The following is a 56,241-nucleotide window of genomic DNA, read 5'->3' as shown; positions in this document are numbered from 1 at the left end:
CGGATCGGGACCAGGGCCGCGCACGGGTCGGCGCGGGCTCGTTACCTGCCCGCGTTCGTCCCATCTGCCCAGCCTTCCGATCGACCCGCTACGCGCCTTACTGCTGCGCGGCCTGGCCCTTGTTCACCTGCGGCTGAGCCGGGTTGGCGATGGACTGACCGGCGGAGTCACCCGAGGGCAGCGCGTCGCCACGCATGGAGGCGCGGATCTGCTCGAGGCGGTTGTGGCCGGCCATCTGCACGCTGGCCTGCTGCACCTCCATCATGCGACCCTGCACGGTGTTCTGCGCGAGCTCGGCGGCGCCCAGCGCGTTGGCGTAGCGACGCTCGATCTTCTCGCGCACCGCGTCCAGGCTGGGGGTGCTGCCGGGTGCGGACAGCGTCGAATCCATCTGCTGCAGCGATGCGGAGACCTGCTCCTGCATCTTGGCCTGCTCGAGCTGGCTGAGCAGCTTGGTGCGCTCGGCGACCTTCTGCTGCAGCAGCATGGCGTTCTGCTCGACCGCCTTCTTGGCCTGGGCGGCGGCCTGCAGCGACTGGTCGTGCAGCACCTTCAGGTCCTCGACGGACTGTTCGGCGGTGACCAGCTGGGCCGCGAACGCCTCGGCGGCGTTGGTGTACTGGATCGCCTTGTCGGCGTCGCCGGCGGCATTGGCCTGATCGGCCAGCTGGACGGCCTGGCGCGCGTTGGCGTTGAGCTTCTCGACCTCGTCGAGCTGACGGTTGAGCTTCATCTCCAGCTGGCGCTGGTTACCGATCACCGACGCGGCCTGCTGCGACAGGGCCTGGTGTTGACGCTGGGCTTCCTCGATAGCCTGCTGAATCTGCACCTTCGGATCCGCATGCTCCTCGATCTTCGAATCGAAGAGGGCCATCAGGTACTTCCAGGCCTTCACGAACGGATTAGCCATCGATTGATCCCGCCTCCATCTGACTACGCCGCGCCCCAGCACGGCGGCGGTGCGCGACCGTCACGCACCCCTGTGTCCCTATCCTCCACGGCATCGGATCCGGGCTGCCGAACCACCCGTAACCGACGCTTACAGAGAATCTATCGGTTTCCGCTCCGTCGTACAGCCTTGCCGGCGCCGACCCGGCGCCGGCAGTTGTGATCGCCGGTACGCGGCGAGTCACTTCGCTTGCACCAAGACCAGTTTCTCGGCCTTCGGGGCCGGAATCACGATCCGGGTGTCCTCGGCGATTCCGGCACGGGCCGACGCACTCGCGGCGGGCGCGGTGTCGGCGGTCTCCGTCGCGGGGGCCGGGGCGTCGGCGTCGGCCATGGTGGCGCTCACGTCGACCAGCACCTGCGACAGCGGCACGTCCAGCGCCTGGCAGATCGCGGCCAGCAGTTCGCTCGAGGCCTCTTTCCGGCCGCGTTCGACTTCGGACAGATAGCCCAGGCTCACGCGTGCCGACGTGGACACCTCGCGCAGGGTCCGGCTCTGGGCGATCCGAGCGCGCCGCAGACTCTCGCCGATGGCCTCTCGAAGCAGCGTCATCTCGTTCTCCTCACGTTCTCGCCTCACCGGGCCGAGCGCGACCGCCGTCGAGCGTGACGCACCCTCCGTCTACAGTGCCAACGTCGCATGCCACCCCGTTGGTTCCCGTCCGCGGGAACCGATCGGCAGCCACCGGAAAGCCGTCGTCAGCCGGTGCCGGTGCGGTCGCCGCCACCGACGCGGCGCAGCAGCTCCGCGACGGCCGTGCGAACCGCGCTCATCCTGATCGTCCACCGGTCCCCGGCCAGCTGCAACCGCACCACCTCGGTCCCTTCGGGCCCGCTCAGCCCCAGGAAGACGGTGCCGACCGGGCAGCCGTTCTGCGGGTCCGGCCCGGCGACGCCGGTCAATCCGATCCCCCAGTCGGCCCCGCACACGGTGCGCGCGCCGACGGCGAGCTGTTCGGCGGTTCCGGCCGCGACCGGCCCGTCCGTGGCCAGGGTGTCCTCGCTCACGCCGGCCAGGCGATGTTTGAGATCGGTGGCGTAGACGATCACTCCGCCGCGCAACACCACACTGGCTCCCGGCACCCCCGCGATGGTGGCCGCGAGCAAACCGGCGGTCAGGGATTCGGCGGTGGCCACGGTCCCACCGACGCGGGTCAGCGTCGCCACCAGCTCGGCGGCCTCGGGGACAGCGTCCAGCGGGTCGGCGACGGCCACCTCGGTGCCCACCGTCGTCACCGCCGCTCGACCGGCCGCGCCCACAACCGGGCCGCCTGCACCACGTAATCCAGTCCGGTCACCACGGTCAGCACCACGGCGACATACATCAGCGCCATTCCGGCGCTCGCCCACGCGCCCGCCAGCGGCAGCAGCAGAACGGCGATCGCCACCGACTGCACCAGGGTCTTGGCCTTACCGCCGCGGCCGGCCGGAATCACCCCGCGGCGCACCACCGCCAGTCGCAGCAACGTCACACCGATCTCGCGGGCACAGATCACGACCGTGATCCACCACGGCAGATCGCCCAGGGCCGACAATCCGATCAGGGCCGCACCGATCAACGCCTTGTCGGCGATCGGATCCGCCAATTTGCCGAAGTCGGTGACCAGTCCGTACTTGCGCGCGAGCTGGCCGTCGATGCGGTCGGTGATGGCCGCGACGCCGAACAGCGCGGCCGCGGCGATCCGCCACCCGGTGTCGTGGCCGCCGGCGGCGAACAGCGCCAGCAGGAAGATCGGCACGATCACGATGCGCAGGACCGTGAGAATGTTGGCGATGTTCATCAGCGGCACCGCGGACGGCTCGACCGTCCGCATCGGTTGCGGCGGAACGAGATTCGCCCGCGCTCTGCCGGCCTCGGCCCAGGTCCGGTCCATATCGTCGCTCTGCACGCTCACCGGCACCCCCGGCCGGAATGCACGCAGCCGCGGCCCCCGGCGGATCGAGGCAGGCGGGCGGACGAGATGTGCGGCACTCCACCAGACTATCGGTTAACGACCCGACTACTGTGCACCCCATGACGACGCGGGCACACCACACTGATTCGATCGGCGCCACCGGCCCCGGCACCGTGGTCGTCCGACGCGCCCGCACCTCGGATGTGCCCGAGATCAAAAGCCTCGTCGACGTCTACGCGGGCCGCATTCTGCTGGAGAAGAATCTCGTCACACTCTATGAGGCGGTCCAGGAATTCTGGGTGGCCGAGGTCGACGGGCGCCTGGTGGGATGTGGCGCATTACACGTGCTGTGGGCCGATCTGGGCGAGGTGCGCACGGTCGCGGTCCACCCCGATGCCAAAGGACAGGGCGTCGGGCGCCTGATCGTGGATCAGCTGATCGCGACCGCCCGCGAACTCCAGCTGCAGCGACTGTTCGTGCTGACCTTCGAGGTGGAGTTCTTCTCCCGGCACGGGTTCGCCGAGATCGACGGCACGCCCGTCACGGCGGAAGTGTTCGCGGAGATGTGCCGCTCCTACGACACCGGTGTGGCCGAATTCCTCGACCTCAGCTACGTCAAGCCGAACACCCTCGGCAATACTCGAATGCTGTTGACCCTCTGAATCTTTCGGGAGCGCGCGTGCCGATCTTCGCCGTCCACTACACCTATTCCGATGCCACCGTCGCCGGGCGCGACGAGCATCGGCCCCGCCATCGGGAATGGCTGTCGAATCTGGTCGACCGGGGTGTGGTCCTGTCGACCGGGCCGTATGCCGACGGCTCCGGCGCGCTGCTGCTGTTCCGCGCCGACGATGCCGCGGCGTTGGAGGAGCTGCTCGCGGCCGATCCGTTCGCCCGGGAGGGGCTGATCGACGCGAAGCGATTCCTGGAATGGACCCCGGTGATGGGCGCCTTCTCGGCACAGGCGGCGCCGAACGCCTAGGCAGGCGCGGCGAAGCCCGCTACGATGCTCGGCATAGTCAACCAGTTGCATATGCGAGGTGGCGATGCAGGCATTCCGACAGGCCGTGGAGGCACGCGACAGCGCGGCGATCGAGGCGCTGCTCGCCGAGAACGTCGTGTTCACCAGCCCGGTGGCGTTCAAGCCCTATCCCGGCCGGGCCATTACCGCCGCGATTCTGCGCGGCGTCATGCGGGTGTTCGAGGACTTCCGCTACGTCCGCGAGATCACCGACGCCGGCGGGCACGACTCGACGCTGATTTTCGAGGCGACGGTCGACGGTAAGCACGTCACCGGTGCGGATTTCATCCACACCGACGAGGCGGGCCGCATCGACGATCTGATGGTGATGGTCCGCCCGCTCTCGGCGGCCAATGCCCTGGCCGCGGCGATGGGTGCGCAGTTCGAGCGCATCCAGGCGGAGGCGGCCGAGCAGATCCAGCGAGAGAACGCGACGCTGTAGGCCACACCGCGCCGTCCGGCGATCTACCGTGAACCGGTGCGATTGGACCCCGATACGGCGCTGACGCGAGTTCGCGCGGCCCGCGTGGCCCGGCTGGGTACGACCGATCCGACCGGCCGGCCCCATCTGGTGCCCGTGACCTTCGCGCTCTCCCCGACGGGCCGCATCCTGGTCACCGCGGTCGATCAGAAGCCCAAATCGACGACGGATTTGCGGCGTCTGCGCAATATCGCGGCCGAGAACCGGGTCTCGGTGCTGGCCGACGAATACGACGAGGACTGGTCGCGGCTGTGGTGGGTCCGGCTCGACGGCACCGCCGCCGTCGCCACCGGCGACGCCGAACGCGCGGAGGCGATCGCCTGGCTCACCGCGAAATACCCGCAGTATCGCGACAATGCCCCGCGCGGACCGGTCATCCGGGTCGAGATCCGGACCGTTACCGGCTGGGCCTACACCGGGTGAGGCCTACACCGGGAGCCTAGGCATCGATCGCATCGGGTTCGGCCGCTGGCTCGGCCTCTCCACCGCCGCGGATCGAATACAGCAGTCCGTCCAGCTCATCGGGTTTGACGAGCACGTCGCGCGCCTTGGAGCCCTCGCTCGGGCCGACCACGCCGCGGGTCTCCATCAGATCCATCAGGCGGCCCGCCTTGGCGAATCCGACGCGCAGTTTGCGCTGCAGCATCGAGGTGGAACCGAACTGTGAGGTGACGACCAGTTCGACGGCCTGCAGGAAGACGTCCAGATCGTCGCCGATATCCGGGTCGACGTCCTTCTTCTCCCCGGCCTTGGCGGTGGTGACGCCTTCCTGGTACTCGGGTTCGGCCTGATTCTTGGCGAAGTCGACGACGGCCTGAATCTCCTCGTCGGAGATGAACGCGCCCTGCAATCGGGTCGGCTTGGACGCGCCCATCGGCAGGAACAGGCCGTCGCCCATACCGATCAATTTCTCCGCACCCGGCTGGTCCAGGATGACGCGTGAGTCGGTGAGCGAGGACGTCGCGAACGCCAGCCGGGAGGGGACGTTGGTCTTGATCAGACCGGTCACCACGTCCACCGAGGGCCGCTGGGTCGCCAGCACCAGATGGATACCGGCCGCGCGCGCCTTCTGGGTGATGCGCACGATGGCGTCCTCGACGTCGCGCGGCGCGGTCATCATCAGATCGGCCAACTCGTCGACGATCGCCAAAATGTAGGGGTAGGGCCGGTACACGCGCTCGCTGCCCAGCGGCGTGGTGATCTGGCCCGATTTCACCTTCTTGTTGAAATCGTCGATGTGGCGGACCTTGCTGGCCTGCATGTCCTGATACCGCTGTTCCATCTCCTCCACCAGCCAGGCCAGCGCGGCGGCGGCCTTCTTGGGCTGGGTGATGATGGGCGTGATCAGATGCGGAATGCCCTCGTACGGCGTGAGTTCCACCATCTTCGGGTCGATGAGGATCATCCGGACCTCGTCCGGAGTGGCGCGGCCCAGCAGCGAGACCAGCATCGAGTTGACGAAACTCGACTTACCCGAACCGGTGGAACCGGCGACCAGCAGATGCGGCATCTTCGCCAGATTCGCGGAGACGAATTCGCCCTCGATGTTCTTGCCGAGGCCGATCACCAAGGGGTGGTGGTCGTTTCGCGTAGACGGCGCCTTGAGAACATCGGCCAGCCGGACCAGTTCGCGGTCGGCGTTGGGCACCTCGATACCGACCGCCGACTTGCCCGGAATCGGTGCGAGCAAACGCACATTCTCGGTGGCCACCGCATAAGCGATATTTCGGGCCAGGGCGGTGATCTTCTCGACCTTCACACCGGGGCCGAGTTCGACCTCGTAGCGGGTGACCGTCGGACCGCGCACGAAACCGGTGACCGCCGCGTCGATCTTGAACTGCACCAGCACCTCGGTGATCGCCTCGATCATCGATTCGTTGGCGGCGCTGCGCTTCTTCGGCGGATCGCCGTCGGTCAGCAGGGTCAGCGGCGGCAGCTGATAATCCCCGTCGACCTCGCGGTCGGTGACGAATTCCAGTTGCTGCGGAGGCTGCGGCTCGGGTGTCTGGTCGACGACCTTCGGCGGCTTGCGCGTCTTGGGTTTACTTGCGGGGGGCGGTGTTTCGTCCGGCTCGGCGATATCTTTCGCATCGCGCAACGGCGGTTCGCCGAGAACCTCGGTGACGGCGTCGGCGCCACCGAATTCGTCGGTCGGATAATTCTCCTCGGGGGTGCGGCCACGCCGCGAGGAACGGCTCTTGTGCATCGGAAAGCCGTCGGCGTCATAGTTTTCCGGGTCGTAGAGCCCGTATTGCCCGTCGTCTTCGCCGTATTCGGGATCGGGCAGGCCGAACAGTTCACGCAGCCGGTGCGGGACCTCGCGCACGGTCGTCCCGGTCACCAGCAGCAGTCCGAAGAGCATGGCCAGCAACAGCAGCGGCACCGCCAGCCACGCGGTGAGCCCGTTGCGCAGCGGCCCGCCCAGCACATAGCCGACGAAACCCGCCGCATGGGCGCGCCCATGCGCATCGGACGGCGCGCCCGCGAAGATATGCCAGATTCCGAGCGCCGGCAGTCCCACCAGCAATCCGCCGAGCACCAGCCGGGGCCGGATCTCGGGCCGCGGTTCGGTGCGCATGAGCACCACCGCGATACCGGAGGCCACGAACGGCAGCACGGCCGCGGCGGAGCCGGCGATCGCGCGCACCGCGGTGTCGACCCAGTGCCCCACCGGGCCGCCCGCCGACACCCAGACCGCCGCCGCGATGACGACGCTGAAAGCGACCAGCGCCAAGGCGATTCCGTCGCGGCGGTGACCGTGTTCGATCTCCCCAGCGCGGCTGATGGTGCGGGTGGTGGCGCCGAATCCGCGCGCCAGCACCGACCAGCCGTTGCCGATACCGCGTCCGAGCACCGCCAGCGGCGCGGTCTGCGGTGACCGGCGCACCGGCCGGCGGGTCGCGGTGGTGCGGCCACGCGGCGCCGATCGGGCGCGTCCGCCTCCCGAGCGAGTCCGCGCCGGAGCCCGCCCCCGGGTGGATCCCGCCCGCGAACTCGACGTCGTGGTGCCGCGGGACTTACCTGCCATGACCTCAGGCTAGCCGCAACAGCCCCATCGGGACCATCCGCAACACCCATCCCAACCACATCATTGCCGACCTCACAACGCCGTCAGCGGCCGGAAACGACGCGCGCGAAGGTCTCAGACGCTGCGATCGGAGGCAAAGACCGCGGCCACATCGTCCACCCCGCCGGCGGCATCGATGCGGACCTCGTTGCGCCCGAATGCGTGAAGCAGCAGTTCGGAGGGCTGCCCGGTGAGTACCACCGCATCGCCGCCGACGTTGTGCGCCGTCACGCGTTCACCCTCCGGCGTCGCCAGCACGACGGTGACCGGGGATTTGCGATACGCCATCCGCGCCATCCGCCGCGTCGCCGACCACAACTTGCGCTCGTCCTCGGCCGACAAGGTGCGGGGCTTCCACTCCGGGTCGGCGCGGCGCACGTCCTCGTGGTGGACGAACATCTCGGTCAGGTTGACCACGGCGTCGACCGGCTTCAGCGGCGACCACCACGGCGGTCCGGTGCGGATCTGCTCCAGCAGTTCGGTGAACGGCTTCTCGGACACCTTCGCCTGCACCGAATCGAGGTATCCCGCAAGGGGTTTCAGCAGAATCCCCGGTGCGGCCGCGGGATGGCGTTCCCGTACCACCAGATGCGCGGCCAGATCGTGCACCGTCCAGGTACCGCACAAGGTCGGGGCGTCGGGACCGACCGCCGTCATGGTCGACACCAGGGCCCGGCGTTCCCGTTGAGCCATACTCATGGGCCGAGCGTAATGGGTCGGAGCCCGGTGGAGGTAGGCAGCGTCACCCCGCAGGCGGCCCGGCGCTTCATCGGCACTGCGCAGCGGCCCCGCCCGGACTCATCGCTGCGGGCGGGGCCACATCCCGGAGGATCAGACGCCGATGACGGTGGGCACGATCATCGGGCGGCGACGGTAGGTGTCGGCGACCCAGCGGCCCACCACGCGCCGCACACCCTGGGCGATGCGGTGCGTATCGGTGACGCCCTCCCCGGCCAGCCGCAGCAGTTCGGCCTCCACCAGCTCCTGCGCACCCATCAGCGCACCCGGATCGTCGGAGAAACCGCGGCCGCTGACCTCGGGCGCGCTGACCGCCTTACCCGTGGTCTCGTCGACGGCCACCGTGATCGCGATGAAACCGCCCTCACCGAGCACCAGACGGTCCGACAGCGTCGATTCACCCACGTCGCCGACCGACAAACCGTCGACGTACACCTGCCCGACCGGATAGCGGCCGACGATCGAGGCGATGCCGTCGACCAGGTCGACCACCACACCGTCCTCGGCGAGCATGACCCGTTCCTCGGGCACGCCGGTCGCCACCGCGAGCGCGGCGTTGGCACGCAGATGCCGCCACTCGCCGTGCACCGGCATGGCATTCGTGGGGCGGACCGCGTTGTACAGGTAGAGCAGCTCACCGGCCGAGGCGTGCCCGGAGACGTGCACCTTCGCGCTCTGCTGGGTCACCACGGTGGCGCCCAGCCGGGCCAGGCCGTTGACCACCGCGAACACCGCGTTCTCGTTGCCGGGGATCAGCGAGGAGGCCAGCACCACCAGATCGTCGGCGCGGATGTTGATCTGGCGGTGGTCGCCGCGCGCCATCCGCGACAGCGCCGAGAGCGGTTCGCCCTGCGAGCCGGTCGAGATCAGCACCAGTTTGTGCACGGGCAGATTCGCGGCCTGATCCAGATCGACCACGATGCCCTCGGGAATGTTCAGATACCCGAGATCCTGCGCGATCTGCATATTGCGGACCATCGAACGACCGACGAAGCACACCCGCCGGTTGTAGCGCTGCGCCACGTCGACGACCTGCTGGATGCGATGGACGTGGCTGGCGAAGGAGGCCACGATGACGCGGCCCTTGGCCTTGCCGATCACACTGTCGAGGACCGGGCCGATCTCCCGTTCCGGAGTGACGAAGCCGGGCACCTCGGCATTGGTCGAATCGACCAGGAACAGGTCCACACCCTCGTCGCCGAGGCGGGAGAACCCGGCCAGGTCGGTGAGGCGGCCGTCGAGCGGCAACTGATCGAGTTTGATGTCACCGGTGTGCAGCGCCAGCCCGGCCGGCGTGCGCACCGCGACCGCGATGGCGTCGGGAATGGAGTGGTTGACCGCGAAGTACTCGCAGTCGAAGGGGCCGTGGGTGGTCCGCTGTCCCTCGGTGACCTCGATCAGCTTGGGCTGCAGGCGATGTTCGCGGCATTTCGCCGCCACCAGCGCGAGCGTGAATTTGGAACCCACGACCGGGATGTCGGGGCGCAGCCGCAACAGGAACGGCACCGCGCCGATGTGGTCCTCGTGCCCGTGGGTCAGCACCACGGCGGCCACCTCGTCGATCCGGTCCTCGATCGGCCGGAAGTCGGGCAGGATCAGGTCGACGCCGGGCTGCTGATCCTCGGGGAACAACACACCGCAGTCGACGATCAACATCGCGCCGTCGTATTCGAACACGGTCATATTGCGGCCGATTTCACCGATGCCGCCGAGGGCGTAGACGCGCAGGCCCTGCTTCGGCAACTTGGGCGGCAGACCGATCGGCAATTCCGACGAAACCGGTTGCGGCGCAGCCTGTTCCGTACGACCACGGCCCGACTGGCGGCCCCGGCCGGAACGCCGGGTACGGCCCCGGTCGCCGGTCTGCTCGCCTCGTTGCGCGGGAGCCGATTCGCCGCGCTGTGCCGCGGGAGCGGTTTCGCGCTGGGCCGCGGGAGCAGATTCGCGTCGCTCAGGGGCGGTCCGGCGCTCGACGGCCGGTTCGGCGGCGCGCGCGGGCTCCGGCGGCGGCACCTGTTGCGTCGCGGGCGCTGAAACCTCTTGCGCCGCAGGCGCTTCGGGCTCCTTGCGCGGCGCGGGCGCCGGCGCCGGCGCTCCCGCCGCTCGGCTCGCGGTCCGGCGCGGACGACGGTTCACCGGTTCACTCATGCAAGCACTCCCGCCAGCCGCAGTTCGGCGACGATCGATTCCAAGTTCACACCCACGGGCATCAGCTGCGGCAGCCGCGGCTCGCCGACATCCATGCCGAGCAGTCGCAGCGAGGATTTGATCAGGGCCACGCCGCCCACGCGGGCCATCGCGCGGTTGACCGGCAGCAGGCCGGCGTTGATGTCGCGCGCCAGCGTGACCTCGCCGGCCGCGTACGCGTCGCGCAGCTGTACCAGCCGCTCCGGCACCAGATGCCCGATCACGCTGATGAATCCGACCGCGCCGACCGACAACCACGGCAGGTTGAGCACATCGTCACCGGAGTAGTAGGCCAGTCCGGTGTCGGCGATCAGTTCCGCCCCCGCGCCCAGGTCGCCCTTGGCGTCCTTCACCGCGACGATATTCGGATGTTCGGCCAGGCGACGCAGCGTATCCGGGGCGATCGGCACGATCGAGCGCGGCGGAATGTCGTAGAGCGTCACCGGCAGATCGGTGGCATCGGCGACGGCCGTGAAATGCGCCAGCAGGCCCTCCTGTGACGGACGCGAGTAGTACGGCGTCACCACCAGCAAACCGTGCGCACCCGCACGCTCGGCGTTGCGAGCGAGCTCGATGCTGTGCGCGGTGTCGTAGGTGCCGGCGCCCGCGATGACGGTGGCGCGGTCGCCCACGGCGTCGACGACGGCGTGCAGCAGGTCGAACTTCTCCGATTCGGTGGTGGTCGGCGATTCCCCGGTGGTGCCGGAGATGGCGAGCAGGTCGACACCGCGGTCGACCAGGCGTGCGGCCAAGGCGACGCCGGAATCGACATCGAGCTTGCCCTCGGCGGTAAAGGGGGTCACCATCGCGACACCGACCGTGCCGGACGCGCGCAGCTCTCTTCGCGTCGATTCACCGTTCGTCATGGTCAGAAAGGCTACCCGGTCGCGGAGACGACACCGAACCGTCGCCCGTGATATCGGCAGACATTCCGGTCACATTCCAGCAATGACAGCAACCGTGACGACATCCTGACGGTGGCGTGATGTCACAAATGACATCATACTGATGTCATGGATCTGAACAAGTACACCGCCCGCCTGCGCGACGATCTCATCGCGGCGGCCGCCCTGGGCGACGAGAAGACCCAGGCGACCGCCGCCGCCCTGGCCGCCGCCACCGAGAATTCGCTGCGGCTCACGCTGCTGGCCGCGCTCTCGGATCTGGCCGAGGAGGTCAACGCGACCCTCGACGATCGCACCGTGCACGTCTCGCTGTCGGGTACCGACGCGCAGGTCGAGGTACGCCGCACCGCGAGCGAGGAGTCGCACCCGACCTTCGAGGAGATGACCGGCGACATCAGCCGGGTCACCCTGCGCATGGTCGAGAATCTGAAGGCCCGGGCCGAGGAGGCCGCGACCCAGAGCGGTCAATCGCTGAATTCCTGGCTCTCCGGCGCGGTACAGGGCGCCCTGCGCGATCAGATGCGCAAGGGCGGCCCCGGGCGCTGCGACAGCTGAGTCAGTCCATCACCGTCACGGTGCCGGTGGGGCCGATCTCGGTGCGGCGGTCGTGGTCGGGCGCCTGCGCGAGCACAGTCGACAGCACCCGTCGCCCCGGCGGCAGGATGCGCACCGTCACCGAACCGGCGTTGGCCGCGTCCAATTCCCGTGTGGCGACGTCGATGACGCGTTCGCGCAACCACTTCGGCGCATCCGTGAAACCACCGTCGTCGAGCAGGACGACCTCCACCCCGCGTGCCCGCGCACCCCGCGCGGCGCCGCTGAGTTCCTCGGTCATCAACTGCGGGGCGCGCAGTCCGTCGCGCAGTTCCGCCTCCAGGAGGCGGCACTGTTCCCGTTCACCGACGGTGAGGACCGCGCCGTCGGCGATGCGTTCCAGGATCGGGCGGGCCACCCGGTCCAGGCGCTCCAGCTGCCGCGTGCGTTCGCCGTCGGCGGCCGCCATCGTCGCCTCCGCGGCGGCCTGGGCGCTCGCTTCCTCACGCAACCCCCGCAGCGAACGCTGGGTGGGCCGCATGATCTGGGCGAACACCGAGATGGCGATGACGGTGCCGATGGGCACGATCGCGGCGACGATCGCGCTCGCGTTCAGCCAGGCCCGCGCGCCGTCGACACCGATGACGACCGCGACTCCGGCCACGCCGAGCCACGCCGTGCCCATCCGGCCGCGCAGCACCAGCACGGCCAGTACATACGAGGTCGCGAAGGTGGTCCACACCATCTGGCGGGTTTCCGGTATGCCGGGAGCGACCGAGGTCAGGGCGGTGGCGACCGGTCCGGCGGCGGCGACGAAGATCGTCACGGTCCACGGCAGCGGATCGCCGGGGACCACCAGCACCAGTGCACCGCCTACCACCATCACGATCAGCGCGGTCACCGCCGGCAGCGCAGTGGTGGAGTCGAGGTTGCGGACCATGTAGAGGGTGATGGTCCCCTCCAGCAGGACCAGAAACAGCCACGCGGTTGGACCGCGCAGTCCGAGCAGCTCACGCAACCCGAACGCTTGTTCACGACCGGATTCAGTGCGCACCGTCACCGCCCCAAACCAAGGTCACAGCGGTGCCCTCCCCGGGTTGCGATTCCACGAATCCGGCGCCACCGGCCAGCTGGCGCATGCGGCCGAGAATGCTCACGGAGATGCCGAGGCGGTCCGCGGAGACCGCGTTCACGTCGAATCCCGCGCCGTCGTCGGTGAAGACGACCCGGATGCTGCCCGCGCTGATCGTGCAGGTCACCGCGCGCGTCACCGCGCGACCGGGCACCGCCGCGTGGCGCAGACTGTTGCGGACCGCTTCGGCCAGGGCGGCGGCGAGGGTGCGCGCGGCGGCGGCGGGCATGCGCAGGTCGTCGAAGCCCGGCCAGGTCCTGGTGGTGAACCGAATGCCGGCATTCACTTCGTGCACCGAGGCGCGCAGGAAAGTCACGGCCGCACGAGCGTCGAGCACATCGGGTTCGCGCGATTCGACGCGGATCTCGTCGAGTTGGTCCAGGGTGCGTTCGGCCTGCCGGCGCAATACATCCGAGGGTTCGCTGCCGCGCGAGGCGTCCAGCAGCGTGGAGAGAACGGCGTCGTGAATGAGGGCGGCGAAGCGGGCGCTCTCGTTGTCGCGCGCCGCGGCCGCGGCGGCTTCGGCAGCCTGCCTACTCGCCGCCACCGATTCGCGGTCCACCCGGGCCGCGGCCGACAGCGCCGAAACCACACACCACAGGAACAGCGCCGACAACCCGACGGCCCGGGCGAACGCGCTGAGCACGGACGCTGCCGTGAACTGTTCCGCCAGATAGATATTCGTCAACGCGACGGCCGCCGACCCGATCAGCAGATACGCCACCGCGACGAGCGCCGGCCACGCCAACGTCGCCGCGAGCACACCGAGTGGCAGCATCCGGTACAGCCACACCGAATTCGCGCCGATGCTGTGGGTGTCGAGCCCGATCAGCATGGTCGCCACCGCGGACAGGAAGGCCACTGCGGCGCAACTCGACACCAGCCGGATGGTGCGCGGGCTCGACCGGATCGACAGCACGGCCAGTACCGGGAACAGTCCGAACGCCAGCGCGCTGGCACTCGGCGTCCACCAAGCGGGCGTGAACCGCGCCTGCTCGGTGATCTCCGGAAGATCGGCGAGGCCCATGATCACCCCACCCGCGCCGATCGAGAGCCCCAGCCGGCGCATGACGCGCTCCACCGCAGGCGTATCGGAGCGCACCTGCGCGCGGCCGGGAACCCGGATGCGGGCCGCGGCTGCGGTGCGCGCGAAGACTCCGGGTGCGTCGACCGCGATCATGCCTGGTTGTTGCGTTCGGGCACCGGAAGCCATCCGTCCTCCACCGCGCGCTTGTAGAGGTCGGTCTTGGTGGGCGCGGGGCGGCCGGCGTCGGCGTATTTCTGGCGGATCCGGCCCAGGTAGTCGTTGACCGTCTGTTCCGAGAGCCCGGTCAACCGCGCCACCCGAGAAGCCTTCTCGCCGGACGCGTAGAGGGTCAGCACCTCCTGCTGACGCGGGCTCAATCCGACATCGCGCAGCTGCGGATCGCCGTCGATGGCGGCCGCCCAATCGGTGGTGACCACCTGTTCGCCGCTCGCGGCGGCGCGCACCGCGGCGACCACGGTCTGCACATCCTCGGATTTGCGCACCACGCCCAGCACCCCGGCGCGCGCGGCCGAGCGCACCAGGAACGGATTATCGGCTCCGGTGAACACCAGCACCTCGAGCCCGCGATCGCGCAGGGCCTGCACATTGGACTGCGGGGTGGAGCCGTCGGCGAGCCGCAGATCGAGGATTACCAGGTCCAGTTCCGGTGCCGCGGAGAGCAATTCGGACACCGTTCCGGCGGTGATGACCAGTTCCAGATCGCTTTCGCCGGCCAGCATGCTGGCCAGGCCGAGCGCGACCGACTCGTGGTCCTCGACCAGACCGATCCGCCGCGGTGGCGTCATATGGTCCTCACCCTTCCCGAAACCCGAACACCACGCCGCGCCCCGGCCGGGAACGCGACGTCCTGCCGTCGAGTATGACGGTGCCGGTGATATCCGTGTGAGACACCAGAAATCGGGTCACCGGCTCAGGCGGTCAACTGCGCCGCTATCGTCGCGCCCAGTTCCCAGCATTTCTCCCGGTCGTTTTTGCCCGGCTGACCGGTCACGATCACCGGCGCGGCGGCCTGTTGCCACCCCATTCCGGTCGTCACGGTCGTGATGCTGCGTTCGGCGCCCTCGGTGCCCTGATTGCCGTGGATGTACACCCCGAACGGCCGACCGCGGGTGCTGTCGAGGCAGGGGTAGTAGAAGGTGTCGAAGGCGTGTTTGAGCGCGCCCGACATGTAGCCCAGATTGGCCGGCGTGCCCAGCACGTAGCCGTCGGCGGCGAGGACATCGCTCGCGGTCACGGCCAGTGCCGCCCGCCGCACCACCTCGACTCCCTCGATCTCGGGGTCGCTGGCGCCCGCGACCACCGCTTCGAACATGTCCTGCAGGAACGGCGAAGGCGTGTGATGGATGATCAGCAACGTCGGCACCCAGGCGAGCCTAGTGGGGCCGGCGGTGTGTCAGGACCCGGTCCGGCGTTCGACGCGCTCGAGTTCCACGGCGCGGCGCATGGTTTCGCGAGCGCGCGAGCGGTCGCCGGCGTAGTCGTAGGCCCGGGCGGCGCGATAGTTGGTGCGCCAGTTGTCGGGGTCTGCCTCCCACTCCTTCTTGACTTGTTCGAACAGCTCGTCGGCGGCAGCCTTCTCCAGCCGGCCGGAGGGGCGGCGGGGCAGGTCGGAGACGTCGAGTTCGAGGCCCTCGTCGTGGATGCGCCGCGCCAGATGCTGGTGGGCGAGGGCGGCGCGAATGCTGGTGGCCACCACCCACACTCCGAGGATCGGCAGGATCAGCACGCCCACGCCCATCGCGACGGCGGCGGGCTTGCCCGAGGTCATCAGTTCGATCGCGATGCGACCCAGCAGCAGGAAGTAGAAGGCCAGCGCGACGACCAGGAAGGCGATGAAGGCGACGATGCGCAGCACCTGTCGCCCGCTGTCGCGCTCGTTCACAGGTCCAGCAGCGGATCGAGCCCGACGGTGAGGCCCGGGCGGGCGCCGATCTGGCGCACACCCAGCAGTACACCCGGCGCGAAGGAGGTGCGGTCGATCGAATCGTGGCGGATCGTGAGCGTTTCGCCCTGGGTGCCGAACAGCACCTCCTGGTGCGCGACCAGCCCGGCCAGCCGCACCGAATGCACTCGCACCCCGTCGACGCTCGCCCCGCGCGCGCCGTCGAGTTCGGTGGTGGTGGCATCCGGGCTCGGGCCCACGCCGGCCTGCTTGCGGGCCTCGGCGATGATGCCGGCGGTGCGATAGGCGGTGCCGGAGGGTGCGTCGGCCTTGTTCGGGTGGTGCAGTTCGATGACCTCGACCGAATCGAACCAGCGGGCGGCCTGTTCGGCGAACCGCATCGACAACACCGCGCCGATGGCGAAGTTGGGGGCGATCAGCACGCCCACCTCGGGATTGTCCGCCAGCCAGGAGCGCACCTGCGTGAGCCGGGATTCGTCGAAGCCGGTGGTGCCGACCACGGCGTGAATACCGTGTTCCACCAACCACTTCAGATTCGGCATCACCACGTCGGGGTGGGTGAAGTCGACCACGACCTGGGCGCCGGCCTCGGTGAAGGCCTCGAGCGCGTCGTCCTTGTCGACCCCGGCGACCAGCTCCAGGTCGTCGGCGGCCTCGACCGCCGCGCAGATCGCCTGCCCGACCTTGCCCTGCGCGCCGAGTACGCCCACCCGGATCCGGTTCGTCGCCACCGTGAACTCCTCACATACCGTTCGATGCCCGTTGCGGTCAGAGCCTATCGGCAGGGGGCCCGGGCGCCACCACACCGGTCACCCGGAAGTCGCGTGCGTCACCCGGCGCGACCACCGAGAGCCGATGGCAGCCGCGAGGCCGGCGCATCAGTCGAAGACGATCACCTGACGCAAGGCGTGCCCGGCGGCCAGCTCGTCCATGGCGTGGTTGATCTCGTCGAGCCGGATACGCGAGGACACCAGTCGTTCGACGGGAAGCCGGCCGTCCCGCCACATCCGCACGTACTCCGGGATGTCGCGCGCCGGAACCGCCGAGCCGAGGTAGCTGCCCACGATGGAACGTCCCTGCGCGACCAGACCGAGCGGTGAAATACTCGCGCGCGCTTCGGGATTGGGCAGCCCGACGGTCACCGTGGTGCCGCCGGGCGCGGTGGCCGTCACCGCGGTCTCGAAAGCGCGCACATTCCCCGCGGCCTCCACCACGACCTCCGCCGCGATGCCGCGCTCGGCCACCTCCGCCGGCGTGTAGACCTGCGTGGCGCCCAATTCCTTTGCCAGCGTCAGCTTTTCGGGCACGGTGTCGACGGCGATGACCTCGGCGCCGAGGCTTTCCCGCAGTGACGCGGCCACCAGCACGGCGGCCATACCCACGCCACCGAGACCGACGACCATGATGCGGTCTCCCGCGCCGGGCCGGGCCGAATTCAGCAAGGCCCCGCCGCCGGTGAGGACCGCGCAGCCCAGTACGGCGGCGACCTCCGGCGGGACATCGTCGTCGACCGGCACCACCGACCGCCGATCGACCACGGCGTGGGTGGCGAATCCGGAGACGCCGAGATGGTGGTGGACGGGTCCGTTCGCGCGGCGCAGTCGGCGGCCGCCGCCGAGCAGCTCGCCCTCGTTGTTGGCGACGCTGCCCGGCACACACGGGGTGCGGCCGTCGGTGGCGCAGCCCTCGCACTGTCCGCAGCGCGGCAGGAAGGTCATCACGACCCGCTGGCCGACCCGCAGATCGCTGTCACCGGGACCCACCTGCTCGACCCGTCCGGCCGCCTCGTGGCCGAGCAGCATCGGCACCGGCCGCACCCGGTTTCCGTCCACCACCGACAGGTCCGAATGGCACAGTCCGGCCGCCTCGATCCGGACCAGCAGCTCCCCCGGTCCCGGCTCCGCCAACTCCAGATCCTCGATCACGATCGGGGTCGAATCGGCATAGGGAGTCGGGTCGCCGATCCGCTCCAGCACAGCACCACGAATCTTCATGGCACCGACGGTACCGGGCGAGCGCCGAGCCGAGTACCGGTGCCGACTACTCAGTCCTGCGGTGGTCCGACGACCGAACCGGTGCCGGCGGGAAGACCCGCCTCCTCGGCGTCCGACGCCACCGGCGCCGGGTCCGGTGCGCTCGGGCCGCACGGCCACCCCGGGATGAGGGCGTGCTCCGCCGACACCGTGCCACGACAGGCGACTCCCCGGAGATCGACATCGGGCACATCCCGTTCGCCACCGATGCGAGCGTTGTCGAACACCGTGTGGCCGGAGTCGAAACGTGTGTCGGCACAGGTGATTCGCGAGCCGCCGACCACGATGCCGTCGAAACGCGCACTGTCCCCCGCCACTTCGACGCCGTCGAAGAAGGTGCTGTCGGCGGTGAAACGCGCCCGGCTGAACGACGTCGGTCCGGTGAACCGGGCGCCGGTGAATCGTGTTCGGGGCCCGCCGAATTCGGCCTCGGTGAAGTCGGCCTTACCGCGGAAGACCGCATCCACGAAGCTGGTGCCGGCGCGCCCGGTGTAGACGTCACCCGAGGTCGGGGTGAATTTCGTGCCCCGGAACAGCGCATCGCTCTCGAAGTGCGCGCTGTGGAACGTCACGTGCGTGCCGACGAATTCGACGTTATCGAAGTTGGCGGACCGCTCCCCGATGAAGCGGGTACCCCGCAGATGCGTATGCCCGCCGCCGAAGACCGCCCAGCGGAAGTCGACATCCTCGAGCACCGCGTCGTCGAAGTTGAAATCGCAGTACGACCACGAGGTTTCGGCCTGCGGACGCAGGTGGGTCACGATCACCGCGATGATGGTGCGCCGCACCTCGCGATCGTTCTGCCGTAGCTGGTAGGCGCGCTCCACCTGCGGCCCGCCCGCTCCGTCGGTGATCTTGCGAGAGCTCAGGTGGGTAGCCCCTTCGTCGGGGTCGTAGGGCAGTCGCAGATAGCCGCACAGCACGTCGATGCACTGCTGGCGCATGCCGCGCGCGGCGAATTCGTCGGCCACCCCGGCCATCGCGTAGACGCCCGCCATACGCACCGCCACATCGGCATTACCCAGTTGCGCCGCGGCGGCCCCGAACAGCTGCGCGAAGCGGCCGCGTTCGTTGTCGCGCTGTTTGCGGTAGGCCACGACCAGTGCCACCGCACCGCCCACACCGGCCGAGACAGACAACGCGATCTTCGTCAGATCCAGCTGGTTCGGCGTATCGGCCTTCGCGCCGAGCGCGAGCCACAGCACCCACCAGGCGATACCCGCGATCGCCAAACCGCCGAGCACCACCGAGACGACCGATACCAGCAACGCCGAACGCTGTATCCGCTGAGCCTGCCGCTGTACAAATGTCCCCCGCCGAGCCATGGGCGCATAGTAACGACAATTCCGGATCCGCCACAGCCGGTGGAGGATTCGGCCCGGCCGAGCGACGACGCGGCGCCCGCCTTTCGGGCGGACGCCGCATCGTCTTGTCCGGCAGACTGTTTCGCGCCGATCAGTTCGCCGCGCGACTGCCACGCACCCCGATCGCGGCCGCTGTCAGGCAGGCCGCGGCGACCACCACCACGAACCACGGGAAGATCGCGCCCATCCCCCACTGCGTCGCCGCCCAACCGGCCAGCACGGTCGGCAGGGCCATCGCCGTATAGGCCAGCAGGTAATAGGCGGACATGGTCTCGCCGCGCTTGTGCTGCGGCACCACATTCGACAGATGCCGCAGCGATCCACCGAAGCCCAGGCCGAAGGTCGCGCCGAGCAGAACACCGGCCAGCAGCACCACGACCCAGTTGTGGGTCGCGAGCGCCGGAATGGTCAGCAGCAGCGCGATCGCCATCCCGGTATCACCGCCGACGGCCGCGCGACGCGCCGGAATCGCGGTCGCGAACAGCTGAGCCAGCGCCCCGGCCGTCGCGGTCGAGGCGACCACGGCACCGCCGAAGACCAGATTGTGCACGCCGGTCTTCTCCGCGGCCAGCGAGGGATACAGCGACAGCAGCACACCCAGTACCGACCACGCCGCCATGACGCCCAGCGCCGAGAACCAGAAATCGGCCCGGATCTCCTGCGGTACCGCCGGTTTCGCGATCCGGATGGGACCCGACATCCGCGCGGTGTGCGTTTCGGTCATCACCACCACGCCCACGCCGATCAGCAGGCAGAACACCGTGATCACCACGTACGGCGTGCGCAGCGGATGCGGAACGTACTGGGCGAGCAGTGCCGACCCCAGAATGGCCACGGCCATACCGACATTGAAGGCCACGCCCGTCAGCTGCCCCGACCGCGCGCCGTGCTGGGGACGCAGATCCAGCAGCGCCGCCGCCCCGGCGACGACGGTGGCACCGACGGCCACCCCGTGCAGCGCCCGCGCCACCAGCAGCATCGCGACATTGTCGGCGAACAGGAAGACGACCAGTCCGATCACCATCGTGGCGAGTGCGCCCAGCAGCACCGGCTTGCGGCCGACCACATCGGAAATCTTGCCCGACACCAGGACCGCGGCCAGCGCGGCGACGGCATAGACGGCGAAAACGATGGTGGTGGTCAGCGGCGAGAAATGCCATTCCTTCTGGTACAGGCCGTAGAGCGGGGCGGGAACACCGGATACTCCGAGCGCGACTCCGCTGGCGACCAGAATCAGTGCATAGGCCCAGGACTGAGTGGTCCGCGGAGCCGGTGCAACCGTGACAGTTGCGGCCATCGATTCTCCCCATCAGGTAAGTTTGATTGCGATCGAACTCAACCACCGTAGCGATGGTTTGATTCCCATCAAACCGAATTTCCCGTGAGAAAGATCATGAGCGATAGCAACAAGACCGTGGAATCTCATCCGGTCGCCACCGTGCAGGAGGTGCTCGGTGCCCTGCAGGACCCGGTCCGGCTCGAGATGGTGCGCAGGCTCAGCAATGCCGGCGGCCCGGTGCGCTGCGGCATGCTCTACGACACCATCAACAAATCCACCGCGACCCACCACCTGAAGATTCTGCGCGAGGCCGGGGTCACCGAACGCATCGTCGCCGACGGCCAGACCTACGCGCGGCTGCGCACCGAGGAAGTCGAGCACGCCCTGCCGGGACTGCTCGCGGCGGTGGTGGGCGCCGCCAATCGCGCGGGCGAATCCGGCGCCGCACCGCGCGACTGACTCACTCCGCCAAGCGTTTCACCGCACCGGGCAGGTCGCGCATCCTCCGATACGGTCCCGCCACCGAGGCCGCGTACGGCCGCGCCAGCAGGGTGCGGGCGATCGCGGACACCTCCGCGGTGGTGACGGCGTCGATGCGCGCCAGCGTCTCCGAGACGCTGCGGTGATTGCCGTAGCTGAGTTCGCTGCGGCCGATGCGGTTCATCCGGGAGCCGGAATCCTCGAGGCCCAGCACCAGTCCGCCGCGCAGCGATCCCTTGGCACGGGCGCATTCGGCGTCGGTGATCCCGTTGGCGGCAACATCTTCCAGGACCTCGCGCGCCAATGTCGTGACCTCGCCGAGATTTTCGGGCTGACATCCCAGATAGACCGAGAACGCGCCGGTGTCGGCGAAGGTGTCGACGCTGGAATACACCGAGTACGCCAGGCCGCGTTCCTCCCGGATCCGTTGGAAGAGCCGGGAACTGAGCCCGCCGCCGAGCACGGTGTTCAGCACCGACAGCGGCCAGCGCTTATGCCCTTCGTGCCGGCCGAACGCGCGCACCCCGAACACCAGATGCGCCTGTTCGCTGTCGCGGTAGGTCCAGTGCAGCTGCGGTGAGGTGCGCTTGCGGAAATGCCCTTCACGGCGCGGCGCCGGTTCCCGCAACGGATCGAGCCGGTCGGCGAACGCGCGATGCACCAGCTCCACGGTGTGTTCGTGCTCGATGTTGCCGGCCACCGCCACCACCATCCGGTCCGGACGGTAGCGGCGCAGATGGAACCCGCGCAGCTGCGCGGCGGTCATCTGCTCGATCGAGTCGACGGTGCCGATCACCGGCCGCCCGATCGGATGATCGCCGAACAGCGCGGTCAGGAACGAGTCGCCGACCAGGTCCTCGGGATCGTCGTCGCGCATCGAGATCTCCTCGAGCACCACCTGACGTTCCACGTCGACATCGATCGGGCGGCACAACCCGTTCAGCACCACGTCGGAGACGACATCGACCGCGAGCGGCAGATCGTCGTCCAGCACATGCGCGTAGTAGCAGGTCTGCTCCTTGGCGGTGAACGCGTTGAGTTCCCCACCGACCGCGTCGACGGCCTCGGCGATGTCCAGCGCCGTACGGGTCGGGGTCGCCTTGAACAGCAGGTGTTCCAGGAAGTGCGCGGCGCCGGCCACCGAGGGCCCCTCGTCGCGTGAGCCCACACCCACCCAGACACCGATCGACGCCGATCGCACCCCGGGCACATGTTCGGTGACCACCCGCAGTCCACCCGGCAGTACCGTACGCCGCACCCCGCTGTCGGAGAACGACCCGTCCTCGGCGAGGACCAGCGAAGAGCCCCCCTGCTCGAGAGCGAGCAAGGGGGCGTCGGCGCCGGCTTTCGCCGGAGTCCCCGCGCGCGAGGCTTGCTTCGTCTTCGGCGCGCGAGCTGTGCTACCCGGCGCGCGCGTCGAAACCGAGGGCTTCGGGGCGCGCGCCGAGGACTTCTTCTTCGTCACATCCAACTATTTACTCGGCCGCGGCCTCGGCTGCAGCCGGAGCCTCGTCGGCGGCCGGAGCAGCGGTCTCCGCGCTCTCCTCCTCCGACACCGGGACCAGCGAGATCTTGCCGCGGTTGTCGATATCGGCGATCTCGACGCGGATCTTGTCGCCGACGTTCACCACGTCCTCGACCTTGCCGACCCGCTTGCCGTTGCCCAACTTCGAGATGTGCACCAGACCGTCGCGGCCCGGCAGCAGCGAGACGAACGCGCCGAAGGCGGTGGTCTTGACGACCGTGCCCAGGAAGCGCTCGCCGACCTTCGGCAGCTGCGGGTTGGCGATGGCGTTGATCGCGTCGATGGCGGCCTGCGCCGACGGGCCGTCGGTCGCGCCGACGAACACGGTGCCGTCGTCCTCGATGGAGATGTTGGCGCCGGTGTCCTCGGTGATCTGGTTGATGACCTTGCCCTTGGGCCCGATCACCTCGCCGATCTTGTCGACCGGGATCTTGATCGCGGTGACGCGCGGCGCGTAGGGGCTCATCTCGTCCGGGGTGGCGATGGCCTCGGCCATCACGTCCAGGATGGTCAGGCGCGCGTCGCGAGCCTGGTTCAGTGCACCCGCCAGCACCTTCGACGGAATGCCGTCGAGCTTGGTGTCGAGCTGCAGCGCGGTGACGAAGTCGCGGGTACCGGCGACCTTGAAGTCCATGTCGCCGAAGGCGTCCTCGGCACCGAGGATGTCGGTCAGCGCGACGTAGCGGGTCTCCGACTCACCGTTGTCGCCGGTGACCTCGTCGGACACCAGACCCATGGCGATACCGGCGACCGGGGACTTCAGCGGCACACCCGCGTTCAGCAGCGACAGCGTGGAGGCACACACCGAACCCATCGAGGTGGATCCGTTGGAGCTCAGCGCTTCCGACACCTGGCGGATGGCGTAGGGGAACTCCTCCTGGCTCGGCAGCACCGGCACCAGCGCCCGCTCGGCGAGCGCGCCGTGGCCGATCTCGCGCCGCTTGGGCGAGCCGACGCGGCCGGTCTCACCGGTGGAGAACGGCGGGAAGTTGTAGTGGTGCATGTAGCGCTTGCTGGTCTCCGGGCCGAGCGAGTCGACCTGCTGAGCCATCTTCACCATGTCGAGGGTGGTGACGCCCAGGATCTGGGTCTCACCGCGCTCGAACAGCGCCGAACCGTGCGCCCGCGGCACCACGGCGACCTCCGCGGACAACGCCCGGATGTCGGCCAGGCCACGACCGTCGATGCGGAAGCCGTCGGACAGGATGCGCTGGCGCACAAGCTTCTTGGTGACCGAGCGGAACGCCGCGCCGATCTCCTTCTCGCGGCCCTCGAAGTCCTCGGTCAGTGCCGAGAGCACCTCGAGCTTGATCTCGTCGATGCGCTCCTCGCGCTCCTGCTTGCCGGCGATCGACAGCGCCTCACCCAGCGGGTTCTTCGCGGTGCCCTCGACGGCGGTGTAGACGTCGGCCTCGTACGGCGGGAAGAGCGGGAACTCCTCGGTGGGCTTGGAGGCCAGCGCCGCCAGGTCCGCCTGCGCCTTGCACAGCCGCGCGATGAACGGCTTGGCGGCCTCGAGACCTTCGGCCACAACGGTTTCCGTCGGCGCCTGAGCACCGTCTTCGACCAGCGCGATGACCTTCTCGGTCGCCTCGGCCTCGACCATCATGATCGCGACGTCACCGGATTCGACCACGCGGCCGGCGACGACCATGTCGAAGACGGCCTCTTCGAGCTGCTCGACGGTCGGGAACGCGACCCACTGGCCCTGGATGAGCGCCACGCGCACGCCACCGACCGGACCCGAGAACGGAAGTCCCGCAATCTGAGTCGAGGCCGACGCCGCGTTGATCGCGACCACGTCGTAGAGATCCTTGGGATCCAGGCTCATCACCGTGACCACGACCTGGATCTCGTTGCGCAGGCCGTCGACGAACGACGGGCGCAGCGGACGGTCGATCAGGCGGCAGGTCAGGATCGCGTCGGTGGAGGGGCGGCCCTCGCGACGGAAGAACGAGCCGGGGATGCGGCCCGCGGCGTACATCCGCTCCTCGACGTCGACCGTCAGCGGGAAGAAGTCGAACTGGTCCTTGGGGTGCTTACCGGCCGTGGTGGCCGACAGCAGCATGGTCTCGTCGTCCAGGTAGGCGACGACGGAGCCGGCGGCCTGCTTGGCCAAGCGCCCGGTCTCGAACCGGACGGTGCGGGTGCCGTAGCTCCCGTTGTCGATCAGGGCCACCGATTCGAACACACCGGGTTCGACCTCGATGGCGGAGCTCGTCTGGGATTCGGTCATATTTCTGTCTCAACCTCTCGTCTCGCCGGATCGAACGCCGTCGAGGCGCGATCCGGCTGGGTGTCCCCGCGCTTTTTCATCCCTGCCCGGAGGCAGCGGCTTGTCTGCGCGAGGGCAGCCGTACCCGGGCTCGGGCGCGCGACAGCCCTCCTGGCTGTGGCGCGACACCCGGCCGATCCCCCATGGAACCGGCGACGCGGAGGCGGTCATCGATCGAAGCCCGCCGGCAACTCTCGCCGAAAGGCCACTACCGAAGACCGACGCCACGCGTGCGGGTGCATACGGCTGGTGCGGTGCCGATATACGACTAGCCGACGGGGAGATTCTATGCCTCCCCGTCGGCTGCGCGTTAACTGCCTGTGATTGTCAGCGCGTCTGTCTCGCGTCCGTGCGGGCGCGAACAGATCAACGCCGCAGTCCGAGCCGCTCGATCAGCGAACGGTAGCGCTCGATGTCCTTGTCCTGCAGGTACTTCGACAGCCGCCGACGGCGACCGATCAGACCCAGCAGGCCATGGCGGGTGTGGTGATCGTGCTTGTGCACCTTCAGGTGCTCGGTCAGGTCGGAGATCCGCTTGGACAGCAGCGCGATCTGGGCCTCCGGCGAACCGGTGTCCTTCTCGTGCAGGCCGTATTCCTTGAGGATGGCCGCCTTCTGCTCGGTGGTCAGAGCCACGAATTCACTCCTTGTTTTCTCAGTCCGCGCTCGAGGAAACCGGGAAACCCCGGGCGGGCGCCACCGCGGACCGCAGCAGACCCGACGAGCCAGCCTACCGGATCACCGCACGTCGGACCGAATCGGCCCGAGCCGGCCGGTCGGCCCCACGCCGGGGATATGTTCGGCCGGCGGATTCGCTCAGCGCTGGGCGTCGCTCGCCTCGGCGGCGGCCAGCACCTGTCGCGTCTGCTGGACGTCGTCGCCCATGGCCCGGACCAGATCGTCGATCGAGTCGAAGCGGCGCATACCGCGCAGATGCTGCACGAAGTCCACGGCGACGTGCTGGCCGTACAGATCCGCCTCGGTGTCGAGGACGAAGGCCTCGACCGTGCGGGTGCGGCCGGAGAAGGTCGGGTTGGTGCCCACCGAGATCGCGGCCATGGCCCGCTTGCCCGGCCGTGTGACGCCGACCGTCTCTCCGGCGGCCAGCACGGTGAACCAGCCCGCGTACACGCCGTCGGCCGGGATCGCCGCATGCATCGGCGGAGCCACGTTGGCGGTCGGGAAACCGAGTTCGCGACCGCGGCCGTCGCCGTGGACGACGACACCCTCGACCCGGTGCGGGCGGCCGAGCGCGTCGGCGGCCGCGGCCATGTCACCGGCGTCGACGCAGGCCCGGATGTAGGTGGAGGAGAACGTGACCGCGTGTTCGCCGACCAGCTTCACACCGTCGACCTCGAAGCCGAACCGGCCGCCCAGCTCGCGCATGGTCTCGACGGTGCCGGCCGCCTTCTTGCCGAAGGTGAAGTTGTCGCCGACCACGACCTCTGCGACATGTAGCTTCTCGACCAGCAGGTCGTGCACGTAGCGGCCGGGGGTGAGCTTCATGAAGTCCTGGGTGAACGGCATCACCAGGAACACATCGATACCGAGTTCCTCGACCAGCTCCGCGCGCCGGGTCAACGTGGTGAGCTGCGCCGGATGCGATCCGGGACGCACCACTTCCATCGGATGCGGGTCGAAGGTCATGAGAACCGAGGGAACACCGCGCACCGCAGCGGATTTCACCGCACGGCTGATCAATTGGGCGTGACCGCGGTGCACACCGTCGAACACGCCGATGGTGAGCACACACCGACCCCAGTCCGGTGGCATTTCCTCGAGACTTCGCCATCTCTGCACACACCGAAGCCTACGCAAGCGCGGTCACGAACCGGGATTCGGCGGGGCGGTTGTTCACCCGACCGTCACCCGCCCGCGGCGAGCGCGAGGTTGTGCGGGCTTGCGGGCTGCGGCCGCAATGGTCCCGCTGTACCTGATGGCGGGTCCGCGGCGGCCCGGCCCCCGCTGTGCTCGATCGCGGCGTCCGCGGCGGCCTCCGTGGTTACGCAGGCTGCCTCCTCCGGCCGCAACGCTGCACCCGCTGTGCTCGATCGCGGCGTCCGCGGCGGCCTCCGTGGTTACGCAGGCTGCCTCCTCCGGCCGCAACGCTGCCCCCGCTAAGCTCGATACGTGCCCGGAAAACGTGATGTCGCCACCCGGCGTGAGCTGGCAGATTCCGCTGCGTCACAAGCGTCTCCCGATGCGGGGGCGGCCGGGCGCGCGGCGAATGTGGCCCCCTCGCTGTCGTCGGTCGCCCAGGACTATCTGAAGGTCATCTGGAGTGCGCAGGAGTGGTCGCAGGAGAAGGTGTCGACCAAACTGCTGGCCGAGCGGATCGGTGTGTCGGCGTCGACGGTGTCGGAGGCGGTGCGCAAACTCGCCGATCAGGGCCTGGTCGAACACGCCCGCTACGGCGCCATCACCCTGACCGACAACGGCCGCCGGGCCGCCGTCGCCATGGTGCGCCGCCATCGGCTGATCGAAACGTTCCTGGTCAGCGAGCTCGGCTACGGCTGGGACGAGGTGCACGACGAGGCCGAGGTGCTCGAGCACGCGGTGTCGGAGACCCTGGTGGAACGCATCGACGCCAAACTCGGCCATCCCGATCGCGATCCGCACGGCGACCCGATCCCCTCCGTCGACGGTGCGGTCCCCACCCCGCCCGCCCATCAGCTCAGCGACTTCCAGGCCGGACAATCCGGCCGGGTGGCGCGCATCTCCGATTTCGATCCCGCCATGCTGCGGTATTTCGATTCCGTCGGCATCGCGCTCGACACCGTGATCACCGTGGTGGAGCGGCGCGATTTCGCCGGCACCATCGCGGTGCGGATCGGCGAGCACACCATCGATCTGGGAAGTCCTGCGGCAGAAGCGATCTGGCTGACCTCCTGACCGGCCACCGCAGCCCCCCGCCCCGGCACCGGAAGTCGCGGCGTATCGCCGCCCCTACTGTGTGACCAGCGCCGCGGCGCGCTCGGCGATCGCGGTGCCGAGTTCGGCGGTGGTCGCCGTACCGCCCAGATCGGGGGTGAGCACCTCCCCCGCGGCCAGCACATCGCAGACCGCGCGGTCGACGGCCGCGGCCGCCGCGGATTCGCCCAGGTGGTCGAGCATCATCGCACCGGCGAGGATCTGCGCCACCGGATCGGCGATGCCCATACCCGCGATGTCGGGCGCACTGCCGTGCACCGCCTCGAACATCGAGGGCGCCTCGCGCGCGGGATTGATATTCCCCGAGGGCGCGAGCCCGAGCCCGCCGGTCACCGCGGCGGCGAGGTCGGACAGGATGTCGCCGAACAGATTCGAGCCGACGATCACATCCAGCCGATCCGGATGCAGCACGATCTCCGCGGCCAGCGCATCGACATGCATCTGCCGCGTCTCGACGTCCGGATACTCGGCGGCGATCCGCTCGAAAACGCTGTCCCAGTACGGCATCGAATGAATGAGGCCGTTGGACTTGGTGGCCGAACACAGTCTGCGGTCACGCCGGCGCGCCTGCTCGAACGCGTATCGGATGATGCGTTCACATCCGGTGCGGGTGAATATCGATTCCTGAACCACGAATTCGTCCGGCCGCCCGGGATTGTGCATTCCCCCGATCGCGGAATATTCGCCCTCGGAATTCTCCCGCACGATGAGGATGTCGAGATCGTCGGCGCCGCGTCCGCGGAGCGCGGATTCGGTGCCGGGCAGCAGCCGGACCGGGCGCAGATTCACATACTGCCCGAAGGCGCGCCGCAGTGGGATCAGCAGACCCCACAGCGAAATATGGTCGGCCACACCGGGAAATCCCACGGCGCCGAGCAGAATCGCGTCGAAATCCGCCAGTTGCTGCGGACCGTCGTCGGGCATCATCGCTCCGGTGCGCAGATATTGCTCACAGGACCAGTCGAATTCGGTCCAGGCGATGCCGGGCAGCACCGCGTCGAGAACCTTGACCGCCTCGGCCGTGACGTCCACGCCGATACCGTCGCCGGGAATGGTGGCAATGCGATACACCGCCATCACAGTGCCACACCGATGTATTTGGTCTCCAGGAATTCGTCGATGCCGGTGAAGCCGCCCTCGCGTCCGAGACCCGATTCCTTCACTCCCCCGAACGGCGCCGCCGGATTGGACACCACGCCCTGGTTGAGACCCACCATGCCGGTGTCGAGCGCCTCGCTCACCCGCAATCCGCGCCGCAGATTCTCGGTGAACACGTACGCCACCAAACCGTAGGGCGTGTCGTCGGCGCGTTCGATCACCTCGTCCTCGGTGTCGAAGACGGCCAAACCCGCGACGGGGCCGAAGATTTCGGTGCCGAACATCGCGGCGTCGTCCGGGACACCGGTCAGCACCGTGGGTGGATAGAAGTATCCGGGTCCTTCGGCGGCGTTTCCACCGAGCAGGACGGTGGCGCCGCGCCGGCGCGCATCGGCGACCAGTTCCGACACCTTCGCGACCGCGGCGGCGTCGATCAGCGGTCCGACCACCACGCCCGGATCGGCGCCGCGGCCCATCGGCAGGGCCGCCATCCGTTCGGTGAAGCGGCGGGTGAATTCGTCGGCGATGCCGCGTTGCAGGTAGATCCGGTTGGCCGCGGTGCAGGCCTGGCCGATATTGCGCATCTTCGCCGCGAGCGCGCCCTCCACCGCGGTATCGAGATCGGCATCGTCGAACACGATCAGCGGGGCGTTGCCGCCCAATTCCATCGACGTGCGCATCACGGATCTCGCGCACTGTTCCAGCAGCAACTTCCCGACGGCGGTCGATCCCGTGAACGACAGTTTGCGCGAGCGCGGATCCGCGATCATCGCACCGGTCACCGCCGCCGGGTCGGAGGTGGTCACGACATTGACCACGCCGTCGGGAACCCCTGCGGCGGACAGTATTTCGGCGATCGCCAGCGTGCACAGCGGGGTCTGCTCGGCGGGTTTGACCACGCAGGTGCAGCCCGCGGCCAGGGCCGGGCCGATCTTGCGGGTCGCCATCGCCATGGGGAAGTTCCACGGGGTGATCAGGATGCTCGGCCCTACGGGCCGGCGCGCCACCACGAAGCGGGATCCACCGGCCGGCGCGGGCATATATCCGCCATCCAGCCGCACCGCCTCCTCGGCGAACCAGCGGAAGAACTCCGCCGCGTACGCGACCTCGCCGCGCGCCTCGGCCAGCGGTTTGCCCATCTCGGCGGTGGCGATACGGGCGAGCCGGTCGGTGTCGTCGAGCATGGCCCGATGGGCGCGCATCAGGATCTCCGACCGCGTCCGCGCGGGCACCTCGGCCCACTCGTCCTGCGCCGCCGCGGCCGCGGCCAGCGCGGCGACGCCGTCCTCGGGGCGGGCATCGGCGACGGCGGTCAGGATCTGCCCGGTGGCCGGGTCCTCCACGTCCAGCCGGGTGGCCGCCTCGCGACGGCGCCCGCCGATGAACAGGCCGGTCGGGACGCTGTCGATCGCCGCGCGCGTCGCGGCATCAGGGGCCGCAACGGTATACGTCATCGCTCGCTCCTCTTCTCGGAACAGCAGGTCGGGTCGGCGCAGTCGTTGCCGTCACCGTCGCGGCCATGTTATACACATTGTCAACAATCCGACAATAAGAATCCGGCCGTCACCGGTGCGGATTTCCCGTCGCCCGGGAGGCGGATCACCATGACTGCACTTTCCCCCGTTCTCCGGCAGGCCACGCCGGTCACCGTCGATCACGGCGAGGGCTGCTACCTGTACGGCACCGACGGTCGCCGGTACCTCGACTTCACCGCCGGGATCGGCGTCACCAGCACCGGGCACTGTCATCCGCGAGTGGTCGAGGCCGCGCGCGAACAGATCGGCAGCCTCATCCACGGCCAGTACACGACGGTCATGCACCGGCCGCTGCTGCGGCTGACCGAACGGCTCGCCGATGTACTTCCCGCCCACCTGGATTCGGTGTTCTTCGCCAACTCCGGCAGCGAGGCCGTGGAGGCCGCGCTGCGGCTGGCCCGGCAGGCCACCGGCCGCCCCAATGTGGTGGTGTTCCACGGCGGCTTCCACGGCCGCACGGTCGCCGCCGCGACCATGACCACCTCCGGAACCCGCTTCTCGGCCGGTTTCAGCCCGCTCATGGGTGGTGTGCACGTGGCGCCGTTCCCCACCGCCTACCGCTACGGCTGGTCGGAGGAGGAAGCCACCGACTTCGCGCTGCGCGAGCTCGACTACATCCTGGCCACGCTGACCGCGCCCGCCGAAACGGCGGCGTTCGTCGTCGAGCCGGTGCTCGGCGAGGGCGGCTACATCCCGGGCAACACCCGGTTCTTCCAGGGCCTGCGCGAACGCGCCGACCGGCACGGCATCCTGTTGATCTTCGACGAGATCCAGACCGGTTTCGGGCGCACCGGAAAGTTCTTCGGACATCAGCATTTCGACGTGCGGGCCGATGTCATCACCATCGCCAAGGGATTGGCGAGCGGATTCCCGTTGTCCGGAATCGCCGCGCCGCAGGAACTGATGGCCCAGGCCTGGCCCGGGTCCCAGGGCGGCACCTACGGCGGCAATGCCGTGGCGTGCGCGGCCGCGGTCGCCACGATCGATGTCATCGAATCGGAGGGGCTGGTGGACAACGCCGCCGCCCGCGGCACGCAACTGCTGGCCGGAGCGCGGGCCGCGGCCACCAAGGCGATCGGTGATGTGCGCGGCCTTGGACTGCTCGTCGGAAGCGAATTCACCACGGCCACAGGCGAACCCGACACCGCGACGGCTGCGGCCGCGCAGCAGCTGGCGGCGCAGCGTGGCCTGCTCCTGCTGACCTGCGGCGCCTACAGCAATGTCGTGCGGATGATCCCGCCGCTGATCGTGACCGCCGAACAGGTCGACGAGGCACTGGCGCTCTGGAACGGAGTCCTCGACGAGCTGTAGCGCCGCACCGGCATCCGATCGGAACAGGAGATCCCGATGGCCCGATACCTCACCATCACCCTCACCAAGGCCGGCGTGCGCTGCCGGGCGCGACTGCTGGACGACCAGGCGCCCCGCACCTGCGCGGCGGTCTGGGACGCGCTGCCCCAGGAGGGCGACGCGTTCCACGCCAAATACGCTCGCAACGAGGTGTACACCCTGGTGCCGCGCATCACGGCGGCCCCGCATCGCGAAAACCCCACGGTCACACCGATTCCCGGCGACGTCTGCCTGTTCGATTTCGAACCGTGGGAGATCGGCAATCCGGCCTACGGCTACGAACCCGGTTCGGCCGCGCACGCCGGACAGGGCGCCACCGACCTGGCCCTGTTCTACGACCGCAACAACCTGCTGATCAACGGCGATATGGGCTGGGTGCCCGGCAACGTCTTCGCGACCATCGAAGAGAACCTGCCCGAGTTTGCCGCGGCATGCAACGCGCTGTGGCTACGCGGGGTGGAAGGCGAAACCTTGTCTTTCACAAGGTCTCTCAGCGCAGGACAAGATATCTGACCCGAATCACCGCGTCGGCAAACGATTTTGCTGCCGGCCGGAAAATCGATTGCCGGATCTCGTCGACAGTCCTCTCTGATCCGTGTAGTCACCGCAGGGGGCGGTGACGACACGGATCGGCACCGATCGGTGCTCGATGGAGGGGGACGCAACGTGAAGATTCGTGCATTCGTCATGGCCGCGGCCGCACTGGCCGCCCCGATGGTACTGTCCGCACCCGACCCGGTGGCCCACGCCTCGTCGCCCTGGGGCGCCTGTGGGATCAGGACGGACGAGTCGAAGGTGGTCACTACGTATGGCGATTTAAAACTGTTGTGCGGGAACAAGAATTACGGTTACCGCCATATCCAGGATAGGCACCAGGCCGAGTGGGAGGGGCTTGCGGACATCGAGAGCCGCAACTGCCGTGACATAGCCGATATGGCTATCGCGAAGGCACACGACGCCCCCGACTGGCATGGCCCACAAGGCGCCGGCAAGTACTGTTACACCGGCCAGATCTATCTGGTCAACCATGTCACCGGAGCGATCGTGAAGACGGTCCAGCCCACCGTGATCGTGGCCGAGAACGGGCAAGTGGTCACCGCCTTTCCTGGAGGAGCATGCCGTGGACAAGTCTGAGCCGAGTGCCGACGAACTCGTGGAGTCGGTGATTCGTGCCGGTGCGGAAGCCGGGTATCGGGTCGACCGGGATGAGGCGGGGCGATTGCGAATTACGGCGGTCCGCGAGGCGCCGGTCGACCCTGCCTTGATATTCGAGGTGACCGACGGGGAGTTGCGCGATTACTACACCCGGTTGTCGGCGGAATCGGGTGGACCGTTGGGGGCGGAAACTCCGTGGGAGGCATGGATGCTTCTAATGTCGACCCATCTCGACGAGGCCGTTTACGAGGCAGGACGGTTGGACGGTCCCGGCGTGATCGTGATCGGTGACACGGGTTTCCGCGCGGTGTCTCGGTCTACCACCGACTAGGAGCATCGGCGGCGAGAATTCGTCCGCTCACCTCGTCCGGGGCCTACCCACCCCGGCCGGTCCAGGCGCTGTGGCGGTGTCGCCGTCCATCTGCCGGGCCCCACACTGCCGCATGCCGTTCGGGGCCGGGCAGTGCCTCGGCGGTCGCAGCACGGCACCAGCTCTCGCGACGGGGCTCGCTCGCCTCAGGTTCACCCCAAAACCAGTTCGGCGAAGCGGGCCAGGGCCAGGACGAAATCGTCGGAGTGGCGCGGGCCGACGATCTGCAATCCCACCGGCATCCCCGCGGCGGTCGTGCCCGCCGGAATGCTGATCGCCGGTTGCTGGGTGAGGTTGAACGGATACGTGAACGGCGTCCATTGCGGCCAGCTGTCCATCGAACTGCCCGGCGGCACATCGTGTCCGGCCTCGAAGGCGGTGATCGGCATCGTCGGTGTGATCAGCACGTCGTAGACGGTGTGGAAGGCGCCCATGGCGATTCCGATCTCGGCGGCCACCGCGCGAGCGTTCAGATAGTCGACCGCGCCGAGCGCCAGACCGCGATCCCACATGGCCCCCAGTCCGGGATCGACGCGGTCACGCGAACCCGGCGGGAAGGTCGACAGCAGGGTCGCCGCGCCGGCCGCCCACATCCGTTCGAACGCCTCGCGCGGATCGGCGAAGCCCGGATCCGCCTCCACCACCCGCAAGCCGGCCTCGTCCAGCTTCCGCACAGCCGCCCCGACGACCGCCGCGACCTCCGGATCCACCTGGGCGAAGCCGAGATTCGCCGAATAGCCGACCGTCGCTCCGCGCACCTCGCGCTGGAGTTCACCCCGGAAGGTCGTCAGCGGTGGTGCGCCCGCGGTCGGATCCCGCGGATCGGGCAGGGACAGGATGTCCATCAACAGCGCCACATCCTCCACCGTTCGGGCGATAGGCCCGGCATGTGCCAGCGGTCCGAACGGACTGGCCGGATACAGCGGGATGCGCCCGTGGGTGGGCTTGAAACCCACGACACCGCAGAACGACGCGGGGATCCGCACACTGCCGCCGCCGTCGGTGCCGATCGATACCGGCCCCATTCCGGCCGCGACCGCCACCGCCGAACCGCCGGAGGAACCGCCGGACGTCATAGCGGGATCCACCGGATTGCGGGTGATGCCGGTGAGCGCGCTGTCGGTGGTCGCCTTCCAGGCGAGCTCCGGCGTGGTCGTCTTGCCCAGGAAGACCAGCCCGTCCTCGCGCAGCCGCGCGGTCGCGGGGCTGTCGACCGGCCACGGCGCGTCCGGCCGGATGGAGGTCGAGCCGCGCAGGGTGGGCCATCCCTGGGTGAGGAAGACGTCCTTGATCGAAATCGGCACGCCGTCGAGCAGTCCCTGCGCATGTCCGTTGTGCCAGCGGATTTCGGATTCCTTGGCCTGGATCAACGCTCGCTCGGAATCGACCAGGCAGTAGGCGTTGAGGACGTCGTCGCGCGCGGCGATCGCGTCCAGCGCCGCCTGCGTGGCCTCGACGGGAGACAACGCCCCGGCCGAATAGGCGGAGGCCAACTCGGCCGCGGTCATCGCCGCGGGGTCGGTCCCGGTTCCGGGGTGGGCCATCGTGACTCCCTTCAACTGGGCACGTAACCCAGCTTCTTGTCGACCACATTCTGTAGGGGCTGACCGGTGATCCAGCGCTGGAAGTTGTCGGTGAACGCGGCGACGATCTCCGACCGCCAGCCGATGAAGTCGCCGCTGTTGTGCGGGGTGACAACCACATTCGGCAGATCCCACAGCGGATGACCGGCCGGCAGCGGTTCCGGATCGACCACGTCCAGCGCCGCACCGGCGAGCGCGCCACCGCGCAGCGCGGCGACCAGATCGTCGGTGACGACCGATTCCCCCCGGCCAACATTGATGAAACGCGCATGCGGTTTCATCGCCCCGAACGCGTTCGCGTCGAACATATACCGGGTCTGCGGCGTCAGCGGCGCCACGCAGATCACGTAGTCGGCGCCGGGTAGTTCGGCGTGCAGATCGGTTGCGACGGTACCGAAGTCGGGATCGTCGATGCGGGCGGTGCGGCCCAGCCCGCGGACCCGCATACCCGCGGCCCGCAGCAGGCGGGCGATGGCGCGCCCGATGGAGCCGGTGCCGACCACCAGCGCCGCGGCTCCGGCGACACGCTCGGATTCGCGATGGTGCCATTGATGGCGCTGCTGCAGACGCAGCGATTCGGGCAGATCCTTGGCGAAGGCGAGGATCTGTGCCAGCACGTATTCCGCGATGGGCTGATCGAACAGCCCGCGGGTGTTGGTCACCAGCACATCGCTGTCGATCAGCTCGTCGAACATCACGGCATCGACGCCGGTGGCTCCGACATGAACCCAGCGCAATCGGTCGGCGCGATGCCAGGCGCCCGGCAGGGCGGTGCTCTGGAAGTCGTAGACGAACAGCGCCTCGGCGCCGGGCAACGCGTCCGCGAGTTCCGCAGCGTCGGCGAAGCGAACGCCGGCCTGCTGCGACACCGGACGCAGATATGCCGCGTCGGGCTCGACGCCGTCGTGCAGGACGGTGACAACTGGGCCCGCGTTCATATTGACAGGCTAAAAACCCATCGTATGCTTGTCAACAATCCGATTGTGTGCGGAGGTTCGTCGCCCGAACGCGAGAGGGGCCCTCGTGGAACTGAATTTTCCCGAGTTGGACGGACCTGTCGCGCAACGAGGTATCGGGATCATCGCGCCGTTCGACCTGGCGCTGGAGCGCGAACTGTGGCGGTGGGCGCCACTCGAGGTGAGCCTGCATCTCGCGCGCACGCCCTACGAACCGGTGCCGGTCTCCTTCGAAATGGCCGAATTGGTTTCCGACGCAGCACATCTCACCGCCGCCACCCGCAACGTCCTGCACGTCGAGCCCGAGGTCATCGCCTATCTGTGCACCTCGGGCAGCTTCATCAAAGGGCTGGCCTACGAACGGTCGCTGCGCGACACCATCTGCCGGGCCGGCGCCCGGGACGCGATCACCACCTCCGGCGCGCTGATCGAAGCGGTGCGCAAATTGGAGTTGTCCCGGCTGTCGGTCATCACGCCCTACGACGACATCCTCACCGGGAAACTGCACGAGTACCTGCACGAGGCCGGCTGCGAGGTGCTGCGGTCGGACCATCTCGGGCTGGGCGGCGGCATCTGGAAGGTCGGCTACCGCACCATCGCCGAACGCATCATGGCCGCCGACGATCCCGCCGCCCAGGCCATCTTCGTCAGCTGCACCAACCTCCCCACCTACGACCTGGTCGAGCCGCTGGAACGACTTCTCGGCAAGCCGGTCCTGACCGCCAACCAACTGACCATGTGGGCCTGCCTGGGACGGATGAAGCTGCCGATGATGGGTCCCGGCAAATGGCTGCAGAACGTTTTCTAGGAGGCGCTGTGCAACGGCTACCGACCGTCGGCTTCATCTATCCCGACCACGCCGCCGAGGACGAATACCCCTGGGCCGCGGCACAACTCGGCGTGGATCTGCGGGTCGCGCACATCTACGGCACCGATCTGCACGCGGTGCCGGAGCTGCTCGACCTCGGCAGTCCGGAGAAGTTGCGCGAGGGTGCGCGACTGCTCGCACCCTTCGAACCGCGGGCAGTGGTGTGGGCCTGCACGTCGGGCAGTTTCGTCTACGGCCCGCAGGGGGCGCGCGATCAGGTGGACCGGCTCGCCCGCGACTGCGGAGTTCCCGCGTCGAGTACCAGTTTCGCGTTCGTGGACGCGGTGCGCGCGATCGGTGTCCGCGACGTGGCGGTCTGCGCCAGCTATCCCGACGAGGTGGCCGCCCTGTTCGTGGACTTCCTCGCCGCGGCGGACATTCGGGTGGTCTCGATGTCGAGCGCCGGAATCGACACCGCCGCCGAAGTGGGCACCCTCACCCCGGAGCAGGTCCTGACGCTGGCAGCGGCGAACGATCATCCCGACGCCGAGGCGTTGCTCGTTCCCGATACCGCGATGCATACGATACAACTGCTTCCGGAGCTGGAATCAGCGCTCGGCAAGCCGGTACTCACCGCGAACCAGGTCACCGTCTGGCAGGGGCTGCGACTGGCGGAACTGCCCGCCGTGTCGCCGCCGTCCGGACCGGGGCTCGGGACGCTCTTCTCGGAAAGGCCGATTCATGTCGGTGATTGAGTTCGAACCCGTGAATCGGCAGTCCACGGCGGAAATGATCGCCGACCGGCTGCGCACGGCGATCATGCACGGCACGGTCGCGCCCGGTACCCAGCTGGTCGAGGCCGATCTGGCCACGCAATTCGACGTCTCCCGCGGTCCGGTGCGCGAGGCCATGCAGCGGCTGGTCTCGGAGGGGCTGCTGCACAGCGTGCGCCACCGCGGCATCTTCGTCATCGAACTGAGTCTCGACGACGTCGTGGACATCTACCGGGCTCGTACCGCGATCGAGGGCGGCGCGCTGGATCTGATTCTGGACGGCCGCCGCGAGATCGCCTACGCGGCACTGGAAACCAGTGTCGCCGACATGCAGGCCTGCGCCGCGCGGGGTGATGCCACCGGCGTCACCGAGTCCGACCATTCTTTCCACCAGGCCCTGGTGACCAGCGCCGACAGTCCGCGGCTGGTGCGCGCGGCACGGACCCTCCTGATCGAGACGCGAATGTGCCTGGGCGCGTTGCAGACCACCTACACCGACCTCGGCGAGCAGGTCCGTGAACACATCGCCCTGCGCGAGGCGATCGCCGCCGACCCGCCGGATCACGTTCGCGAATTGCTGGCGGGGCATATGCGCGATGCCGTCGAACGACTCCGGGAGCAGGCCGGCGGCGAGGAGTAGCCGCCGTCTCAGTCGATGAGCCCGCGCGGGCGCACCACGAAGACCGGCGAGGAGCGCTTCCCCTTCTCCTCCAGCAGGGCGATGGTCCGGCCGTCGGCGGTCGTGGCCGCGTGCACACCGCGCAGGCCGACCGGGTCCAGCCAGCGACCGTCGCGCAGCGATTCGGCCTGGTCGGCGTCGATCTCCCGATGCGGGAAGGCAAGGCGCACAGCGGCATCGACGTCGAGATTCAGGCTCGGATCGTCGGCGAGCTGATCCACGGTGCGGGCGTGTTCGAGCGTGAACGGGCCGACCCGGGTGCGACGCAACGCGGTCAGATGTCCACCGACCCCCAGCGCGGCGCCGAGATCGCGGGCCAGGGCACGGATGTAGGTGCCCGAAGAGCAGTCGACCTCGACGTCCAGATCGACGAATGTCGTTGCGCCGGTGTCGATATCGCGACGACCCAGAATGTCGAACCGGGAGACAGTGACCGGCCGGGCAGCCAGTTCCACCTGCTCGCCGGCCCGGGCGCGCGCGTACGCCCGTTCGCCGTTGACCTTGATCGCGCTGACCGTCGATGGCACCTGCTCGATATTGCCGGTGAGCGCGGCGACGGCGGCGGCGATATCGGCGTCGGCGACATGGGCGGCGGGGATGGTGGCCAGCACCTCTCCCTCGGCATCATCGGTGACGGTGGCCTGGCCGAGGCGGACGGTCGCGGCGTAGGACTTGGTGGTCAGGCTCAGCAGGCCCAGCAGTTTGGTGGCGCGCTCGACACCGAGCACCAGCACTCCGGTGGCCATCGGGTCGAGGGTGCCGGCGTGGCCGATCTTCTTGGTGCGCAGGATCTTCCGGCAGCGCGCGACCACGTCGTGGCTGGTCTGCCCGCCGTCCTTGTCGATGATGAGCAGCCCGCCGAGCGGATCGACGACCGCCTCACGTTCGGCCATCAGCCGGCCACGATCGCGGTCAGGATCAGCCCGTCGGTGATCGTCCAGCGTCCGTCGAAGGCGGTCAGCGGCGCACCGCCGTCGACGGTCTGCCCGGGAACCAGCAACGCACTGTGGAAGGTGCCGGCGGTACCGGTGTCGTCGACGGTGAAGGTGATGTGGGCGTCCTCGAAACCGAGCCAGCGCTGCGTGAGCGGGAACCACGCCTTGTAGGTGGCCTCCTTCGCGCAGAACAGCAGCCGGTCCATATGCAGTCCGGTGGCGGGGATCGCGCCGCGCAGCCAGTCCCGCTCGGCGGGCAGGCTCACCGAGTCCAGCACGCCTTCGGGCAGCGTGTCGTGCGGTTCGGCGTCGATGCCGACCGACCGCCAGCGCAGCCGATGTGCCAGCACCGCCGCCCGATAACCGTCGCAGTGGGTGAGACTGCCGACCACCCCGCGCGGGAACAGCGGCATCCCGCGCTCGCCCTTACCGATCGCCACCGGCGGCTCGCCGAGCTGGGCCAGCGCCAGCCGCGCACAGTGCCGGGCGCCGATGAAATCGCGCCGCCGCTTCTCGACGGACTGCGCGATCAGATGTTCCTCACCGGGATGCGGTTTCAGATCCTCCTGATACCGCAACAGCTCCGCCGCGGCCACTCCCGCGGGCAGAATGCTGCCGATGACGCGCGCCTGTTCCTCGATGACCGCCTCCTGAGTAGACCCTGTCTGCGCTACGAGCCTAGCCGGACCCCGCAGAGCCGCCCGTCGAAGCCGGGTATCGAAAGTATGTTCGAAGTGGAGTAGTCTCCCGCGCATGGAGCTCACCCCGCTGGAGTACGCACGACTGAACCTGGAACAGGTACGAGCCCAACTGGTCGACGCGGCCGCCTTCGACAAGGCACTGACCCCCGATCAGCTCGAGCGGGCCGCGTGGAAGATCCGCGAGGGGCTGCGGATCTACCGCGAGCACACCGAATCGCCCCGGGTGGGCCGGCCCGGCAGCGCATGTCTGGACTACCGTGGCGCACACCGGCGTCCGTGGTGACGCGCCGTCTCTCGCACCCGCTGCGACCCGTCACCGCGGGTCGGCGCGCACGCCGCGCGGTCAGCGCACGCCGCGGCGGCGGTCGGCGAGGCGGCGCATCTCCTCGGCGGCCGCCCGCATCTCGGGGGTGATCTTGAAGTGGCCGCCCCATTCGTTCAGGTCGTCCGGCCCGTATTCGGGGGCGGGCAGGATCTGGCGCAGGAGCTTGTCCGGCAGGCCGCGGCGCTGCCATTCGCGCGGATAGCCGAGCGAAACCTCCTCGAACCGGACACCGTCGTAGAAGGTGGTGCGCGGAATGTGCAGGTGGCCGTAGACCGAGCACACCACGTTGTAGCGGGTGTGCCAGTCGGCGGTGTCCTCGGTCCCGCACCACAGCGAGAACTCCGGGTAGAACAGCATCCGGGTGGGTTCGCGCAGCATCGGGAAATGGTTGATCAGCACCACCGCGGTATCGGGTTCCAGCGCGTCGAGCCGGCGCCTGCTGTACTGGACGCGAGCCCGGCACCAGGCGTCGCGCGTCAGGTAGGGGTCGCTGGCCAGCAGGAATTCGTCGGTGGCGACCACATTGCGGTCCCGGGCGATGGCCAGCGCCTCGGCCTTGGTGTACGCACCCTCGGGCATCCACGAATAGTCGTAGAGGATGAACAGCGGCGCGATCGTCACCCGCCCGCCGTACTGTTCGGCGCCCGCGCCCTCCCAGACCGGGAATTCGTCCTCCGGGGTCACCACATCGAGGTCGCGGCACAGCGCGACCAGGTAGTCGTAGCGGGGGGCGCCCTTGATCTGCACGGGATCCTTGGTGGTGGTCCACAATTCATGATTGCCCGGGACCCAGATCACCTTGGCGAAGCGTTCCCGCAGGGTGCGCAACGCCCAGCGGATGTCGTCGGTCTTCTCCCCCACGTCACCGGCGACGATCAGCCAGTCCTCGGGCGAATCCGCGCGGATCTGCTCGACCACCGGTTTGTTCCCCTGATGACCGACATGGATATCGCTCACCGCCATCAACTTAGGAATCACCGTTCCACCATCCCATGATCATCGTGATGTGAGCACACCCGACCCTCGCGTGCGGACATACCCGGCGCCGCGTATTTCGCACACCGTCCGCGGTGCGCACGTCGGCGGCCGGGTACCGACACGCTTCCGGATACGGCGTCGTGGCGTGCGGTCATACCGACCGCGGGATCTCACTGCCGACTCGAGCCCAGCGTCCCGACAGCGCCCGCCGGCTCACAGCGATCAGGCGCAGCAGGATGAAGGCACTCAGCCCGGACCAGATCCCGGCGATACCCCAGTCGAAGCTCAGCGACAGCCAGATCGCGGGCAGGAATCCCAGCAGCGCCGCGGCCATCGTGGTGGTGCGCAGATACGAGGCGTCGCCCGCGCCCAGCAGCACACCGTCGAGGGCGAAGACCACCCCGGCGGCGGGAATGAGGGGCACGAAGAACCACCAGATCATGTGCACGCGGTCCAGGACCGCCGGATCGTCGGTGAAAACCTGTGGGACGACGGCGTATCCGGCGGCGAAGATCACGGCGAGGACCACCGCGAAAAGGGTGGACCACACCGTGATCCGGCGGGCCAGCACGCGCGCGCCGGATGCGTCGCCGGAGCCCAGCGCCGCACCGGTGAGGGTCTGGGCCGCGATGGCCAGCGAATCCAGGGTCAGGGCAAGGAAATTCCACAGCTGCAGCACGAGTTGGTGCGCCGCCACCGAGGCGGCGCCGAACCGGGCGGCGACCGCACCGGCGGAGACGAAACAGGCCTGGAACGCCAGACTCCGGATGATCAGATCCCGGCCGAGCATCACCTGCGCCCGCATGACTCGCGGACGGGGCCGCAGCGGCACCCGCCGGCGCACCAGCGCGGCCACGAACAGCCCGGCCGAGACGACCTGCCCGGCCACATTGGCCACGGCCGATCCGGCCAATTCCATCCTGGGCGCCCCCAGCAGGCCGTGCACCAGCAGCGGGCACAACAGTGCCGAAACAACCAGTCCCGCAATCACATACACCAGCGGACGCCGCGTTTGCTGCACCCCGCGCAACCAGCCGTTACCGGCCATGGTCAGCAGGATCAACGGAACTCCGAAGAGCGCGATCCGCAACCAGCGCAACGCCTCGTCCGCGATATCGGCGCCGCCCGCGATCACATCCACGACGGGTCGTGCGAACACCTGCAGCACAACGACGATCGCCAGTCCGGCGGCCATCGCGAGCCAACTCGCCTGCACCCCTTCGGCAACCGCTCCTCGTTCGTCACCGGCGCCGTGGCGGCGTGCGGAGCGAGCGGTGGTCCCGTAACTCAGGAACGTCAACTGCGTACTGACCTGACCGAGTATCAAGCCACCCACGGCGAGTCCCGCGAGCGCCAGCGCTCCCAGCCGGCCCACCACCGCCATATCGAAGAGAAGGTAGATCGGTTCGGCGACAAGCACTCCCAGCGTGGGGATCGCGATGCCGAGGATGCGCCGCGGACCCGCATCGTGGCGCGCGGCGCCGGCAACGGCCGTGACACCGTCTTCGGGATGTGTCTCGACCATGCCGTCAGACCCGGCCTCGGAGACCGCGGCGAACGTCCGCGGGGACCGCTACCGGCCACCCGCCGCGTCCCATGCTCAGCTCTCCCGGCCGGGGGCCAATTCCGCGAGCAGATCCGCCACCACATCTTCGGACGTCCCGTATGTCGTATAGCCGGCGGCGTAGCGGTGGCCACCGCCGCCCAGACCGGTCGCGACCCGGGCGACGTCGACCGCATCGCCGGTGCCGACACCGCTGTCGCGCGAGCGCAGCGATACCGTCCAGCAGCCGGCGTCGGTGCGGGACTGTTTGAATACCGCCGCCACATCCGCCTCGGCGGTGGTGCGGACGACGTCGATGACGCTTTCCACCTCTTCCGACCGCAATCCGTCGGAGTCGTCGCTGCGGACGAAGGCGTAGACCAGTCCGGCGCCGCCGGCCGCCCGCGGTTCCAGTCGCGCCGATCCGAGCACCCGCGACAACATCGGCAACCAGCCGAAGGGATGGGTGTCCATCAGCGTGCGAGTGATTCCCGCGCCGTCGATTCCGGTGGCCAGCAAACGATCGGCTAGCAGATGGGTGCCCGGACCGCCCCAGCGGAAGCACCCGGTATCGGTGACCAGACCGGCGAACAGGCAGTGCGCGATGTCCCGGTCGATCTCCTCACCCCAGGCGTCGAACAGCCGCGCCAGCACACTGGTGGTGGACTCCGCGGTCTCGTCGATCAGGTTCACATCACCGAAGCGGGTGTTGGAGCGATGGTGGTCGATCACCACAGTGGTTGCGGCGCCGTCGATTCGGTCCGCGAGTACGCCCAGGCGCCCGACGCTGCCGCAGTCGACGGTGACCAGCAGGTCCACTCGCTCCGCCACCTGTGCGGGGGGTACCAGAAACTCCACGCCGGGCAGCGAGCGCATCGATGCCGGGAGTTCGGCCGGCTCGGCGAAGGACACCTGCACCGGCACACCGCGCCGATGCAGCACCTGCGCCAGTGCCAGTCCACTGCCGACGGTATCGGCGTCCGGCTGCACATGACACAGCACGGTCACCGAACGCGCGGCCGCCAATACCTCGACGGCCGCGGCCGGATCCGCCGACGACGTCACAGCTGTCATTTCCAAGCTCGATTCTCCGGCGCTCGACTCACCGGCGACAGAACCGCGGAACCGCCTCGCGAGCCCGGCCCGTCCACCGCGTCGACCGCCGTCGCGGTCAGTCTTCCTCGTCGGGGTCGGGTTTGTAAGGATCGGCGTCGCCGGCATGGGTGGCGTTGGCCGCGACCTGTGCCACCTTCTCGTCGGCCGCACGGGCCTTCGCCAGCAGCTGTTCCATCTCGCGCGCCGCATCCGGCACGGTGTCGAGGACGAAACTCAGCGACGGCGTGAACTTGATCCCGGTGGCCGCGCCCACCTTGGACCGCAGCACACCCTTGGCCTTCTCCAGTCCGGCCGCGGCGCCCGCGAAATCCGGTTCGGCGGCGAGGGTTTCACCCATCACCGTGTAATAGACGGTCGCCTCCCGCAGATCACCGGTCACCTTGGCATCGGTGACGGTGACGAAACGCAGCCGCGGATCCTTGATCTCGTATTCGATCGCCGTCCCGACGATCGAGACGATCCGCTTCGCGAGTCGGCGTGCCCTGGCCTGATCCACCATGGCGGGCCCTCCTCACTTGTCATTCAGTCTTCGGGTCCGAAGATGCGGCGGCGTACTGCCAGCAACTGTAACTCCGGACGGGCCGCCACGTGGCGTTCACACTTGTCCAGCACCGCTGTGAGATGTCCCATCTCGGAGCTGACCAGTGCGACGCCCAGCTGTGAACGGCGGTATTGATCGTGATCTCCGCCCTCGACCGCGCTGACGCCGAAGCGCTGCAGTTCGGCCAGTATCGGGCGGATCACCGACCGCTTTTCCTTCAACGAGTGCACATCGCCGAGCAGGATGTCGAACTCCAGCGCACCGACGAACAACGGCTCACCTCTTCACGTGTCGCGACACAGCGCCCGGCGAAGCGAACGTCACGTCCGGTCAATGCCTGCACCGAACGTGACGTTCGTTCACTGTGGACGACTCAGTCGCGCGGCTTCTCCCGAAGCTCGTAGGCCTCGATGATGTCGCCTTCCTTGATGTCGTTGTAGCCCAACGTCATACCGCATTCGAAGCCCTCGCGGACCTCGGTGGCGTCGTCCTTCTCCCGGCGCAGCGATTGGATCGTCGTATCGGCGATCACCACACTGTCGCGCAGCAGACGGGCCTTGGCGTTGCGCTTGACCGTCCCGGAGGTGATCATGCAGCCCGCGATGTTGCCGAACTTCGAGGAGCGGAACACCGCGCGGATCTCGGCGCGACCCAGTTCGGCCTCTTCGTAGATCGGCTTGAGCATGCCCTTGAGGGCCTTCTCGATCTCGTCGATGGCCTGGTAGATCACCGAGTAGTAGCGGATGTCCACACCCTCGCGGTTGGCGAGTTCGGTGGCCTTGCCCTCGGCCCGGACGTTGAACCCGATGATGATCGCGTTCGACGCCGACGCCAGGTTGACGTTGGTCTCGGTGACACCACCGACACCGCGGTCGATGACCCGCAGCCGGACCTCGTCGCTGATCTCGATGCCGAGCAGCGCCTCTTCCAGGGCCTCGACCGTACCGGAGTTGTCGCCCTTGAGGATCAGGTTGAGCTCCGAGGTCTCCTTCAGAGCGGCATCCAGATCTTCCAGGCTGATCCGCTTGCGGCTGCGCGCGGCCAGAGCGTTGCGCTTGCGCGCATTGCGCCGGTCGGCGATCTGGCGGGCGATGCGGTCCTCCTCGACGACGAGCAGGTTGTCACCCGCGCCCGGCACCGAGGTGAAACCGATGACCTGCACCGGACGCGACGGCAGCGCCGCATCCACGTCCTCGCCGTGCTCGTCGACCATGCGGCGGACGCGGCCGTAGGCGTCACCCGCCACGATCGAGTCGCCGACGCGCAAGGTACCGCGCTGCACCAGCACGGTGGCCACCGGACCACGGCCGCGGTCCAGATGCGCCTCGATGGCGACACCCTGGGCGTCCATATCCGGGTTGGCCCGCAGGTCCAGTGCGGCGTCCGCGGTCAGCACCACGGCCTCGAGCAGAGCTTCGATATTGGTGCCCTGACGCGCCGAGATGTTGACGAACATGGTGTCGCCGCCGTACTCCTCGGCCACCAGGTTGTATTCGGTGAGCTGCTGGCGGACCTTCTCCGGGTTCGCGCCTTCCTTGTCGATCTTGTTGACCGCCACCACGATCGGCACATCCGCGGCCTGCGCGTGGTTGATGGCCTCCACCGTCTGCGGCATGACGCCGTCGTCGGCGGCGACCACCAGGATCGCGATGTCGGTGGCCTTGGCACCACGGGCACGCATGGCGGTGAACGCCTCGTGACCCGGGGTGTCGATGAAGGTGATCAGGCGCTCTTCGTCGTTGACGTTGGTGAGCACCTGGTAGGCGCCGATGTGCTGGGTGATACCGCCGGCCTCGCCCTCGCGGACGTTGGTCTTGCGGATCGTGTCCAGCAGTCGGGTCTTACCGTGGTCGACGTGACCCATGACGGTCACGACCGGCGGACGGACCTGCAGGTCGCCTTCGTCGCCCTCGTCCTCGCCGTAGCTGAGGTCGAAGCTCTCCAGCAGCTCGCGGTCCTCGTCCTCGGGCGAGACCACATGCACGACGTAGTTCATCTCGCCGCCGAGCAGCTCGAAGATCTCGTCGTTGACCGACTGGGTCGCGGTCACCATTTCACCGAGGTTGAACAGCACCTGCACCAGCGAGGCCGGGTTGGCGTTGATCTTCTCGGCGAAGTCCGACAGCGACGCGCCGCGGGCGAGACGGATGATCTCGCCGTTGCCGCGCGGCAGCCGCACGCCACCGACCGACGGTGCCTGCATGTTCTCGTATTCGGCGCGTTTCGCCCGCTTCGACTTGCGGCCCTTGCGGGGGGCGCCACCGGGACGACCGAAGGCACCCGCGGCACCGCCGCGACCGCCACCACCGCCGGGACGGCCACCGCCGCCACCGGGACGACCGCGGAAACCACCGGCCACGGGCGCACCCGCGCCACCGCCGCCACCGGCACCGCCGCCACCGCGGTAGTTACCGCCGCCGCCACCACCGGGACGACCGCCACCGCCACCCGGCGCACCGCCGGGGCGACCCGGACGACCCGCCGACGGGCCCGGACGGGCCGCACGAGCGGGCATCGCACCCGGATTCGGCCGGGGCGGCATCGAGCCGGGAGACGGACGCGGGCCACCGGGACGGGGACCGCCCTGACCGGCGGCCGGACGCGGCGCACCCTGACCCGGGCCCGGACGCGGGCCACCCTGGCCGGGGCGCGGACCGCCCTGACCCGGACGCGGCGCACCCTGACCGGGCCCCGGACGCGGACCGGGAGCCGGACGCGGCGCCGGGCGCTCGGGCGCCGAGGAGAACGGATTGTTGCCCACCCGCGGGGTCTTCGGACCGGGCTTGGGACCGGGCGTCGCCGGACGCGGCGCACCCTGCTGCCCACCCGGTGTGCGCGGCTGACCGGGACGCGGCGAGCCCTGGGCCGGACGGGCACCGGGCTGCTGCGCCGGAGCCGACGGGGCGGACGCCGACGGCGCCGCACCGGCGGAGGCCGCGGGAGCGGCCGGCTTCGGACCGGGCTTGACGGCCGGACCGGGCTTCACCGCATCGGGACGCGCTGCCGCCGCGGGGGTTTCGGCCACGGGGGCCGAATCGGCCTGAGCCGCAGCCGGAGCCGGACGCGGGCCGGGACGCGGACCCGGGGTCGCGCCACCGGCCGGCTTGGCGGCCGGACGTACCTGGGCGGGACCGGGTTTCGCGGAGGATTTCGCGGAGCCGTTGGACGGGGCGGACTTCGCCGCGAACGACTCCCGCAGCCGACGTGCGACGGGTGCCTCCACCGTCGACGACGCCGACTTCACGAACTCGCCCTGCTCCTTGAGCGTTGCGAGTAGTTCTTTGCTCGTGACACCGAGTTCTTTAGCCAACTCGTGCACGCGGGCCTTGCCTGCCACTGCTCTCCTCACTGAGAGGTCGAGCGCGACAGTCTCTTGCTCCCCGTTCAGGGGTCAGGACGCCCGCACGACCTCGGGTTATCTTCGATGGCCGTTCATCGTTGGTACTTCACGGTGTGCTCATGAGTGCTCGTGCCTGTTCTCGACGTAGTGCTCCAGGGCTGAGATATCCAGTTTTCCGGACACTCGTAGCGCTCTGCCGAACGCTCGGCGCCGCTCTGCCATGCTCAGACAAGCCGAAACGGGGTGCAACCAGGCACCCCTCCCGGGCAGTCTGCGCCGCGGATCGGGAACGATCGCGACGACGGCGTCCCTGTCGGGAGCGCTGCCGGGCGATTGCGCCACGACCCGCAACAGATCGGCGGCCAGCTCGCGTTTCCGGCATCCGACACAGGTCCGGACCGGGCCGGGAGTTCGGGTTCTCACCCGAGCACCGACCTGGGCGGAAAGTGCGGATACCGAAGACTCGCGCTGAGCCTGTGTCCACTGTACCGCTGCCATGTCCCGATCTCCGCATCCAGCCCCTCGTTGACCCCCGCACTCGCACTGCCGTCTCGCCGCCGCCTACCCGTGCTGGGCGTGCGGCCGCTGCGATCCGGCCACGTCGGGGGCGGCGTCGGAGCGGATATCGATGCGCCAACCGGTCAATCGCGCGGCCAACCGGGCGTTCTGACCTTCCTTGCCGATCGCCAGCGACAGCTGGAAATCGGGGACCACGACCCGGGCGGCACGGGCCTCCGGATCGACGATCGTGACCGAGACAACCTTCGACGGGCTCAGGGCATTCCCGACGAAGGCGGCCGGATCCTCGGCCCAGTCGATGATGTCGATCTTCTCGCCCGCCAGCTCGCTCATCACGTTGCGCACGCGCTGGCCCATCGGGCCGATGCACGCGCCCTTGGCGTTCACCCCGGGCACCGTGGAGCGCACCGCGATCTTGGAGCGGTGGCCGGCCTCGCGGGCCACCGCGACGATCTCCACCGAACCGTCGGCGATCTCGGGCACCTCGAGCGCGAACAGCCGGCGCACCAGATTCGGGTGGGTGCGCGAGAGCGTGATCTGCGGGCCGCGCGCGCCCCGGGAGACGCCGTAGACGTAGCACTTGATGCGATCGCCGTGCTCGTAGGTCTCGCCGGGTACCTGCTCAGCCGGGGGGATCAGGCCCTCGGCGCCGTTGGCCTCGCTGCCGATGCGCACCACGACCGTGCCGCGGGCGTTCATCCGGGCATCGCGCTGCACGACGCCGCCGACGATATCGCCCTCGTGGGTCGAGAACTCACCGAAGGATTTCTCGTTCTCGGCGTCGCGCAGGCGCTGCAGCACCACCTGGCGGGCGGTGGTGGCGGCGATGCGGCCGAAGCCCTCCGGGGTGTCGTCCCATTCGGAGACGACGTTGCCGTCGGCGTCGGTCTCGGTGGCCATCACCCGCACCACGCCGGTCTTCTGATTGATGTCGATACGCGCGTTGGGCTCGTGGCCCTCGGTGTGCCGATAGGCGGTCAGCAGAGCCGACTCGATCGCGGAGAGCACTGTCTCCATCGAGATTCCCTTATCGGCGACGATCGCACGCAGGGCTTCGATTTCGATGTTCATTCCACGATCCCTTCGGTCGGCGCAACTTCTGTGTGTTCTCCCCGGGCGACGTGTTCTCCCCCGGCGGCGGATGCGGCCGGATCGACGGCCTGATCGGTGGCGCCCGGTTCCGGGCGGCCCGCGGCCACGCCCCCGGCCAGTTCCATTTCCGCCGCACCGGGTGAGGAGAACTCCACCTGGACGACCGCGGATTCGATATCCGCCAACGCCACGCTCACCCGGTGGGGCGCGCGCTTACCGCCCAGCACCAGGGCCACGTCGGTGTCGGTGCTCGCGCCGACGCGGGCGTCGAAGGTGGACGCGCCCTCGGGGGCCTGCGCGCCCGGCCGCATCCGCACCCGCACCTTGCGGCCGCGAGCCCGTCGCCAGTGGCGCGGGGCGGTCAGCGGGCGGTCGACACCCGGAGTGGTCACTTCCAGCAGATAGGGGGTTTCGCCGAGATCGGCGGCGTCGTCGAGCACTTCCGAGATCTCGGAACTGACTTCCGCGATCGTGTCCAGATCGACGGTCTCGTCGCCGTCGACGGTCACCGTCACTCGCGCCTGCGGGCCGCCCGCGGCCGTGATGTGCACGCCCTCGAGGTCGAGCCCTCGGCGTTCGACGAGCCCAGCAACGAGCTGGCTCACCCTTTCCTCGGTCGGCATCGGCATATGGGGCGGCTCCTGGTTCAGTTGTGACGCGGTATTGGTCCTGGTACGGCATGGTCGGCGCGCATGTCCCGCGGATTGTTCCGCCGGAGGTCTAGCGTAACGCGCTGCAAGAGTGTAAAGGACCAGCCAACCCGGTCGAGTCGGCCCGGGTCGGGTTCCGCTGCGCGCCCACGGTCCGCCGGACGGTCTCGGGTGCGCCGGGACGGAGCGGCCGCCGCGCCCCCGCGCGTCCGTCCGGAAGCATCCCTCGGCGGGTCCGCCGGCGACGTGCGGGCGTGCACCGCCGGTGGCACCCGGGCTCAGCAGGGCAGACGGCCGACCGGCCCGGCCGCGAGCGAGCGCGAGCGAGGCATGTCGGCGGGCTGGGCGCGGGGGCGCGTGATGATCACTGGCACGATGTAGGCGTGCCCAGCCGTCTCGATGTGATTCCGGTGCCGCCGGATCGGACCGTTCCCCCACGCCTCGACCGCCGCTCGCTGTTGCGCTCGGCCGGAGGTGGCGTGGTCGCGCTCGTCGCCGTGAGTGCGGTCGCGGCCTGTTCGGACGACAAGCCGTCGGTACCGGATGTGCTTGTGTCGCAGGAGGAATCGGCGCGTACGGACGCCGTGTGGGCGAAGGCGGCCATCGCCGCCGCACCGGAGCACACCGCCGCGCTGACCGTCGTCGCCGCCCAGCGTGCCCAGCACGCCGATGCGCTGCGCACCGAAATCGACCGCGCGGTAGGCGTATACGGCGACGGCACCAAGCCGAAATCCGCGACTCCCCCCGTCGCCGAACCGCCCGCCCCCACCCCGCCGCCGAGCGTCGCCGCGCTGCGGGCCCGGCTGACGGACTCCCAGCACTCCGCGGCCGAGCTGGCCGCGACCCTGTCCGGATATCGCGCCGGCCTGCTCGCCTCGATCAGCGCCTGCTGCGGCGCCCACGTGGCGGTGGTGCCGGCGTGAGCGATCAGGCGCGGAGGCGGCAGCGCAGCGTCACCACGCAGCGCCCCGCACACGCCAGAAAGGACACAGCGTGAGTACCGATCAGCAGGCGCTGCTCGACGCGCTGAACGCCGAATACACCGCGGTCTACGCCTACGGCCTCATCGCGGCCTACGCGTCCCCGGAGCGCGCGAAGGTCGTCGCCGAGTTCACCGCGGCCCACCGTGCCCGCCGCGACGCCACCGTCGACGCGCTGAAGGCGGCCGGTGCGAGTGTTCCGGCGCCCGCCGCCGCCTACACCCCGCCGTTTCCGGTCGACGATCCCATCCCCGCGGCCAAACTCGCCGTCACCGTGGAGACCGACACGGCGGTGGCCTGGCGCGCGGTCGTGGAACACTCCACCACCCCGGATCGCCGCCGCATCGGCATCGAGGCCCTCACCGAATGCGCCGTCCGCCTGGCCACCTGGCAGTCGATTCTGGGCGTGAATCCCGCTACCACACCGTTCCCGGGCCGGCCCTGAGCCCGAGCGGCCGCCCGGCCGCCGGCACGGTGACCTTCATCGCGACGTCGTGGGCAGCGGCCTGAACACCGGTAGCTCCTGCCTTCCGTTGCCGTAGCGCGGGTCGCCGGCCGGATGCACCCGATCGCAGCGACCGGGTGCACTCGGGCGATCAGCCGCGAATCTTCGCGAGCACGGTATCGACGGCCGCGTCCGCCGGGATGTCCTCGGATTCGCCGGTGAAGCGGTTACGCAACTCCACCTTGCCGTCGGCCCAGCCCCGGCCGATGACGAGAACCCAAGGCATGCCGAGCAATTCGGCATCCTTGAACTTGACGCCGGGTGAGGCGGTGCGGTCGTCGAACAGGACGTCCACGCCCTGGGCGTCCAGACCGGCGACGACCTCCTCGGCTCCGGTGCGGACCGCCTCGTCCTTGTTGGCGATGACGACGTGCACATCGAAGGGGGCGACCTCGGCCGGCCAGCGCAGCCCCTTCTCGTCGTGCATCTGCTCCGCGATCACCGCGACCATCCGGGAGACGCCGACCCCGTAGGAACCCTGGACGAGCCGGACCGGTTTACCGTTCTCACCGAGCACATCCACCTCGAAGGCGTCGGTGTACTTGTAGCCGAGCTGGAAGATGTGGGCGATCTCGATACCGCGCGCCGAGTGCAGCACACCGCGACCGTCGGGCGAGGGGTCGCCGTCGCGCACCTCGGCGGCCTCGATCGTGCCGTCGGGGGTGAAATCGCGACCCGCGACGAGTCCCACGACATGTTTGCCGGAGGCGTCGGCGCCGGTGATCCACGACGTGCCGGTCACCACGCGCGGGTCGACGAGATAGCGAACACCGTTGTCCAGCAGCGTCTTCGGGCCGATGTATCCCTTCACCAGGAACGGATTGGCGGCGAAGTCCTCGTCGGTGAGCAACTCCACCTCGGCCGGTTCGAGGCTCGCGCCCAGCCGCTTGGCGTCGACCTCGCGGTCACCGGGCACGCCGATGCCGACGATCTCGGACTTGCCGTCGGGGTGGCGTAGCTTCACCATGACGTTCTTGAGCGTGTCGGCGGCGGTCACCGGGCGGCCGTACTGTTCGGCGATACCGGCGTCGTTGGCCCAGTCGACCAGGGACGCGATGGTCGGCGTGCCCGGCGTGTCGTGCACGACGGCGGCCGGCTGCCCCTCGATCGGGATCTCCGGCGGCGCGGGCGTCACCACGGCCTCCACGTTGGCCGCGTATCCCGATTCGCGGCAGGTCACGTAGGTGTCCTCGCCGATCGGGCTGCTGGCCAGGAATTCTTCCGAGGCGCTGCCGCCCATCGCGCCGGAGGTGGCGGCGACGATCACGTATTCGATCCCGAGCCGGGCGAACATCCGCTGATATGCCTGGCGGTGTGCGGCATAGCTGGCCTTCAGGCCGTCCTCGTCCAGATCGAAGGAGTACGAGTCCTTCATGACGAATTCGCGTCCGCGCAGAATTCCGGCGCGCGGCCGTTCCTCGTCGCGGTATTTGGTCTGAATCTGGTAGAGCGTGACCGGCAGATCCTTGTAGGAGTTGTATTCACCCTTGACCGTCAGGGCGAACAATTCCTCGTGGGTGGGTCCGAGCAGCATGTCGGCTCCCTTACGGTCCTGCAGGCGGAAAAGGCTGTCGCCGTATTCGGTCCAGCGGTTGGTGGTTTCGTACGGCTCGCGCGGCAGCAGCGCGGGCAGCGAAATCTCCTGGCCGCCGATCGCGTCCATCTCCTGGCGCACCACGTCCTCGATCTTGCGCAGCACCTTCAAACCCAGCGGCAACCACGAATAGACGCCCGGCGCGATCCGGCGCACATATCCGGCGCGGACCAGAAGTTTGTGGCTGGGCACCTCGGCGTCGGCGGGATCGTCGCGCAGGGTGCGCAGGAACAGGTGCGAGAGACGGGTGATCACGGATGCACAGACTAGCCGCTGCTGCGTGGATGCCTGCAGGGCATTACCGTATCGGCTCGTGCTGGTGATTCTGCCTCCTTCCGAAACCAAGTCCGACGGCGGAAATCTCGGTCCGCTCGATCTGGATTCCCTGTGGTTACCGCAGCTCACCGCAGTGCGGGACAAGCTGATCACCGAGCTGATCGAATTGTCCGCGAACCCGGAGGCGGCACGGGTGGCATTGGGGCTGGGAAAGGCGACCGGCGCGGGCGCGGAAGGTTTGCAGACCGCGCTCGCCCGCAACGCGACGCTGCGGACCGCCGCGACCGCACCGGCGCTGCGGCGCTACACCGGCGTGCTCTACGACGCGCTCGACGCCGGTTCGCTGACCAAGACGCAGCGCGCTCGCGCCGAGGCGCGGCTGGCGATCGGCTCGGCGCTGTTCGGGATCGTGCGCGCGGGGGATGCGATTCCGGGGTATCGGCTGTCGGGCGGTTCGAAACTGCCGGGCCTGCCGACGCTGGCGTCGTTGTGGAAACCGGTGCTGGCCCCGGCATTGCGGGAGGCCACGGCCGGTCAGCTGGTCGTCGACCTGCGTTCGGGGACCTATCAGCAATTGGGGCGGCTGCCCGGCGCGGTGACCGCGACCGTACTGACCGAACGCCCGGACGGCAGCCGCACGGTGGTGAGCCATTTCAACAAGCATCACAAGGGGCTGCTGGCACGGGCCCTGGTGTCGACTCGCGCCGAGCCCGGCGATATCCGCGCACTGGCGCGGATCGCCGAAAAGGCCGGGCTGCGTGTGGAAATCGCGTCGTCGAGCGAACTGCTGGTCCTCACGTGAGTGAATTCTCGGTGACCGCCGACGTAATTCGAGCCGAATAGCGCCTGCCCAGCCACGGGAACAATCGCCGGAAAATGCCTCTCCACCAGCGCATTTCACCGTCATCGGGCCGAAACACGCTGGCACGGAACGGGCATTCCGGCTCGCTATCGTAATTTCCGGCGCGGCCGGCCGACCGCTGCCGTTGGGATGCGATTGGGCGAGGAGTTCGGCGTGGGTGACGCCACCGACCGTGAAGAAAAGGCACTGCGTCAGTTGACCGATCGGCTGGTCGGCCATTACGGCAGCAGCCATTCCCCGGAATTGGTAGAGGAAATGGTCGGCCAGGTGCGCCGGCGCTTCGACGGCCACGCCGTCCGCGATTTCGTGCCGATTCTGGTGGAACGCATCGTGCGCCGCGAATTGCAGCACACCCCTCCGCAGCCCAAGGCCGACGACCGTTCGCACGAACTCGACTACGCGGATGCGCCGGTTGTTCCGGAACGGGTGTCGGCGCCCTCGATCGAGGAGGACGCCACCGACGCCGCGCCCACCGACGCCGCGCCCACCGAAGTCGCGCCTACCGACGCTGCGCCTGCGCCCGCCGATGCGACCTCCGTGCCCGCCGACGCCGCGTCTGCCGATGACATGCCCGCGCCTGCCGATGACGTCCCGAGCGCCGTCGCGGAATCGGCGACCGAAACCGTCGCGGAAGACGCCGACGCCTCGGAACCCGCACCCGGCGAGGCGGATTCGCCGCGCCCCGGCGACATCGCACACAGCGGCGACCCGGACCCCGACCTGCCCGGTACCGACGTCATCGAAAGCAGTACAGACCAACACGATTCGCTTCCCGCCGTAGCCGCTGAGGCTCCGGTCGAGTCCACGGCGGACGAGCGGAAAGACCTCGCCTCGCCGACGGGTTCCGCGACATCCGACGTCGCGGTCACACCCGGCCACTCCCCCGTCGAACCGACGAAACAGGAGATCGTGGCCGCCACACCGTCCGCGAGTGACGCTGCAGCAGAACCGGAACCGGAGCGCGCGGCCGCGACGAGCCCGGCCTCCGGTGGAGCGGGCACAGCGGGCCTGGTAACCGCATTGCGACAGCCACGGGTCCTGGCCGTAGCCGCCGCCGTGGTCGTCGTAGTCGTCGTGCTCGTTGTGGCCTTCGGCTTTCGCGGCGGCGACAGCGGCTCCCCCGCCCCGGCTCCCGCGCTGATCACCGCGCACGGCGTGGTCGGGTCGGAGAAAATGGGCTTCTTCACCGATCCCCGCGTGGTGGACGCACTGGCGCGCAAGGGAATTCGGCTGGAGGTGGACCCGGCCGGATCGCGGCAGATCGCGACGTCGGTGAAGCTGGACGGTGACGACTTCGCCTTTCCGTCGAGCAGCCTGGCCGCCGAACGAATTCAGCGCGAACGCGGGATCACCGCGAAATACACGCCGTTCTCCTCGCCGATGGTGGTCGCCAGTTTCCGGCCGATCGTGGACCTGCTCGCACGTGCGGGAATCGCCCGTCCGGGGACTGTGCCCGCCTTCGATATGCGGCGGTATCTCGATCTCACGCAGCAAGGCACCCAGTGGGATCAACTGGAGGCCAACACCGCCTATCCGGTGCGCAAGAACGTGTTGATCTCGACCACCGATCCGCGGACCTCCAATTCGGCGGCGATGTATCTGGCGGTGGCCGCCTACGTCGCCAACGACGACGCGATCGTGCAGGGTCCGGCCGCCGAGAATTTCGTGCTGTCGAAGGTGTCGCGGCTGTTCACCAAACAGGGGTACACCGAGAATTCCAGCGCGGGTCCGTTCGGCGAATACCTCACTGCGGGAATGGGTCCCACGCCCATGGTGTGGGGCTACGAATCGCAATTCGTGGAGGCCGCCGTCGCCGGCAAGCTGCCCGCCGACGCGGTGATGCTGTACCCGTCTCCGACGGTCCTGTCCCGGCACACGCTGGTCCCGTTGACCGCTACCGGCGACCGGGTCGGGCAGCTGCTGAGCACCGATCCCGAACTGCAGCGCCTGGCCGCCGAGCACGGCTTCCGTACCGCCGATCCGTCCCAGTTCACCGCCGTCACCGCCGAACACCACATTCCGGTCGCTCCGGATGTGGTCGACGTCGTCGACACTCCGACCTACGACACCCTGGAACATCTTCTCGACGGGGTCGCGCGCTCATACAACTGATCGGGCGCCGCGCGCCGGACCGATCGGAGGCAGGTCGCCGCTTCGCCGGACCGTCGCCCCGCCGTGGTAGTAATGGCCCGTGCCTACCGACGGTGTGGATCCGGACCTGGTCGAACTCG

57 protein-coding genes (1 of these 57 only partly in view) are annotated in these 56,241 nt (G+C 68.9%); 20 read left to right on the top strand and 37 right to left on the bottom strand.

Annotation, left to right across the window (positions count from 1 at the left end; translation table 11 throughout):
• Nucleotides 1–97 precede the first annotated feature (97 nt).
• The 4 genes from pspA to pgsA all read right to left on the bottom strand — a co-directional run bounded on the left by pspA (nt 98) and on the right by pgsA (nt 2,843).
• Nucleotides 98–910, bottom strand: coding sequence for a phage shock protein PspA (pspA, locus tag NE2_RS21140; protein ID WP_030513206.1), 813 nt, complete (start codon nt 908–910; stop codon nt 98–100).
• A 219-nt stretch (nt 911–1,129) separates the two neighbouring features.
• Nucleotides 1,130–1,501, bottom strand: coding sequence for a helix-turn-helix domain-containing protein (locus NE2_RS21135; protein WP_030513205.1), 372 nt, complete (start codon nt 1,499–1,501; stop codon nt 1,130–1,132).
• Between the two features lie 146 nt (nt 1,502–1,647).
• Nucleotides 1,648–2,184, bottom strand: a complete 537-nt coding sequence (locus NE2_RS21130) for a CinA family protein (RefSeq protein ID WP_233429845.1) — start codon at nt 2,182–2,184, stop codon at nt 1,648–1,650.
• The gene (gene pgsA / locus NE2_RS21125) at nt 2,181–2,843 is read right to left on the bottom strand and encodes a CDP-diacylglycerol--glycerol-3-phosphate 3-phosphatidyltransferase (protein ID WP_373862266.1); all 663 of its coding nucleotides are present in this window, start codon (nt 2,841–2,843) and stop codon (nt 2,181–2,183) included. The genes NE2_RS21130 and pgsA overlap by 4 nt, the downstream gene beginning before the upstream one ends.
• A 119-nt stretch (nt 2,844–2,962) precedes the next feature.
• Between pgsA and NE2_RS21120 the strand changes: the two genes are divergently transcribed.
• The 4 genes from NE2_RS21120 (at nt 2,963) to NE2_RS21105 (ending at nt 4,768) form a co-directional block, all read left to right on the top strand.
• Nucleotides 2,963–3,505 (top strand): amino-acid N-acetyltransferase, encoded by a 543-nt coding sequence (locus NE2_RS21120; protein ID WP_063028695.1) that lies wholly within the window; start codon nt 2,963–2,965, stop codon nt 3,503–3,505.
• Nucleotides 3,506–3,522: 17 nt separating this feature from the next.
• Entirely contained in the window at nt 3,523–3,825 is a 303-nt protein-coding gene (locus NE2_RS21115; RefSeq protein WP_063028693.1) for a YciI family protein, read from the top strand.
• Nucleotides 3,826–3,889: 64 nt separating this feature from the next.
• Nucleotides 3,890–4,306, top strand: a complete 417-nt coding sequence (locus NE2_RS21110) for a nuclear transport factor 2 family protein (RefSeq protein ID WP_030513200.1) — start codon at nt 3,890–3,892, stop codon at nt 4,304–4,306.
• Nucleotides 4,307–4,342: 36 nt separating this feature from the next.
• A complete protein-coding gene (locus NE2_RS21105; protein WP_063028691.1) occupies nt 4,343–4,768 on the top strand; it encodes a TIGR03668 family PPOX class F420-dependent oxidoreductase in 426 nt (141 codons plus the stop codon).
• A gap of 16 nt (nt 4,769–4,784) precedes the next feature.
• On the opposite strand, the gene NE2_RS21100 is transcribed toward NE2_RS21105, so the two are convergent.
• From NE2_RS21100 to dapA, 4 genes are all read right to left on the bottom strand, one after another.
• Nucleotides 4,785–7,373, bottom strand: coding sequence for a DNA translocase FtsK (locus NE2_RS21100; RefSeq protein WP_063028689.1), 2,589 nt, complete (start codon nt 7,371–7,373; stop codon nt 4,785–4,787).
• Between the two features lie 114 nt (nt 7,374–7,487).
• Nucleotides 7,488–8,111 (bottom strand): TIGR03085 family metal-binding protein, encoded by a 624-nt coding sequence (locus NE2_RS21095; RefSeq protein ID WP_063028687.1) that lies wholly within the window; start codon nt 8,109–8,111, stop codon nt 7,488–7,490.
• Nucleotides 8,112–8,243: 132 nt separating this feature from the next.
• Nucleotides 8,244–10,298, bottom strand: coding sequence for a ribonuclease J (locus NE2_RS21090; protein ID WP_063028685.1), 2,055 nt, complete (start codon nt 10,296–10,298; stop codon nt 8,244–8,246).
• Complete coding sequence (gene dapA / locus NE2_RS21085; protein ID WP_063028683.1) at nt 10,295–11,203, bottom strand: 4-hydroxy-tetrahydrodipicolinate synthase; 909 nt, start codon at nt 11,201–11,203, stop codon at nt 10,295–10,297. The genes NE2_RS21090 and dapA overlap by 4 nt, the downstream gene beginning before the upstream one ends.
• A gap of 147 nt (nt 11,204–11,350) precedes the next feature.
• Between dapA and NE2_RS21080 the strand changes: the two genes are divergently transcribed.
• Entirely contained in the window at nt 11,351–11,797 is a 447-nt protein-coding gene (locus NE2_RS21080; protein ID WP_063019217.1) for a hypothetical protein, read from the top strand.
• Nucleotide 11,798: 1 nt separating this feature from the next.
• On the opposite strand, the gene NE2_RS21075 is transcribed toward NE2_RS21080, so the two are convergent.
• The 9 genes from NE2_RS21075 to NE2_RS21035 form a co-directional block, all read right to left on the bottom strand.
• Entirely contained in the window at nt 11,799–12,836 is a 1,038-nt protein-coding gene (locus NE2_RS21075) for a DUF8320 family protein (protein WP_030513193.1), read from the bottom strand.
• Nucleotides 12,820–14,121 (bottom strand): sensor histidine kinase, encoded by a 1,302-nt coding sequence (locus NE2_RS21070; RefSeq protein WP_157110954.1) that lies wholly within the window; start codon nt 14,119–14,121, stop codon nt 12,820–12,822. Before NE2_RS21070 ends, NE2_RS21075 begins: the two co-directional genes overlap by 17 nt.
• On the bottom strand, nt 14,085–14,741 hold the full coding sequence (locus NE2_RS21065) for a response regulator transcription factor (RefSeq protein ID WP_030513191.1): 657 nt from the start codon (nt 14,739–14,741) through the stop codon (nt 14,085–14,087). Before NE2_RS21065 ends, NE2_RS21070 begins: the two co-directional genes overlap by 37 nt.
• Nucleotides 14,742–14,866: 125 nt before the next feature.
• Nucleotides 14,867–15,319, bottom strand: a complete 453-nt coding sequence (locus NE2_RS21060) for a flavodoxin family protein (RefSeq protein ID WP_174553964.1) — start codon at nt 15,317–15,319, stop codon at nt 14,867–14,869.
• Nucleotides 15,320–15,349: 30 nt separating this feature from the next.
• Nucleotides 15,350–15,838, bottom strand: coding sequence for a hypothetical protein (locus NE2_RS21055; protein ID WP_063028679.1), 489 nt, complete (start codon nt 15,836–15,838; stop codon nt 15,350–15,352).
• On the bottom strand, nt 15,835–16,590 hold the full coding sequence (gene dapB / locus NE2_RS21050) for a 4-hydroxy-tetrahydrodipicolinate reductase (protein WP_373862265.1): 756 nt from the start codon (nt 16,588–16,590) through the stop codon (nt 15,835–15,837). The genes NE2_RS21055 and dapB overlap by 4 nt, the downstream gene beginning before the upstream one ends.
• 147 nt (nt 16,591–16,737) lie before the next feature.
• Entirely contained in the window at nt 16,738–17,853 is a 1,116-nt protein-coding gene (locus tag NE2_RS21045; RefSeq protein ID WP_063028677.1) for an alcohol dehydrogenase catalytic domain-containing protein, read from the bottom strand.
• A gap of 50 nt (nt 17,854–17,903) precedes the next feature.
• Complete coding sequence (locus tag NE2_RS21040) at nt 17,904–19,217, bottom strand: pentapeptide repeat-containing protein (protein ID WP_084494208.1); 1,314 nt, start codon at nt 19,215–19,217, stop codon at nt 17,904–17,906.
• A gap of 130 nt (nt 19,218–19,347) precedes the next feature.
• Complete coding sequence (locus tag NE2_RS21035) at nt 19,348–20,553, bottom strand: MFS transporter (RefSeq protein ID WP_063028673.1); 1,206 nt, start codon at nt 20,551–20,553, stop codon at nt 19,348–19,350.
• Nucleotides 20,554–20,649: 96 nt separating this feature from the next.
• Between NE2_RS21035 and NE2_RS21030 the strand changes: the two genes are divergently transcribed.
• Nucleotides 20,650–20,994, top strand: a complete 345-nt coding sequence (locus NE2_RS21030) for an ArsR/SmtB family transcription factor (protein ID WP_063028671.1) — start codon at nt 20,650–20,652, stop codon at nt 20,992–20,994.
• A gap of 1 nt (nt 20,995) precedes the next feature.
• On the opposite strand, the gene NE2_RS21025 is transcribed toward NE2_RS21030, so the two are convergent.
• From NE2_RS21025 to NE2_RS21010, 4 genes are all read right to left on the bottom strand, one after another.
• Nucleotides 20,996–22,312, bottom strand: coding sequence for a M16 family metallopeptidase (locus NE2_RS21025; protein WP_106958716.1), 1,317 nt, complete (start codon nt 22,310–22,312; stop codon nt 20,996–20,998).
• 178 nt (nt 22,313–22,490) lie between these two features.
• A complete protein-coding gene (locus tag NE2_RS21020) occupies nt 22,491–24,776 on the bottom strand; it encodes a polyribonucleotide nucleotidyltransferase (protein WP_063028667.1) in 2,286 nt (761 codons plus the stop codon).
• 405 nt (nt 24,777–25,181) lie between these two features.
• Nucleotides 25,182–25,451 (bottom strand): 30S ribosomal protein S15, encoded by a 270-nt coding sequence (gene rpsO, locus NE2_RS21015; RefSeq protein ID WP_040720363.1) that lies wholly within the window; start codon nt 25,449–25,451, stop codon nt 25,182–25,184.
• Nucleotides 25,452–25,631: 180 nt separating this feature from the next.
• The gene (locus tag NE2_RS21010) at nt 25,632–26,615 is read right to left on the bottom strand and encodes a bifunctional riboflavin kinase/FAD synthetase (RefSeq protein ID WP_063028665.1); all 984 of its coding nucleotides are present in this window, start codon (nt 26,613–26,615) and stop codon (nt 25,632–25,634) included.
• 429 nt (nt 26,616–27,044) lie between these two features.
• Between NE2_RS21010 and NE2_RS21005 the strand changes: the two genes are divergently transcribed.
• Complete coding sequence (locus NE2_RS21005) at nt 27,045–27,707, top strand: metal-dependent transcriptional regulator (RefSeq protein WP_051755147.1); 663 nt, start codon at nt 27,045–27,047, stop codon at nt 27,705–27,707.
• Between the two features lie 54 nt (nt 27,708–27,761).
• Here NE2_RS21005 and NE2_RS21000 read toward each other — a convergent pair whose 3' ends face one another.
• Together NE2_RS21000 and NE2_RS20995 are read right to left on the bottom strand one after the other, a co-directional pair.
• Nucleotides 27,762–28,823, bottom strand: coding sequence for a tartrate dehydrogenase (locus tag NE2_RS21000; protein ID WP_063028663.1), 1,062 nt, complete (start codon nt 28,821–28,823; stop codon nt 27,762–27,764).
• Entirely contained in the window at nt 28,823–30,298 is a 1,476-nt protein-coding gene (locus tag NE2_RS20995) for an NAD-dependent succinate-semialdehyde dehydrogenase (RefSeq protein WP_063028661.1), read from the bottom strand. The genes NE2_RS21000 and NE2_RS20995 overlap by 1 nt, the downstream gene beginning before the upstream one ends.
• 150 nt (nt 30,299–30,448) lie before the next feature.
• Here NE2_RS20995 and NE2_RS20990 point away from each other — a divergent pair, with 150 nt between their 5' ends.
• From NE2_RS20990 to NE2_RS20975, 4 genes are all read left to right on the top strand, one after another.
• Nucleotides 30,449–31,690 (top strand): aspartate aminotransferase family protein, encoded by a 1,242-nt coding sequence (locus NE2_RS20990; RefSeq protein ID WP_063028659.1) that lies wholly within the window; start codon nt 30,449–30,451, stop codon nt 31,688–31,690.
• A gap of 36 nt (nt 31,691–31,726) precedes the next feature.
• Complete coding sequence (locus NE2_RS20985; RefSeq protein ID WP_063028657.1) at nt 31,727–32,242, top strand: DUF3830 family protein; 516 nt, start codon at nt 31,727–31,729, stop codon at nt 32,240–32,242.
• A 153-nt stretch (nt 32,243–32,395) separates the two neighbouring features.
• The gene (locus NE2_RS20980; RefSeq protein WP_063028655.1) at nt 32,396–32,863 is read left to right on the top strand and encodes a hypothetical protein; all 468 of its coding nucleotides are present in this window, start codon (nt 32,396–32,398) and stop codon (nt 32,861–32,863) included.
• Complete coding sequence (locus NE2_RS20975) at nt 32,850–33,215, top strand: hypothetical protein (protein ID WP_106958567.1); 366 nt, start codon at nt 32,850–32,852, stop codon at nt 33,213–33,215. Before NE2_RS20980 ends, NE2_RS20975 begins: the two co-directional genes overlap by 14 nt.
• 191 nt (nt 33,216–33,406) lie before the next feature.
• On the opposite strand, the gene NE2_RS20970 is transcribed toward NE2_RS20975, so the two are convergent.
• Both NE2_RS20970 and NE2_RS20965 read right to left on the bottom strand, forming a co-directional pair.
• Nucleotides 33,407–34,798, bottom strand: coding sequence for an amidase (locus tag NE2_RS20970; protein ID WP_228831054.1), 1,392 nt, complete (start codon nt 34,796–34,798; stop codon nt 33,407–33,409).
• A gap of 11 nt (nt 34,799–34,809) precedes the next feature.
• A complete protein-coding gene (locus tag NE2_RS20965) occupies nt 34,810–35,775 on the bottom strand; it encodes a D-2-hydroxyacid dehydrogenase (RefSeq protein WP_063028651.1) in 966 nt (321 codons plus the stop codon).
• Between the two features lie 85 nt (nt 35,776–35,860).
• On the opposite strand from NE2_RS20965, the gene NE2_RS20960 reads away from it, so the two are divergent.
• Genes NE2_RS20960 through NE2_RS20950 form a run of 3 tightly spaced genes read left to right on the top strand, consistent with a single transcriptional unit; the run spans nt 35,861 to nt 38,014 of the window.
• Nucleotides 35,861–36,601 carry a maleate cis-trans isomerase family protein gene (locus tag NE2_RS20960; RefSeq protein WP_063028649.1) on the top strand — a complete coding sequence of 247 codons (741 nt, stop codon included), beginning with the start codon at nt 35,861–35,863 and terminating at the stop codon, nt 36,599–36,601.
• Between the two features lie 8 nt (nt 36,602–36,609).
• Nucleotides 36,610–37,356, top strand: coding sequence for a maleate cis-trans isomerase family protein (locus tag NE2_RS20955; RefSeq protein ID WP_233429844.1), 747 nt, complete (start codon nt 36,610–36,612; stop codon nt 37,354–37,356).
• Nucleotides 37,343–38,014, top strand: a complete 672-nt coding sequence (locus NE2_RS20950; RefSeq protein ID WP_063028645.1) for a GntR family transcriptional regulator — start codon at nt 37,343–37,345, stop codon at nt 38,012–38,014. Before NE2_RS20955 ends, NE2_RS20950 begins: the two co-directional genes overlap by 14 nt.
• 8 nt (nt 38,015–38,022) lie before the next feature.
• Here NE2_RS20950 and truB read toward each other — a convergent pair whose 3' ends face one another.
• Together truB and npt are read right to left on the bottom strand one after the other, a co-directional pair.
• Entirely contained in the window at nt 38,023–38,946 is a 924-nt protein-coding gene (gene truB, locus NE2_RS20945; RefSeq protein ID WP_063028643.1) for a tRNA pseudouridine(55) synthase TruB, read from the bottom strand.
• Nucleotides 38,946–39,584, bottom strand: a complete 639-nt coding sequence (npt, locus tag NE2_RS20940) for a 4'-phosphopantetheinyl transferase Npt (RefSeq protein WP_174553963.1) — start codon at nt 39,582–39,584, stop codon at nt 38,946–38,948. The genes truB and npt overlap by 1 nt, the downstream gene beginning before the upstream one ends.
• Nucleotides 39,585–39,741: 157 nt before the next feature.
• On the opposite strand from npt, the gene NE2_RS20935 reads away from it, so the two are divergent.
• Nucleotides 39,742–39,972 (top strand): DUF6374 family protein, encoded by a 231-nt coding sequence (locus NE2_RS20935; protein ID WP_039779562.1) that lies wholly within the window; start codon nt 39,742–39,744, stop codon nt 39,970–39,972.
• Between the two features lie 60 nt (nt 39,973–40,032).
• On the opposite strand, the gene NE2_RS20930 is transcribed toward NE2_RS20935, so the two are convergent.
• The 9 genes from NE2_RS20930 to rimP all read right to left on the bottom strand — a co-directional run bounded on the left by NE2_RS20930 (nt 40,033) and on the right by rimP (nt 49,772).
• Nucleotides 40,033–40,992 carry a metallophosphoesterase family protein gene (locus NE2_RS20930; protein WP_104363038.1) on the bottom strand — a complete coding sequence of 320 codons (960 nt, stop codon included), beginning with the start codon at nt 40,990–40,992 and terminating at the stop codon, nt 40,033–40,035.
• A gap of 151 nt (nt 40,993–41,143) precedes the next feature.
• Nucleotides 41,144–42,517, bottom strand: a complete 1,374-nt coding sequence (locus tag NE2_RS20925; RefSeq protein WP_063028641.1) for an MATE family efflux transporter — start codon at nt 42,515–42,517, stop codon at nt 41,144–41,146.
• 75 nt (nt 42,518–42,592) lie between these two features.
• Nucleotides 42,593–43,609: a DHH family phosphoesterase gene (locus NE2_RS20920; protein ID WP_063028639.1), complete on the bottom strand. Its 1,017-nt coding sequence runs from the start codon at nt 43,607–43,609 to the stop codon at nt 42,593–42,595.
• A 97-nt stretch (nt 43,610–43,706) separates the two neighbouring features.
• On the bottom strand, nt 43,707–44,150 hold the full coding sequence (rbfA, locus tag NE2_RS20915; RefSeq protein WP_030513162.1) for a 30S ribosome-binding factor RbfA: 444 nt from the start codon (nt 44,148–44,150) through the stop codon (nt 43,707–43,709).
• A gap of 23 nt (nt 44,151–44,173) precedes the next feature.
• Nucleotides 44,174–44,464: a DUF503 domain-containing protein gene (locus tag NE2_RS20910; protein ID WP_039779566.1), complete on the bottom strand. Its 291-nt coding sequence runs from the start codon at nt 44,462–44,464 to the stop codon at nt 44,174–44,176.
• A gap of 101 nt (nt 44,465–44,565) precedes the next feature.
• On the bottom strand, nt 44,566–47,529 hold the full coding sequence (gene infB, locus NE2_RS20905) for a translation initiation factor IF-2 (protein ID WP_063028637.1): 2,964 nt from the start codon (nt 47,527–47,529) through the stop codon (nt 44,566–44,568).
• Between the two features lie 120 nt (nt 47,530–47,649).
• Entirely contained in the window at nt 47,650–48,030 is a 381-nt protein-coding gene (locus tag NE2_RS35110; RefSeq protein WP_081879203.1) for a YlxR family protein, read from the bottom strand.
• Between the two features lie 63 nt (nt 48,031–48,093).
• Complete coding sequence (gene nusA / locus NE2_RS20900) at nt 48,094–49,122, bottom strand: transcription termination factor NusA (RefSeq protein WP_063028635.1); 1,029 nt, start codon at nt 49,120–49,122, stop codon at nt 48,094–48,096.
• Nucleotides 49,119–49,772, bottom strand: coding sequence for a ribosome maturation factor RimP (rimP, locus tag NE2_RS20895; protein ID WP_063028633.1), 654 nt, complete (start codon nt 49,770–49,772; stop codon nt 49,119–49,121). The genes nusA and rimP overlap by 4 nt, the downstream gene beginning before the upstream one ends.
• A gap of 404 nt (nt 49,773–50,176) precedes the next feature.
• On the opposite strand from rimP, the gene NE2_RS20890 reads away from it, so the two are divergent.
• Entirely contained in the window at nt 50,177–50,716 is a 540-nt protein-coding gene (locus NE2_RS20890; RefSeq protein WP_227463062.1) for a hypothetical protein, read from the top strand.
• A 70-nt stretch (nt 50,717–50,786) separates the two neighbouring features.
• Complete coding sequence (locus tag NE2_RS20885; protein ID WP_063028631.1) at nt 50,787–51,218, top strand: ferritin-like domain-containing protein; 432 nt, start codon at nt 50,787–50,789, stop codon at nt 51,216–51,218.
• A 151-nt stretch (nt 51,219–51,369) separates the two neighbouring features.
• Here the strand turns inward: NE2_RS20885 and NE2_RS20880 are convergent, their stop codons facing one another.
• On the bottom strand, nt 51,370–53,127 hold the full coding sequence (locus NE2_RS20880) for a proline--tRNA ligase (protein WP_063028630.1): 1,758 nt from the start codon (nt 53,125–53,127) through the stop codon (nt 51,370–51,372).
• A 58-nt stretch (nt 53,128–53,185) separates the two neighbouring features.
• On the opposite strand from NE2_RS20880, the gene yaaA reads away from it, so the two are divergent.
• From yaaA to NE2_RS20865, 3 genes are all read left to right on the top strand, one after another.
• A complete protein-coding gene (gene yaaA / locus NE2_RS20875) occupies nt 53,186–53,950 on the top strand; it encodes a peroxide stress protein YaaA (RefSeq protein ID WP_063014878.1) in 765 nt (254 codons plus the stop codon).
• Nucleotides 53,951–54,163: 213 nt separating this feature from the next.
• Nucleotides 54,164–56,122: a three-helix bundle dimerization domain-containing protein gene (locus tag NE2_RS36735; RefSeq protein WP_218018638.1), complete on the top strand. Its 1,959-nt coding sequence runs from the start codon at nt 54,164–54,166 to the stop codon at nt 56,120–56,122.
• 79 nt (nt 56,123–56,201) lie between these two features.
• On the top strand, nt 56,202–56,241 hold the beginning of the coding sequence (locus tag NE2_RS20865) for an ankyrin repeat domain-containing protein (RefSeq protein WP_063028628.1). It continues 356 nt past the right edge of the window; only the first 40 of its 396 coding nucleotides appear in the window; its start codon is at nt 56,202–56,204; its stop codon lies off the right edge, out of view.

The sequence above is a fragment of the Nocardia elegans NBRC 108235 genome (genome assembly GCF_001612845.1).
Taxonomy (GTDB): domain Bacteria; phylum Actinomycetota; class Actinomycetes; order Mycobacteriales; family Mycobacteriaceae; genus Nocardia; species Nocardia nova.
The sequence above is the reverse complement of the archived record's forward strand: the minus strand, read 5'-3'. Positions and strand labels throughout refer to the sequence as shown.

What these genes read in the sequence shown, in the direction of transcription:
- pspA (WP_030513206.1), bottom strand. Translation starts at nt 910, where the DNA reads ATGGCTAATCCGTTCGTGAAGGCCTGGAAGTACCTGATGGCCCTCTTC.
- NE2_RS21135 (WP_030513205.1), bottom strand. Translation starts at nt 1,501, where the DNA reads ATGACGCTGCTTCGAGAGGCCATCGGCGAGAGTCTGCGGCGCGCTCGG.
- NE2_RS21120 (WP_063028695.1), top strand. Translation starts at nt 2,963, where the DNA reads ATGACGACGCGGGCACACCACACTGATTCGATCGGCGCCACCGGCCCC.
- NE2_RS21110 (WP_030513200.1), top strand. Translation starts at nt 3,890, where the DNA reads ATGCAGGCATTCCGACAGGCCGTGGAGGCACGCGACAGCGCGGCGATC.
- NE2_RS21100 (WP_063028689.1), bottom strand. Translation starts at nt 7,373, where the DNA reads ATGGCAGGTAAGTCCCGCGGCACCACGACGTCGAGTTCGCGGGCGGGA.
- NE2_RS21095 (WP_063028687.1), bottom strand. Translation starts at nt 8,111, where the DNA reads ATGAGTATGGCTCAACGGGAACGCCGGGCCCTGGTGTCGACCATGACG.
- NE2_RS21090 (WP_063028685.1), bottom strand. Translation starts at nt 10,298, where the DNA reads ATGAGTGAACCGGTGAACCGTCGTCCGCGCCGGACCGCGAGCCGAGCG.
- dapA (WP_063028683.1), bottom strand. Translation starts at nt 11,203, where the DNA reads ATGACGAACGGTGAATCGACGCGAAGAGAGCTGCGCGCGTCCGGCACG.
- NE2_RS21080 (WP_063019217.1), top strand. Translation starts at nt 11,351, where the DNA reads ATGGATCTGAACAAGTACACCGCCCGCCTGCGCGACGATCTCATCGCG.
- NE2_RS21070 (WP_157110954.1), bottom strand. Translation starts at nt 14,121, where the DNA reads ATGGCTTCCGGTGCCCGAACGCAACAACCAGGCATGATCGCGGTCGAC.
- NE2_RS21065 (WP_030513191.1), bottom strand. Translation starts at nt 14,741, where the DNA reads ATGACGCCACCGCGGCGGATCGGTCTGGTCGAGGACCACGAGTCGGTC.
- NE2_RS21045 (WP_063028677.1), bottom strand. Translation starts at nt 17,853, where the DNA reads ATGAAGATTCGTGGTGCTGTGCTGGAGCGGATCGGCGACCCGACTCCC.
- NE2_RS21040 (WP_084494208.1), bottom strand. Translation starts at nt 19,217, where the DNA reads ATGGCTCGGCGGGGGACATTTGTACAGCGGCAGGCTCAGCGGATACAG.
- NE2_RS21035 (WP_063028673.1), bottom strand. Translation starts at nt 20,553, where the DNA reads ATGGCCGCAACTGTCACGGTTGCACCGGCTCCGCGGACCACTCAGTCC.
- NE2_RS21030 (WP_063028671.1), top strand. Translation starts at nt 20,650, where the DNA reads ATGAGCGATAGCAACAAGACCGTGGAATCTCATCCGGTCGCCACCGTG.
- NE2_RS21020 (WP_063028667.1), bottom strand. Translation starts at nt 24,776, where the DNA reads ATGACCGAATCCCAGACGAGCTCCGCCATCGAGGTCGAACCCGGTGTG.
- NE2_RS21000 (WP_063028663.1), bottom strand. Translation starts at nt 28,823, where the DNA reads ATGGCGGTGTATCGCATTGCCACCATTCCCGGCGACGGTATCGGCGTG.
- NE2_RS20995 (WP_063028661.1), bottom strand. Translation starts at nt 30,298, where the DNA reads ATGACGTATACCGTTGCGGCCCCTGATGCCGCGACGCGCGCGGCGATC.
- NE2_RS20990 (WP_063028659.1), top strand. Translation starts at nt 30,449, where the DNA reads ATGACTGCACTTTCCCCCGTTCTCCGGCAGGCCACGCCGGTCACCGTC.
- NE2_RS20985 (WP_063028657.1), top strand. Translation starts at nt 31,727, where the DNA reads ATGGCCCGATACCTCACCATCACCCTCACCAAGGCCGGCGTGCGCTGC.
- NE2_RS20970 (WP_228831054.1), bottom strand. Translation starts at nt 34,798, where the DNA reads ATGGCCCACCCCGGAACCGGGACCGACCCCGCGGCGATGACCGCGGCC.
- NE2_RS20965 (WP_063028651.1), bottom strand. Translation starts at nt 35,775, where the DNA reads ATGAACGCGGGCCCAGTTGTCACCGTCCTGCACGACGGCGTCGAGCCC.
- NE2_RS20950 (WP_063028645.1), top strand. Translation starts at nt 37,343, where the DNA reads ATGTCGGTGATTGAGTTCGAACCCGTGAATCGGCAGTCCACGGCGGAA.
- truB (WP_063028643.1), bottom strand. Translation starts at nt 38,946, where the DNA reads ATGGCCGAACGTGAGGCGGTCGTCGATCCGCTCGGCGGGCTGCTCATC.
- NE2_RS20935 (WP_039779562.1), top strand. Translation starts at nt 39,742, where the DNA reads ATGGAGCTCACCCCGCTGGAGTACGCACGACTGAACCTGGAACAGGTA.
- NE2_RS20925 (WP_063028641.1), bottom strand. Translation starts at nt 42,517, where the DNA reads ATGGTCGAGACACATCCCGAAGACGGTGTCACGGCCGTTGCCGGCGCC.
- NE2_RS20920 (WP_063028639.1), bottom strand. Translation starts at nt 43,609, where the DNA reads ATGACAGCTGTGACGTCGTCGGCGGATCCGGCCGCGGCCGTCGAGGTA.
- rbfA (WP_030513162.1), bottom strand. Translation starts at nt 44,150, where the DNA reads ATGGTGGATCAGGCCAGGGCACGCCGACTCGCGAAGCGGATCGTCTCG.
- NE2_RS35110 (WP_081879203.1), bottom strand. Translation starts at nt 48,030, where the DNA reads ATGGCAGCGGTACAGTGGACACAGGCTCAGCGCGAGTCTTCGGTATCC.
- nusA (WP_063028635.1), bottom strand. Translation starts at nt 49,122, where the DNA reads ATGAACATCGAAATCGAAGCCCTGCGTGCGATCGTCGCCGATAAGGGA.
- rimP (WP_063028633.1), bottom strand. Translation starts at nt 49,772, where the DNA reads ATGCCGATGCCGACCGAGGAAAGGGTGAGCCAGCTCGTTGCTGGGCTC.